The organism is Cupriavidus sp. GW823-FHT06D04 (assembly GCF_058795055.1).
Genome location: NZ_JBXAHL010000029.1, coordinates 55,712 through 106,079, shown reverse-complemented (window position 1 = coordinate 106,079; position 50,368 = coordinate 55,712). Strand labels below are relative to the sequence as shown.

Sequence of the window (50,368 nt, the reverse complement as noted above, 5' to 3'; positions counted from 1 at the left end):
TCGGTGACCGCTTCACCAACGCCCTACGCTGAGATTTATTTAACCGACCTCAGCACACAGAATTCCTGACACCTCCGGGATAGCGGGATACAACGACACTGTCGAGTACCCGTGCTTCCCTACAGCGAACCGTTCATTGTCGAGAGGGCAGACCGCACCAGCTTACTCTGCCCACTGTGCATCCACCTCCCTCATCAAGTGCCCCGCGAGAATATAGTCCCCCAACTTCGCCGCCTTTGCCTCCAGGCTCTCTAGCTCATCTGCTGGCAAGTTGTTGAGCTCAAATTGACAGTACAGATTCCGCTGCCGGAACGTTGTCTTTGGTCGCAATAGGCCGGCAACGAGCGCAGCCGACGAGCGGACGGCGATGTTTTCGTGCCCGCGATACTCGACGCGTATCCCAACCTTCTGGCCGAGCCTGCCGAGTTCAACAGCATCCTGCCAACCTGACTCGTAGTCCAACTCGACCACCGTTACTCCCTCTGTCTCCAGGAGCTTCAGTGCCTCCCCTCTGGTTCCAGCTCGAGCTGTCGCCATTCTGTCCTCCGCGCGCGCGGGGCGTACGCGTATTTGCCAGCCGCAAACAGGGCGTGTGGCTATTCGTACGCTTCTTCGGCCCTGGTCCTATATTGCATGGCAGCATTGTAAGGGGGCAGCTTCGTTTGCTTGCGGATTTCGGTGAACGTGATCAGCGGTTTCGGTGAACGTGATCAGGGAAGGAAGGTGGTACTGCGCGATCAGAAGAATGTAGCGTAGGTAATTTACGGTGCCGAATCAGGGATTCGACGACGGACGATGATGGCTGACATGGGCCGGCTACCGCCGTTGCGCTTCCGCCATCCCCTGTCGGCAACGGTTAGCCGCAGCATACGGACCAAGAAGTGCATGGGGCCGGCGTTGGCGGGACACGGCGATAGGGCACGAAACGAAGTCTTACCGAATGCTTCGCACGGCTTCGAGCATGGAGTGTCCTTGACTCGTCAGGCGGGGATAAACATTGCCGCTATCATGCCCGTGCTCCATCGTGACCAGTTTGTGGGCCAGCAAGCCGTCCAATTGATCTGGTTCGAGATCATCGATATCTTGCGCATCGCCAAGCAGTAGTAGCGCGGCGATTTCGTGCGGGCTTAGCATGGCGGCCTCCTTTGCCGGCGATTGCCGGGGTCGGAAAATGGAACCTACGACAGCTGGTCCGTGGATCGAATTCCACGAGGACGATGAGAACGGCAGTGAATGCATCGGTGCGAGGGACGCGCAGGAAGCGCACACCGGGCATTTACCGTAAACTCTTTTGTCGCCGGAATCAAGCGACGCGTGTGTTGCGTCGCAGCAGGGTCAATCAATGCACCGGGGCATTTAAAGGCTGGTGAAGCCTTGACCAAGGGATTGTCGGCGACGGCCCACCGTGATACAAGATAGCAGCACATTTGGCGCAGGCCGGTGGCGTCGTCTACAACTAGTCTTCCTTGGAACATTCAGAACATGGCAACAGGTACCGTCAAGTGGTTTAACGATGCAAAGGGTTTTGGGTTCATCACGCCGGACGACGGCGGCGATGACCTGTTCGCGCACTTCTCCGAAGTTCAGGGAAACGGCTTCAAATCACTTCAGGAGGGCCAGAAGGTCAGTTTTGAAGTCAAGCAAGGTCCCAAGGGGAAACAGGCAGCGAATATCAAACCGCTATAAGAATTCCGCGCCGCAAACGCGTCCTGTCAGGGCAGCGATCGGGCGATGCGTGATCGCTGCGGGGCTGAAGTAGGGCGTCGAAAGGGGGCGCGTACTCCTCGCCTTTGCTCAGCGCTCAAGAAAGGGCCTCAACTTGCCAGCGCGACCGGGATGCATTAGCTTGCGCATCGCCTCGCTTTCAATCTGACGGATCCGCTCGCGGGTCACGTCGAACTGCTTGCCGACCTCTTCAAGCGTGTGGTCAGAGGTCGTATCGAGCCCGAATCGCATCCGCAGGACCTTGGCCTCGCGCGGCGACAACTCGTCGAGTGCCTCATCGATCGCGGCGCGCATGTTCGCGTGAATCGCGGCCTCAGTTGGTGAACTCGCAGAGACATCCTCAATCATGTCACCGAGCGTCGCGTCGGCATCGTCGCCCACGGGGGTCTCGAGCGAGACAGGTTGCCTCGCGATCCTGAGGATACTGCGCACTTTTTCCTCGGACATCTCCATGCGCTCCGCGAGGATAGCGGGATGCGCTTCCTGTCCCGTCTGTTGCAGGAATTCGCGCGAAATCCGGTTCAGCTTGTTGACCATCTCGATCATATGGACCGGCACACGAATGGTGCGCGCCTGATCAGCAAGCGCGCGCGTGACGGCCTGACGGACCCACCAAGTGGCGTACGTCGAAAACTTCCAGCCGCGCCGGTATTCGAACTTGTCCACCGCCTTCATCAGGCCGATATTGCCTTCCTGGATCAGATCCAGGAACTGCATGCCGCGGTTGACGTATTTCTTGGCAATTGAAATGACAAGACGAAGATTCGCTTCGATCATCTCCCGCTTGGCCTGCCGCATTTTCAACTCCGCGGCAACCATCTGGCGGTTGATCTGCTTGAGCTGCTGGAGTGGCAGCGAGACCCGTGCCTCGATCTCGATGAGTTTCTGCTGCCCGGCCTGAATGGCCGGCAGATGTCGCTCAAGCGCCGTGCCAAATTGCCGCGAAGTCGCCGCCATGCGGCTGGTCCATGTAAGTTCGGTCTCGTGGCCCGGGAACGACTCAACAAACGCATCGCGTGGCATGCCGCAACGGTCGACGGCGATCTCCAGGATGCCGCGTTCGATCGCACGAACCTCAGTAATCTGTGCGCGCACACTGGCGCACAGGCGGTCGATGGTTCTGGCCGTAAAGCGGATCGGCGCCAGTTCGCGCTGGATCGCCGAGCGCAATTGCGCAACGGCCGCGGAACGGGTTTTGCCAGTAACGGGTACATCCGGCAACTGCTTGAACAGTGCACGCACGCGCGCGAAAACCGCAAGACTGTCGCTCGTGAGTTGTTCGAGGCGGGCCGCGTTCGTTGTCTCCGGATCGCCGGCGTCCATTTCAACATCGTCACGGTCTGGGTCATCGTCGGAGGCGTCTGCTTTCACTTCAACCTCTTCGGACTCCAGCGTCATTTCGCTTTCGTTCACGTCGTCGCTGATGCCAGCGACCAGTTCGTCGATACGCAGTTCGCCGGCAACGATGCGGTCCGCATCGACAAGAATCGTGGACACGACCGACGGACACGTGGCGATCGCCTGAATCATGTCCTGCAGGCCGTCTTCGATGCGTTTTGCGATCTCGATTTCGCCAGCGCGGGTCAGCAGTTCGCGGGCACCCATTTCACGCATGTACATCCGAACCGGATCAGTAGTGCGGCCGAATTCGGAATCGACGGTCGACAGTGCAGCTTCCGCTTCCTCGTCCGCCTGATCGTCGGATGCCGCGGCGGCCGCGGCATCGTTTAGCAGGAGCGTCTCTGCGTCCGGCGCCTGCTCGTACACGGCCACCCCCATGTCGCTGAACGTGCCGACGATCATCTCCATCGCAGCAGTTTGCGTAGAGTTGTCGGGCAGGTGATCGTTGATGTCCGCGTGGGTGAGATAGCCGCGCTCACGGCCAAGCGCGATCAGCGCGCGCATCTGGCGTTGACGCTCCTCCTCCTGGCGCGCCATTGACGCGATGTCCAGCGGTATTGTGACGGCCTGGGTCTTTTCCTTTGGCGCGCGGCGGCCGGCTTTTGACGTAACCGCGATCACGCGGGACACTGAATTGTCGCGAACTGGCTTTGCCAATACATTCTCCTCGACAGGTTGGCCGACGATCGTCGCGGACATGACGGCAGGTCAATTAGCCTGTCGGGGTGCGAACGAAATCGTGGAATGACGCGCGGACAGTCGAGGCCGGGATGCCTCTCGCGGAATCCGATGTGCGCAGAATGGGGAACGTTAGATCATACCGGACGACGTTGTGCGACGCAATATTCGGTGGGTAGAGATGTTGCCCGAACCCGTCGAGGAAGGCCGAAAGATTCTCCTGTTCTCGCGGTTCACCAGCATGCTCGAGCTCGTTGCCACCGCGCTCGACGAGGCACATGTCCCGTACCGGTGCTCACTGGCAATACCATCACCTGTTTCTGCGAAGGGCACGTCCGGAGATCGTCCGGACCGGCACCGTGCACCTTCGGATCACAAGCAAGATCCGCGTCTGGAGGCGGGAGCCGCGAAACGTGGGAAGTAGGGAAAGATCATAGGCGCAACACGCAACGCACCAGCCGCTGCCACGCCAATGTGACACCGAACAATGCACCAAGGATCCAGCGAAAGCCAAGGATCCAGCCAAAGGCGCCTTTGGCCAGGAAGCCACAGCCACCACCTAAAGTGAGCAGAATGGTCGAGGTAGTAGCCCGCTAGGACCAGGCCAAGATCGGCTTGCGTTTTGTTGTTTTGGCGAATGTACCAGATACCAATGAGAAAGCGGTGCGGAAGAGGGTGGCATCTCGGCCGTCGGCTGATCGCATCGGTTGGATGCAACTCAAAGAAGAAACTGAGCTCTATTATGTAACGCCACTCGTGCGGTTATACTCCGCGCTTCACTCACAACTATGAATAACCAACATGGCCGCAGCAACTAAAACGACACGGGTAAGTGCAACTGCCAAGGGCAAACCTGCCGCAAAGAAGCTAGTCGTGCCAACGAAAAAGGCCAGCGTGCTTGCCCGTGAGGCACAGGCAGCGAAGAAGCGCTTGCTGAAGCTGCGCGCTGACACGAAGAAGGCAATTGAAGCGGCTAAGCGCGAGATTGCCCAGGCCGTGGAAGCCGCAAAGGCCGCGGCCCGCTTTGAAAAGCAATCCGCAAAGGACAAGCTCGCGGCGAAGAAGGCGAAGGCTGCAGGCGCCAAGAAGGCGACGGGCAACAAAGCTTCCGCAACGAAAGCGGCGGCGAAAAAGGCCGCCCCCGGTACCAAGGGCAAGGTCGCCGCGAAAGCAGTTCCGAAGGCGGCCGCAGTGAAATCTGCGCCGAAGAAGCGGGCTTCGGCGAAGAAGGTGGTTCCGGCTGTAGCATCGCCTGAAGCGTCGGCGTGATCGTTGCTTCGGCTGGTAACGCGATGTCGCCAACCAGCTGATTGATGACAAGATGCTGTGGAAAGCTGAGGCGTAAGAACTTGGCGTCGGCTTTCCCCTTCCAATTGGGCCTTTTTCATGCTTCGTTAAAGCAGCGGACTCATAATCCGTTGGTGCCGTGTTCGACTCACGGGAGGCCCACCACGCAACCATTGGCTTCCATCCGTCAGGTTTGCTTCTTTAGCCTGGACTAGACCGCAGCGACACTGCGCTTCCTCTGACTGGTGCAATTCGCCCGGGCTATGTGTGAAGCCCAACCGCCGTCGCTCAACGTATATGAAGCGTCGCTGGGATGGGAACTGATGCAAACGCGTACCCGTTTCTGCGATCCGCAGCCGACGTCATCGGGTGCGGATGTCGCCCACCCTCACTTCAAGCCGACATCTATATGAAGTCCGCTTTGACGCTAACAGCGAAGCCATACATTAATACAAACAGTCCACGCGATTTCAATCAGCCATCAGCTTCATTCGTAAGTCTTAGAGGACGAATACCTTGCAGATGGTCTTTGGAATGCGTATAAGTCAATTGTGACTGAACAATCGGAGGCAAAAATGGCAACGTATCAGGATTTGTTGGCGCAGAAGCAAGCGTTGGAAGCCAAAATCGAAGAAGCGCGTTCGACTGAGGTCGCGGGCGTCATCGAACAGATTCGCGAGCTGATGGTTCGGTATAGCCTGTCGCCGGAAGACGTAGCGCCGCGTCGTCGTCGGGGCCGGCCCACAAGTACAGTGTCCGCGGCCACCGAGAAAGCACCGCTTCCGCCGAAGTACATGGATCCCAAAACCGGCAAAACCTGGTCGGGACGTGGCCGGACGCCGGCGTGGCTGGGCAAACGGCCTGAGCGTTTCCTTATCCAGCAGGAATGATCGATTGCACGCGCGTCGTCCCTTGAATGACGACGACTCAATCGACTCTCCACGAGACTGTGCGCATCAATGTGTCTCGACCGGTAGTTGAGAGCCGCAGAACGTCCATGAAGAAATCATCGGGCAACTGGTGAGTTGCCCGTGCCCAGTATCGTCCAGTCGTCTATGCCAGGCAATCGGCCTGTCCACAAAGGGGCGCTCACCCAAAAAAAGCCCGCGTCACCGGGGGCGGCGACGCGGACGGTAGCAGGACTGCCCAGGCATGATACGACGCCGCAAAAAATTCTTAAGTCTGAATTAAGCCAAAATTAACATCCATTTTCCCCGAGAGAAGGCTCCCACGGCACACTGGCAAAGTGGAGCCATCACTTTCAAGCGTGAAAATGATCTACGCATCTCTTTCTATAAGTGATCTAAACGTTATTTTGGAAGGCATCCCATTGGACGGGGTGGCCAGCCAGAAATGCCGCCCGAACGGCATCGCCGTCGCTCATGACGGCGTGGCACCAATGCCGCGGCTGGCCGCGCTCGATTGTCCGCTCTAGGAGGGCTGGTGACCGCTTGATCGGCGGCCACCCACTTGTGGCTTTATGGACGGTCGAGCTTCCGGAATGCGTTGAAATGCCGCAGCGCATTCTGGAAGTGGCCCAACTCCTGATGCAAACGCGCTGCGTTGTAGTGGGCATCGGCATCATCAGGCGCAAGTTCGATGCATCGTTCATATGCCGCCAGAGCTGACTGCAGGGCGCCGACATCCTCGCGTGCAACCCCCAGGTTGAAATGCAACTGCGGCGCGTTCGGAAGCACTGACAATGCCCCTTCATAGAGCCTGATGGCTTCGTCGAAGCGTTCTTGGTCTGCCAACATGCACCCAAGGTTCAGGTAGGCGTTCAGCATTCCTGGCGAGATCTCTAAGGCGCGTCGGTACGCCGCTTCAGCCGCATCCGCGTCGACAGGTTCAAGTGCATAGCCTCGCGCAAAGGCTTCCTCGGCGGTCGCTTGGTTGGCACGCGTTCGCGTTAGATCAACGACTCGCACATCGGCTTCATCCGGTCCGAACTCGATCAGACGTTGGCCGCTCTCGACAAGCCACGCGCCGTGCCGGTCCCATGCCGATATTTTTCCGCTGCTTGCGGAGATTCGCAGCGCCGATAGGTGCCGGTTCGGTGTGAGCCGTTCGAGACGACGCAGCGCCCGCAGAATCCGTGCGGGCGCAACGCTCGATCTGTGCAGAGATTCGGCGGTGCGAATCAGAACCACGTCCTGGAAAGAGAAGACGTACTGACCGCGTGGGCCTCGTGCAGGAGTGACCAGGCCGGCCGCTACCAGACTGGAGATCAGCCGGCGCGAAGCGCCCAGGCGCGTCTCCAAATCGCGCGTGGTCAGCCCTTCGCCGTGGTTCATGCCGACTTTTTGGTGTTGCGTCGGATCGGGGTCGGCTCAGAAGGCGCTGTGCCCCGCTTACCGGCTCTGCGGGAAGGTGACGGCTCGGCGGCCTTCGCTCTGCCCGCGGGCGCTCCCTTCTTGGACAGACTCGCGCGAAGTGCATCCATCAGATCGATGACCTGCCCGCCAGCGGTGACTTCAACCGGTTCGGGCGATACGATTTGCTTGCCGGCGATCTTCGCGTCGATGGCGGCGAGAATCCTGACTTTCTCCTCGTCCTTGTACTGGGCCGGATCGTATTGGCCTTCCGAGGCTTGCTCAATAAGCTGCATCGCCAACTTTAGCTCCGCATCTGAGACTGCCACTTCCTCGATATGCAGTTCGGCGATGTTGCGGACTTCATCCGCGAACAACAGTTGCTGGAACACCAGGCCGCCCTCGACCGGTCGGATCTGCACGATATGCGATTTGCCTTTCGAGGCCCACTTCGCAATGGCACAGCGACCGGTCTTCGACATGGCCTCGCGTAGAAGGCTGTACGGCTTACCGCCGCGCTTATCTGGAGCGATGAAGTACGCCTTGTCGTAATACAGAGGATCCACACTGTGCTCGGGAATGAACGCAACGATATCGACCATGTGGCTGGCGCTCTCTTCCAAGGCTTTGAGTTCATCGGGGGAGAACGTCACGAAGCGATCTTTCTCAAACTCGTAGCCCTTCACCATGTCTGCACGCTCGACAACCTTTTGGGTCTGCTCGGAAACGTACTGTTGTTTCAGCCGCGCGCCGTCTTTGCTCAGTAAGTTAAAGCGCACGGCAGAACTTGTCTCGGTGGCGGTGTAGAGCTTGACGGGGATGGACACCAGGCCGAACGACAGGGACAAAGAGGCGAGAGATCGTGCAGGCATTGGATACTCCACAGTACAGATGCGCCAGCATTCAGCTTAATCGTTCGATGGCGGCGGTCAAACTTTGGCGTGCCTCCCAGTAAGACTGCCAGGGATCCGCCACTTGGAAACTGAGGTATTCCCGGGCGTCGCGGATAGTCCACTGAGCGCCACTTTTCAGCTTGGTAAGCTGCTCCCAGGACACCGGCATGGAGACACCGAGCCCTGGCCGCGCTCGAGCCGAGAACGCGGCTGCGGTGGTTTGCGAGAAGCCGTTGCGCAGATAATCCACGAAAATCCGCCCCTTGCGGTTGGCCGCCCCAGAGCGGGCGGTGAAGCGCTGGGGCAGGGTGACCGCCAAGTGCTTGACGGCGGCCCGCGAAAACGCCTTCACTTCATCGTAGGAACGCTGCGGCGCCAGTGGCACGGCGACGTGCAGCCCCTTGCCGCCGCTCGTTTTCAACCAGGACTGCAGCCCCAGTTCATCCAGCAGCGTGCGCACCAGCATGGCGGCTTCGACCATCGTCTCCCATGCAATCCCTTCGCCAGGATCGAGGTCGAAAATGACTCGGTCGGGACACGCTATGTGGCGGGCCGTCGAATTCCACGTATGAAACTCAACCGCATTCATCTGGGCAGCGGCGACGATTGCTTCTGCCGAATCAGCAGTGAGTAATGCGGCATGGCCGGGCCAAAGGGATTGAGGTTGCTCGGTGAGGCCGGGCATCGCCGTTTCCGCGTGCTTCTGAAAGAACGTCGGCGCATCAATGCCATCCGGTGCGCGCACCAAGGATAGCGGCCGATCTTTGAGGTGGGGCAGCATCCGCTCCGCCACGCTCTCGTAGTAGCGAACCAGCTCGACCTTCGTGATACCTGTGGATTTGTCGATGACACGGTCCGGATTGGTGACCTTGATGGCCCTCACGCCGTGCGGCGTCACGGTAGTCTGGATAGCCTCTCGCCGGATCGACTTAGCAGGATGATCGGCGCGCAGGCCTTTGAACGAGGCTTGACGCACCTGGCCTTCAGAGGTCCACTCGGAAAACTCGACTTCTGCAACGAGGGTGGGTTTTACCCAACGCACAGCGGCTTCTCGACCTCCACCCCATCGCCGGCTGGAACGCGCCTCCGTCGAAAAGGGACTTCGCTCACTTTCCAAGGCAGCCAAGCGCCTCCTGAGCTCTGTCGCCGTCGCGCTGTCCCAGCCGGTTCCAACGCCGCCGACGTAACGGAGTTCCCCGTCCGCATACACGCCAAGCAATAGCTTGCCTACCTCGGCTACTGCACCACTGCGGTCCGAGAACCCGCCAATCACAAACTCCTGACGCAGTTTGCATTTGGCCTTCAGCCACGTCTGCGTGCGCGCGGAAACATAGGAGGCGTCCGCCAGCTTGAACATCAAGCCTTCGAGACCGAGCTGGCAGGCTGCCTGGAACATCTGCGCCGGGGGGGCATCGAAGGCCTCGCTAAAGCGCACGCGTTCGGAGCGATCTCCGACAAGCTCCGCCAGCTTAGCCCGGCGTTGCACCAGCGGCAAGCCGCGCAGGTCGCGCCCTTCCCAGTAAGGCAGGTCGAAGGCGAAGTAGACAATGGCGTCGCTGCGATGCCCGTCGATGGCGTTCTGCAAGGCATTGAAATCTGGCATGCCATCGCGCAGCACGACAATCTCGCCATCCAGCCAGCCTTCCGAGAGGTCTAGCTTCTCGATCTCCGCCGCCAGGGATCCCAGCTTGCGCGTCCAGTCATGGCGATTACGAGTAAAAAGCGCCACTCGGGCATTCTCGATTCTGGCCAAGATTCTGTAGCCATCGAACTTGGTTTCGATGACCCACCCGGTACCAGTCGGAAGTGCGGGTGCCGGGTTCGCAAGCTGTGGCCCGAGTTTAGCCGGCAACGGGGCGAGCGGGGCGTCCGTGATGGCGGTATCGGAAGCCATTTCGGTTGAGCCCTGCGACGCCTGAGTCAGCGTACCCAGTGGCTTTGCGATGACGCTATCCGGCAAAGCTGCCAACACGTCGAACTCTGCCAGTGGTCGCGCCAGGATCCACTGTTCTGATTGGTCACCGGGCTTGGCGATGCGTACCAGTTCCCAACGGCCTGCCAGCTTTTCTCCATACAGGTCGAAGAGCAACTTGCCTGCGGCCATACCTTCACGCGGATCGCCGATTGGCTCCCACGCGCCACGATCCCAGACGATCACCGAGCCGGCGCCATACTGTTTGGCCGGGATCTCTCCCTCAAAATTGGCATAGTCGAGCGGGTGGTCCTCCACATGGACCGCGATGCGCTTTTCGCTGGGATCGTAGCTAGGGCCCTTGGGCACTGCCCAACTGAGCAGCGCACCATCGAGTTCAAGCCGGAAGTCGTAGTGCAGCCGCCGTGCCCAATGCTTCTGGACCACGAAACGTAACGGATTGGCCTGTTGGAGCCGCTGTCGTGTTCCCGCCGGCTCTGAAGTGACGCTGAAGTTGCGCTTCTTCCGATAGCGGTCGAGGTTGGGCAGTCGCTCTGCAGTGCGAGCTCTAGCCTTTGACGTCCCTGGGGTCGTTGCCATAGGCGTTTCGCATCCGGATCGCTACTTGGACGATCAGCTCGGGCTGCAGTCTTTTTGCCAGCGTCGTCCCGGAGCTGATCGCTGCGTCCTTGTCGAATGTGGGAGTGTCCTCTGCGCCACCTCCACATGAACAATTGACATGTCGGCTCCTCGGGTTGCCATATTGCTGCAGTCTAGGCCGCTATCTCAATGCGATGTAGAAGGCAGCGTCTGACAGGTATGCTCGGAAGGCCTGCCGTGCAACCGGCGTGCTCACCCATTTTCAAGAAGGGGGTGCCCCTGCAGGGTCAGGCCGGCGCCACTAGAATGGCTTCTTCGGCCATAACGCCACGGTGACAGCGATGTGCTATTCCGCGCAGATTCACGCCAGCTATCGAAAGTACGTTCGGGAATTCGGGGCCTCCGTCAGTTTTGAGCATTTTGTCGAGCTTTTCTGGGAGAAGCGCAGAGACGGCGGCTGGTCCAAACTGCCTAAGGCAATGCGTGCCGCATTCCTTTCCGCCGCCAGCGAAAAGGAGCGCGCTGTCGCCGACCTTGTGGCGGCGGGTGACAAAGATCAGGCGAGAGCGTTGGAAACGGAGCTGTTCCAGCAGAAGACCCGGCTGACGGCCGCGGAGCGCGCATTGGCAGCCAAGCCGACGAAGAAGGCGGAGAACGATCAGCGCATCGCGACTGACAAGATCGCGAGGGCACAGCGCAATCTTGCCGACCTGCAGCGAGCCGATTTGATGGATCGGGACTCGCGTATTTTCCCGGGGCATTACGCGCCTGTGATGGTGGTGCAGGACGGCCAGCGGGTTGTGATTCCGATGCGCTATCAGTGCAGGCTGCCAGGGTGGACGCCGGCGATGGAGCGCCAGAAACTTGGTTCATACAATGCAAGACGCGACAATTTGAAGAAGGCATGGCGACAGCTATATGGCTATAAACACGGCATCATGATCGTCAATGCTTTCTACGAAGATGTCGCACGGCATCGGATGGAGCAGCGAGAGCTGGCGCCTGGCGAGCCGGAAGAGAACGTAGTTTTGGAGTTCAGGCCCGAGCCGCGGCAGGACATGCTGGTGGCGTGTCTATGGTCGTTCAGCAAAAGAGGAGAGGGCGAGGCCGATCTCTATTCCTTCGCTGCCATTACCGACGAGCCGCCCGCTGAGGTGTCGGCCGCAGGGCATGATCGTTGTATCGTGCCAGTCAAGCCCGAGCATGTGGAACCCTGGTTAAATCCCGGCGCGAAGAACTTGGCTGCGCTCGATGCAATCCTGGACGACCGAAACCAGCCCTACTACGAGCACCAGCTGGCAGCGTAGGGAACGAAGGGTCCCGATTCCATGTCGTAGAATCTCGCACTTCCTGCACTGCGCAACTCAGGGTCATTGATGCGTGTTGGCCGACCGATACCTGCTCCTCCTCAGCCCCTCTGCGATTACTGCGGCGGGAAGGCGGTTCTTGCCCGCGTGGGAGAAGAGGCATACCCCTATTTGGAGGACCACGGGCCTGTGTGGATCTGCTCCCCGTGCCAGGCGTGGATCGGCGTGCGTGCGCGAAGCAAGCAACACACCCCGCTTGGAAGGTTGGCCGACGCGGCATTACGCGAAAAGAAGAGCCGACTGCACGATGCCCTCGAGCCTTTGGTCACGGCGAAGATGCGGCGCGACGGTGTCAACGCCTTTGAGGCGCGGGGCAAGGCAATGAAGTGGCTGATTGCATCGCTCCACATTCCAGTCGACAGCCCCAGCCTCCATGCCCTTTCGCTTGATCAGTGCGAACAGGCAATCCAATTCATCGCCGAGTTCCAGGCCTCACGTGGGCGAGAGCCTTCCTGATGAGGGCAACGAGAATACCGTTAGCAGAAATTCCTGCTCGCGGTGTCCAGGGATCCAAGCATGGGCGACAAGTCGACAAAGCGTTGCGCGATCAGGTGTCGCACCTCGCCTTCGCATTGCCACTGGCCATAGACACCGAGCAGGGAGGCAGTCAATACCTCGCGTCGGTACTTCTCCATCACGGACGGCCAGACGATGACGCTGACGGTGCCAGTCTCGTCCTCCAGCGACAAGAACACCACCCCGTTAGCCGTGCTCGGGCGCTGCCGTACGGTCACGATTCCGCAGGCACGGGCAATCTGCCGCGTCGCATAGGTGGCAAGCACATCGGCGGGCACAAAGCGCAACGCGGCAAGCTTGTGGCGGAGCAGGGCAAGCGGGTGGCGGTTCAGCGTGAGGCCGAGCGAGCGATAGTCGCTGACGATCTCCTCGCCTTCCGTTGGCTGTGGGAGTTCGGGTGTTGGCTCGTCCAGATCCGCGGGCCGCAGCAGATCCTTGTCAGGGATTGCTGCGGCCGCCTGCCACATCGCCTGACGCCGACTACCGGTAAGGCCAATCAACGCATTGCCAGCGGCCAGTACATTGACATCGTGCCGGTCTAGCGACGCTCTGCGAGCGAGATCCTTGACGGAGGCGAAGGGCCGGAGTGCGCGTGTCGTTTCGATGCGTTCGGCCGCTTCGCGGCGCATGCCCCTCAGCTGCGAGAGGCCCAGGCGTACGGCCAGCACCGAGCCTTCGTGACTTTCCAGGCTGGCGTCCCAGCCACTCACTGTCACATCAGCAGGAAGAACCGTGACGCCATGGCGCTTTGCGTCCTGCACCAGCTGGGATGGCGTGTAGAAGCCCATCGGCTGGCTATTCAGCATGGCGCAGAGGAAGGCGGCAGGCTCGTGGCACTTGAGCCAGGCACTCGCGTAGACGAGAAGTGCGAAACTTGCTGCATGGCTTTCCGGAAAGCCGTACTCGCCAAAGCCCTGGATCTGCCGGAAGATGCTCTCCGCGAACTCCGGATCGTAGCCGCGCTCGAGCATGCCCGTCACAATGCGTTCGTGGTATCGCTCCAAGCCACCTTTTCGCTTCCAGGCCGCCATGGCGCGACGCAGTTGATCCGCTTCCCCAGCGGTGAAGCCGGCCGCCAGCATCGCCACCTGCATCACCTGTTCCTGGAAGATCGGCACACCAAGTGTCCGGGACAGGGCTTGCTCCATCTCCAGACTCGGATAGCTGACCGGCTCCAACCCCTGCCGCCGGCGCAGGTAGGGATGCACCATGCCCCCTTGCACCGGCCCCGGCCGCACGATCGCCACTTCGATGACGAGGTCATAGAACGTGCGCGGCCGCAGGCGCGGCAGCATCGACATCTGGGCCCGGGACTCGATCTGGAATACCCCAACGGTGTCGGCCTTGCAGATCATGTCGTAGGTGGCGGGATCCTCGGCGGGAATGTCCTGCAGCTCAAAGGCCTCGCCACGCTGCCGCGCCACCAGGTCCAACGCACGGCGAATTGCAGACAGCATGCCCAGCGCCAGCACGTCCACCTTGAGCAGGCCCAGGGCGTCGAGATCATCCTTGTCCCACTGAATCACGCTGCGGTCTGCCATGGCGGCGTTCTCGATCGGTACCAGGCGGGACAGCTTGCCGCGGGACAGCACAAAGCCGCCGGTGTGCTGCGACAGGTGCCGCGGGAAGCCGAGCAGGGCCACGGCCATGCTGGCCCACCGTTGGGACAACTCCGCGTCCGGGTCCACGCCGCTCTCGTTGAAGCGCTTGAGCAAATCACCCTTGCTATCGAACCAGTGGTGGGACTTGGCCACCATGTCGACAATCGCCGGATCGATGCCCAGGGCCTTGCCGGTATCGCGCAGCGCGCTCCTCGGGCGATAGGTGAACACGGCGGCGGTCAAGGCGGCGCGCTCGCGCCCATACTTGCGGTACAGGTACTGGATCACCTCCTCGCGCCGCTGGTGCTCAAAATCGACATCGATGTCGGGCGGCTCGCCGCGCTCCCTGGAGATGAAGCGCTCAAACAGCAGGTTGCCCCGCGCTGGGTCGACCTCGGTGATGCCCAGGCAGTAGCAAACGGCCGAGTTGGCCGCGGAGCCCCGACCCTGGCACAGAATGCCGTTAGAACGCGCGAATCGCACGATGTCAAAAACCGTCAAAAAATAAAACTCGTACGACATCTCGCGGATGAGGGCGAGCTCATGCTCGATCTGCTGCTGAACGGCGAGCGGGATGCCTTGCGGAAAGCGGCGGTGCGCACCGACAAAGGTCTCCGAGCGCAGGTATTCCGCTGGCGTGACGCCGTCCGGCACCAGTTCGTCGGGATATTCGTAGCGCAGCTCGTCCAGCGAGAATTGGCACAAGTTGGCGATGTGTACCGATTCGGTGAGGTAGCGATGGGGGTAGATGTTCGCCAGACGCAGCCGCGAGCGCAGGTGCTGCTCGGCATTCGGTGTCAGGTGGTAGCCGCACGCCGACACCGGGCGCCCGACCCGGACCGCGGTCAGCACGTCGTGCAAGGGCTTGCGCGAGCGCACGTGCAGGTTGACCTGGCCGGTGGCGACGATGCGCAGGTGGTGCCGCGCCGCGGCCGCTTCGACGGTGCCGCGGTGGATGTCATCCATCGGCCGATAGAGCAGACTCAATCCCATCCAGGCCCGCCCGGCGAACGTGGCGCTGACCCAGGCGGCCTGGGCGTCGAGCTTCTCGGCCGGAGTGTCGTAGTCCGGCGTGAAGACCACCAGACAGTCCGGCAGACCTTTCAAATGTTGTTGCGGAGCTTCTGGCATGGCCAGGTCCCGCGGCGTCAGCACGTACGAGCCCTTGCCGGCCCGCATGCGCCCAAGCGTGATCAGCTCGCACAGGTTGCCGTAACCCTCCCGGTTGCGGGCCAGCGCCACGAAGGACAGGGCAGGCGACCCATCGGCATTCTGCAGGCGAAACGACGCGCCCACGACCAGCCGAACGCCAGCCTTCTTGGCCTCGATGTGCGCCCGCACGATGCCGGCCAGCGAGCATTCATCGGTGATGGCCAGTGCGTGATAGCCCAGTTGCGCGGCGCGCTCGGCAAGCTCTTCGGGACGCGAGGCGCCTGATAAGAAGGTGAAATTGGACAGGCAGTGCAGCTCCGCATAAGCGGGCAGGCCTGGGTCGGTGATCTCTGGCATCCCGTCATCCGAAGAGGCCGTGCAGGTACCAGCGCGCCGCATCGCCCTCGCGGCTGCCCATGCGTTCCTGGAAGATCCAGTAGCAGGTGTGGTCATGCGCCTCGGCCACGTAGTAGTCGCGCGTCAACAGCTCGCCGCCCCACCAGCCCGCTTCGATGCGCTCGGGCGGTGACACGAGATGCAGTGGTGAGCCGTAGAACGGCCGGTGGTCGCGCTCGAGCAGCGGGACGGGCTTACCGAGCAGCCAGGTCGGGCGGGGCAGGGCCGCCGGCAGCGGCGACCGCCCGGGCTTCTCGGTCGCCGGTTGCCAGCCGTTGGCAACCTCGGGCCGGTAGTCGGCCTGCAGGCAGGGCTGGCGCACGTGGTCGGCGCCCAGACGCGCGACCAGCAGTTCCAGCAAGCGCGCATGGTCGGCGGGCGTGCCGCCGGGCTCGGGGAAGAGCAATCCGCTGGGCGGCGCCACCGGCTCGGTCTCGAGCGCGGACACCGCCACGGCGATCATCGGGGCTTCAACGGTGAGGCGTGCCAGCCGCTCCTTCACCAGGCGAACCAGATGCTCTTCATGCCAGTTGGGTTCCGCGAGCGCGATCTCGAGCTTGGTGGGTGCGACCGCGGCGCGGCCGCGCTCGTGGCGCAGTTCGACGCCAAAGCGGCGGATCGCCAGGTGCCGGGCGGTCAGCCAGCCCACCATCTGCACCAGCAGGCCGCGGGCATAGGCCAGGGCCGCCTCGGCGTTCTCCAAACGGTCCGGCAGGTCCACCGCGGCATCGAAGGCGGGCGGCGCCTCGGCCCAGGTGAATATTTCCGGGGCTTCGCCGTGGGCCCGGTCCAGCGCCGCGACAATGTCGCCCCCGCATCGTCGCTGCAGGCCGGCGCGTGGCAGCCGGCGCAGATCGCCCAGGGTGCGGCAGCCGAGGCCATCGAGCCATTCGGCGAACGGGCGAGCCTCCGGGAGAACGTGTACCGGCAGGCCAGCGATCCGACGCTGCAGCGAGGGCATCCGAAGCGAGGTGCCGCCCCCGACGCGCGCAAGCAGCCAAGCGCCCTGCGCCGTGGGCGCGCAGCCCACGACTGCACTGAATCCCATCGCTTGTACGGTCGCCCGCATCCGGCCGCGCAGCTTGTGCAGTCCGCCAAAGAGCCGAAGCGTGGTGCTGACGTCGATCAGGACCGCGGCCTCGTCGGCCGCCACCACGTTCGGCGAATACTGCAGCATCGCCATGGTGACCCGCGCCTGCGCCGCTGCCTCGGCGCAGGTGTCCCGCTCGTACAGAATAGTCTGGGGTGCGATGGTCTGCACGCCGCCGCGGCGCATCTGCAGCCTGACGCCGGCGCTGACTGCCAGTGGCGAGGCCAAGTGCACGCGTTCGCGCTCGATGACGGCGACGGCCAGCTCAGTGGACCAGCTCGGCCGGAAGACTTCGAGCGGCAGGCACGGCAGGCGCAGGCAGATCCAGAGGCGCAGCATGGCGGTACAGCAGAATGGGGGAGGGTTCCAGCGTCAGAAGCAATGGCGACTCCTGCTGCGGCCCGCGGCGCTTGACGAACTGGACCCGAACGCCGCCGGCGGCCGGCTCCAACGCCAGTCGCAACGGCGCGGGCGAGGCGTCCCGTGCGCAGGCGCTCGGGCGCACGACGAAGAACAACGTGTCCGACGATTGAGCGGCCAGATGCAGCCGCCGCAGGGCGTCGTTGCGCAGGTGCGACTGCCAGAGGACGAGGACGCCACAGGTTCCGGCGCGCAGCATCTGCTCGGCTGCCCACAGGGCGTCGGCCGTGCGCTCGGCGGCGACCCAGAGCAGTTGCTCCGGCGGGATGCCCCAGTTGGCCAGCGCCAGCGTTTGTGGGGCGTGCGGTGGCGTCAGCAGTGCGATCGGGCGTCCGCAGCGGGCGGCCAGGGCGGGGCGGAGCAGGCGCAGTTCACCGATCCCGGGCTGGCGCTGGAGCAGTTCTGTCAGGCCGCCAATCGGCCAGCCGCCGCCGGGCAATTCGCGGTCCAGCGAGGGATGTCCGGTCGACACGGCGCGCGCTTGTAGCCGCGGGCCAGTTGCGAGGCGAGCCAAAGTGATGGATGGATGGTTTCGGGGGCGACTGTCAGCATGAGGGCTCCTGCTAACAGTCTACTGTATATTTATACAGTGGTCACCTGTACAAAATCGGGTGCCGTTTCCGCGCCAGATGGGAGCGCCGGTGAGTGACAGGGTTTTGAGTCGGGGAGCCATGACTGCAATTATGCCATTGCACAGAATTTGTGCATAATGCTGCATTTACAGAAGCGATATGTGCCACAAACGACACGTTCAAACTCTTGCGCGGCGGCGCTTGTATGTCAGAAAAAAATAGGTTAATTTCTGACTTATGAAAGCGACCACACCATCCGTTCCGGACCAGATCATGAGGCGCGCCCGCGCTGCCGGGCGTGGGGGAGTTTTCACACCCAGTGATTTCCTGGACGTAGGGGGTAGGGCAGCCATTGACCAGGCCCTTTCACGGTTGACGAAAGGCGGAAAGCTCCGTCGTTTGGCACGGGGCCTGTACGACTTTCCCAAAGTTCACCCGAAGCTTGGCCCGCTTTCCCCGGCGCCTGATGACGTGGCGCAGGCGCTTGCGCGGGAGACCGGGTCTCAAGTACAGATCGCCGGCGCACGCGCGGCAAATGTTCTGGGGCTGACCACGCAGGTTCCAGCGAAAACGACTTATCTGACCAACGGCCCCTCTCGCCGTGTCGTGCTCGGCAAGCGCGTCGTCGATCTGCGGCATGCTTCGCCCAAGCATTTGATTGCTCCGGGCAGTGCGGCGGGCACCGTGTTTCAGGCGCTCCGTCATGTGGGGTCCGTGCGTGCAGCGGACGTTGTGCGAGTCGCAGCGAGTCGTCTGTCGGCCAGCGACAAGCGGACGCTCGCATCGACCGCGATCCAGGCGCCCGCCTGGATGCGACCGACCCTCGTATCGATTGCTAACGCGGCAACGGGTGAGATCGATGGATAAAGTCGCCAAGCTGCCGGCGGATGATCGAGCCGCTCTCTTTGGCGAAACTGGCGCCGGTCGAGGGGTCGCCAATACGATCATCGAAAAGGACTTCTGGGTCTGCTGGACGTTAAAGCGACTGTTCGGCCTGCAGCGCCATGACGCTGCGGCCCTCGTCTTCAAAGGCGGAACATCGCTATCCAAGGCGTTCGGCGCCATCCGCCGCTTCTCCGAGGATATCGATCTGTCCTTCGATCGAGCCGACCTCGGCTATACGGGCGACCGCGATCCCGAAATGGAGGGAGTCAGCCGGAAGCAAGCGAACCAGCTCATCAAAGACCTGATAGGCGATGTCGAGGACCATATTGCCCAGAAGCTGCTACCTGCGCTTCGAGCCGCGATCGTCGAGCAACTGGGCGAGCCGACCCAGGGGCGGTGGTCCCTGGAGATCGACCCCGCCGACGCGCAGACGGTGAACTTCCATTACCCGACCGCACTACAGGCCTCCGAATACGAGGGCATGGCTTACATCACCCCGCGGGTAAAGCTCGAGCTTGGCGCACGCGGTGATCCGTGGCCGACCGAGCAGCGAGTGATTCGCCCTTACGCGGCGGAGGACTATCCCAGCTTCTTCGAAGACTCCACCTGTACGGTGACGGTGCTATCCGCACGGCGTACTTTCTGGGAGAAGGCCACTGCATTGCATGCGGAGGCACACCGCCCAATGGAGGCGCCGACACCACAGTATTTTTCGCGACACTATTACGACCTCGCCATGCTGTCCGACACCGAGGAGGGGAAGCAGGCCGCAACCGACTTCGGCCTTCTCACACAAGTCGTGACGCACAAAGCAACGTTCTTTCGGTCGAGCTGGGCCCGTTACGACCTCGCACGGCCCGGCAGCTTACAGCTCATCCCGAACGCGACGCGCATCAAGGACCTGCGCATTGACTACCGGGCGATGGCGCCAATGATGTTCGATGAGAACCCGCCTTCGTTCGAAGATATTCTTGCAAGGGTCGAGAACCTAGAACGAACCATCAACGGCTAGTGACCGCAAAGACCGTCGGCGGGCTTGCTGCCGCGCTAGCTGCTTGTCGTCGATGACCCGCAAAAAAAGAAAGCCCTCGGCGTGGAAATGCCGAGGGCGGAGCGTCTGCTGGCGGGTCGCAACCACCAGCGCAATGATATTGCCATCGGGCGATGCTTCGCTTCCATCCCCCAATGTAGGGGATGCCCACGGCCCGAGCTCTCGCCGTTTACGAGGCGGGTTTTATATCACATCTTGATATGATTCAGCCGTCGCGACGCGTCCGTGCGAGTAGGGGTAATCGTCCTTCTTGTGCAGATTGATACGGTTGGGCTCCAAAAACGCTTGTGATTCAAGAGCTTGCAGAAGAAGCGAGTAAGTGCTCAATAACCCGGGGCAAAGCACGGAATTTATTGGACTGCTCCGCAGGCGCCACTTCGCGCACTTTTCTTAGCACTCCGCGGAACCCGGTGGCAGGAGGGCGTTCTCCAAACTGATCTTCTGAGTGTCATCTCCCACAGTTCAAGCCGATATCCCTCCTGCTGGAGTTGTCTCCTTCCCGACCCCTCTCCGCTGCCATATCTCGAGCGGTTTAGCGAACTGCCGGTGGCACCTAGCGCGATCGCGGCCGGCGGCCACGTCAGCCTGGTATGCCCCAAGCGCGCCTATGCTCAGGACGATGCGTCCACCGGCGGCGTGCACGGCATCGGTGACTCGCTTCCAGCCAGCCACTTGTTCGGCTGACCAGATGCCCGGGATGTCGGCATAGTCAACTCCTTGCGGGGTCACGATATTCTGGCTGTGGGCGGTGTTGGGAACAGAAAAATCCCTCGGCCTGCCAGAATAGACCGAGGGTTTAGAGGTCCCAGGTGGGGACGGGATTCTTTTTTATGATCCCCCTCTAGTCTGCCAGGGGTGATCTGGAGTTTGATTGTGTGAGCTAGCGATCGCAGAATTTGGCGCAAGGAGCCCCCGAAGAACCCTGGGGGCTGGACGTTTTCACATGGCCTTGACCCTCAGTGGGCGGTGAGGTCGCCCTCGCTGGCTGGCCAGCGCAGGTCGCGACCAGGTCACGTAGAGCCCTCCACGCATTCTGGATGGTTAGCCCGACCAGGTAGGCTGCCTCCAGCACCTTGTCCATGTTACGAGATGATGAAATCGCTTTGGATCCGTGGGCTACCTGTGGCCATAAGCGTCTTAGTGTTTCCCCGATTGTCTTATCGAATGTATGCACCAATAATCCTGCCCTCAACCGGCACCCTACGAGCGCAGCGACGCTCCGGGGCCAAGTTCAAAACAACAAGGTAAAAGGGCCCGTGTTTCGATTCGAGTATGGAACGACCAATGTCTACGCGCAGCTTGGCTTTGCGGACGCCGAGGAAATTCCGTTAAAAGCGGAAATCGTGAAGGACATGACGGTATGCATGAGAGCCGCGGGCATTAACTTGTCCGACGCTGCAGCCATGCTCGGGACGCTTCAGTCGGATCTCGCGCTGGTTCTCTGCGGTAAGTTTCAAGACATCGGCGCAGATGAGTTGCGCGGTTGGCTCGCGCGCCTTACCTCCCGGCTGTGGTGATTGCAGCGCCATCACCCAAAAAGAGGGTTGTCCGGTTACGCCGGTATCTAGCCTTCAGTGCCCCAGATAGTCGAATGACACAGAACGGAAAAATCACCGCGCTACTCTGGCGCGGCAGCGTTATTTGTTGGCGCCACGTGCATACGTGGTAGTAGTGATCGAAAGCCGAACACAGAATCGGGACGACTGGAAGAAAGGGGTCAAATTAACTTTGTGAGAGACACGCAGGATGACGAAACGCATTGCATTGGTGACTGGCGGTATGGGCGGTTTGGGGGAGGCCATCAGCCTCAGGCTGCACGACGCCGGCTACGACGTGGTCGTGACTCATACGCCAGGGAACCCGCATGTGCAAAGCTGGCTCGCCACCATGGAAGCTGCCGGCCGCAATTTCTGTGCGTACGCGATGGACGTTGCGGACTATGATGCCTGCCAGGCAACGGTGGCAAAGATTCTTGCCGAGATCGGGCAGGTCGACATCCTGGTGAATAACGCCGGCATTACCCGCGACATGGCCTTCAAGAAGATGGACAAGGTCAACTGGGACGCTGTGATTCGCACCAACCTGGATTCGGTGTTCAACGTGACCAAGCCTCTGTGCGAAGGCATGGTGGAGCGGGGCTGGGGGCGCATCATCAATATCTCGTCCATCAATGGTTCGAAGGGTGCGTTCGGGCAAACGAACTATGCGGCCGCGAAGGCGGGTATGCACGGGTTCACGAAGTCGCTCGCGCTGGAGGTGGCTCGCAAGGGGGTGACGGTCAACACGATCTCTCCGGGTTACCTGGCGACCAAGATGGTCACCGCTGTGCCGCAGGAGGTCATGGATACCAAGATCCTGCCTCAGATTCCGGTGGGGCGCCTTGGCAAGCCCGAGGAAGTGGCAGCCCTGGTTGCCTATCTGTGCTCCGAGGATGCGGCCTACGTGACCGGATCCAACATTGCGATCAACGGCGGGCAGCACATGCAATAACCGAGGGGGGCGGGACATGGTTCATTAGCGACACCGTGCCCCCCTTATTTTGCGACATCATTCACCATCGGAGAGCAGCGTGATCCTTACTCAAGAACAAATTTTGGCGGTACATCAATCCAACCTCGAATCCCTGTGCAGCCTGACATCCAAGGCCATCGAAGGCTATGAGAAGCTCGTTGAGCTGAATATGCAGGTTGCGAAAGCGGCTCTGACGGAAAATCTGGACGGCGTTAGGCGCGCGCTCTCTGCCAAAGAGCCGCGGGAATTTCTCGAGGTTCACGTGTCGCTGGTGCAGCCGGCTGGCGAGAAGGCCATGGCATACGCCCGCCAAGTCTATGAGATCACATTGGAAACACAGAAAGAGCTCGCCAAAGTGGCAAAGGCCATGCTGACTGAGGGCTCACAGAAACTGCGAGAGAGTGTCGACAACCTCGCCAAGAATGCGCCGGCCGGCACGGAATCGGCCGTGGCGATCGTGAAGTCGGCTATTGCTGCCGCCGACAATGCCTATGAGTCGGTGGAGAAGGCCGCGACGCAGGCCGTGGTAATTGCTGAATCCAATATCCAGGCCGTCGCCACTGTGGCAACGAATGCCGCACAGCAGGTCGGCGTGACGGCTCGTGCCGCCTCGAAGAAGACTTCGGCTTCCGTCTGATCCCGCTGCAGCGATCCTCTGAAGCCCGGCCTGCCCTCGGCCGGGCTGCTTCTTCTTGCCGAGGCGCGTGGAGCCGGTGCAGCACCGGGTGGGGCTCCCATCGCCTCTTGCTTATCCACTGTAATTTCGCCATGGCGCCATACCTGCGCAACGCCGTCCGAGCACTCGGCGTCGGCGCCATCATTGTGATCATCGCCGCTGTCTCACGGCAAGTCTATCTGCGAGTCGCCGCGGAACCTGACGGCGCGGATGAGGAACCCGCGGCGATGATGTTGATCCGCTGCGAGACGATGCATCACCGCCTGCAGAATCGGCACAGTCCCGCGGACGCGGCGGATGCTGACGAGCCGCCACGCGCTCGTTGCAGGGAGTCTTGAGTCGGAGAGCGTCCGATCAGTCCAGCAGTTCACGCTGCTTGCGTGAAGCTGCCGGGCTGTCCACAGCAAAGCGCCGAGGCAATTAGGCATGGTTCGTCCCCGCTTTGTCGACCTGGACACGCGACAGAGGCAGATGAGCGGTACCCAATCCGTAATTTCACGTTCATGAAATTATCTCGTCAAGCGGCATCGCCGCCTCCGAAAGGCTTTTCGCGACAATCCGGCCACTGACACCGGCGCATTTAAGCGGCCGAAATCGGCAACGTGGCCGACGTTGGCATGGCTGCCAACTGGGCAAGCGACGACATTGACTCGTAGCCGCATCAAGAGCAATCGAACAGCGCCATGAAGCCGAAGTCCATGTGCAACTGCATATGGCAGTGGAAAAAAGAAAGACCAGATTGGTCGGCGGTGAAATCCACCTCCATGGTCTGGTAGCTGCCAAGCATTGCAACATCCTTGATGATTCCCGCTGTCGGCTGTCCCGCCACGCTGACGATTTCGAAGCTATGGCGATGCAGATGCATCGGGTGTATGTCGTCGCTGGCGTTATGCATCCACAGTCTGTCGCGCCTTCCACGCTGAAGGTAAAACATTGGCTTCATCGCATGCATGTCAAATGCAACGTCATTGATTGTCCAACGATTGAAGCCATGGTCTGCAGCGTTCTGCTTCGCGAACGTCATCTCGATTGTCTCATTGGGCGCGCTGGTTGTCCGTCTGGGCAGCGCAAAGCGGCGGTAGTCCCAATGGAATGGCTTGGGCTTGACCCAACGCCGTTTGCCGCGGTGCCCTGCGTATTCTACGACGATGCCCATACCCCGTGAGCGATCGTCATCGTCGAGATCACCCATTACCCAAACGCCAGGCTGCTTCATGTCGACGATTGCACTGATCCGCTCAGCCGTTCCAAGCCAGAGAACGGGCACCTCGGCTGGGCGAGGAACGGGATTGCCGTCTAGCGCGATCACCTTGAATGTGTGGCCCGGTAATACCAGGCTGCGGTTCTCGGTAGCGCTGCCGTTGAGTATGTGGAACAAAACCCGTTCTCCGGCCCTGACCCGGATCGGGTCGCCATGTCCCAGGGCGCGGCCGTTGATGGCAGAGCTGCGGTAGCTCACCTCGTAGCCTTTCGGCTGCCCCTGCTTCAACGATGCCTGCATTGACGACTCGCCGCGCTCCCCGGCTCGCTCCTGGGATCGATATACACGGGCCCTACGAGACCCGTGTATTGCCCATTTGCGAGATCTGCGCCCGCGACCACATGCGTGTGAAAGCCACTGGGGCCCGGGACGAATGACAGTCGTCGCATGCCGCCGGCAGGGATGTACGGGGTCCCTTCCTCGGCGGCACAGTCGACATCCACAGGCAAAAATTGCCCATGCCAATGCAACTGCTCCGGCGTCTCCGTGTCGTTGTAGACATCGACCGTTACCGACTGACCTTGCTTGAAGCGAAGCAGCGGACCAGGAAATTGACCGTTATAGGTCTTCGTCGAAACAATGTTGTCGGGGGCCAGTTCGACTAGGCTGCGACCGATCCGCAGTTCATAATCGGCCTTGTCCGAGCCCGATGCGGCGGCGGTGGCTGCGGCGGGCGGCGCGGCGCCATGGGCGACGCCGGCGACAGCCTTGCCCAGGGCAGCCGCGCTGCTCAGCCTGAGAAATCCACGACGATCCATCGGCATACGGCCTCCTTCAAGGCGATCGCCTTGCGCCTGGTGGCGCTGCCGTATTGGATGAGAGCACGATCAGCCAATCCCGCCGGCACAATGGCTACGCCGGAGTGGCTAGGATGATGGCGTATCTCTAATGCAGCAGCCCTTGTGCAATACCGGCAAGCGCGCACACGACAACGACCGCGAGCGGTGGGATCTTCCAGCGAACCAGCAGGAAGAAGCAGACCGTGGCAATCGCGAAATCCAGTTGAGAGAGTATCGCGCTGGTCCAGACCGGCGAATACAGTGCGGCCGCAAGCAGTCCGACTACCGCTGCATTGACCCCGCTGAGCAAAGCAACCATGGAGGAACGTGCCCGCAGTGCCTGCCAGTACGGCAACGCTGCAACTACGAGCAAGAAGCCCGGCAAAAAGATCCCCAGCGTCGCCAGGGCAGCACCCGCCCAGTGATTGGGTGCTCCCGCCAGCATCCAGCCGAGGAATCCAGCGAACGTGAACAGCGGGCCAGGCACGGCTTGTGCGGCACCGTAGCCGGCGAGAAAGTCATTCGGTGTTACCCACCCGGTGGCGAGCGTTTGCTGTTGCAGCAGCGGCAGCACCACGTGGCCGCCGCCGAACACCAGTGCGCCGGAACGGTAGAACGCATCGAAGACCTGAATGGCCCGGCCCGTGTCCGCCGCCAGCAAAGGAAGACCAAAGAGCAGCACGCAGAACAGCGCCAGCGCCATGGCTCCCGTGACACGCGACACGCGAAATTCCTCTGCATGCGCCTGTCGGCTGGCCGCCTGTGCGGTGCGGTCCGGCTGACACAGCAACAGTCCGAACAGGGCCCCCAGGGCGATGACCAGAAGTTGAGCATAGACCGTGGTCAAGACACTGAGCATCGCCAGCGAGGCGAGCGCGATGGCGGCACGTCGGTAGTCCGGGCAGAGGCGCCTGGCCATGTCCCACACGGCCTGAGCCGCTACCGCGACCGCAACCAGCTTCAGGCCATGGATCAGACCTGTGCCGACCGGTCCGCCGAGGCTTGGTGCTATGACGGCAAAGGCCAGCAACAAGAAGACGGAGGGAAGGGTAAATCCACACCAAGCGGCAAGTGCGCCGAGCCAGCCAGCCCGGAGTAGCCCGATTGAAAACCCGACCTGGCTGCTGGCAGGCCCCGGCAGAAACTGGCACAGTCCGACGAGATCGGTGAATGCCTCATCATCAAGCCAGCGGCGGCGTTCAACAAACTCCCGTCGAAAGTATCCAATGTGCGCGACCGGGCCACCGAATGACGTTAAGCCCAGCTTAAGAAAGACTGCAAGAACTTCAACGGCAGCGCTGGGGCGTATGACCGTTGTTATGCCTTTGGATTCCATGGACGGGCGACTCTGATGTGAACGGCTACTTCTGCCTTAGTTGTGTTCTTGGTCCTCGAACAGCTCACCAAAAAGTTCTCGGACCTTGACCTTGCCAGCTGACAACGCTCGTCGCCCGACAGCGGTAATGCGATAGACACGACGACCACTTCGGCCATCGCGTTCCATTGTTGACTTCAAGTAACCCTTTTTCTCCAATCCGTGCAGGAGCGGATACAGGGTGCCCGGACTCAGCTTGTAGCCGTGCCTTGTGAGCTCCTCCATCATGGCCAAGCCATAGATGGGCTCACGCGCTGCATGGTGCAGAACATGGAGGCGAATCAAGCCTGCGTAGAGGTCTCGGACGTCCGAGGCGGTCCTAGGCATCCGAGCGATATCGAATTTCGATTATGAACGCAATCATACGCTTCTTTTATGACACTTCACCGGCCAGCCAGGTTACGGACGAGTAGCCGATGTCAGCGTGAACCCGACATCGATTGCCGACCGCCTGGCGTAGAACGAAGTCATGGAGTTGTCTGAAACTGAAGTTACTTTAGGAGCACCGAAATGGCAGACCAAAAGCAGTATCCGGACACAGATCCTCGGCATCACGCACTTAAGATCAAGGCAATGCTGAACGACACCCTGCAACATATGCGCATGGATGTCGCGCGGGTCGACGATCCAAAGGCGAAAGCGTTGTTCGAAACGTCCGCGGAAGTGCTGAACGGCTTGGTGGCCGCGTATGAGCACTTTGAACAGCGGAGCGAGCCTGGTTGGCAGTAGCCACCATAAGTCGAAGAAGAACGGCCGCGGACGAGACTGCGACTGAGTTGGCACTCGCGCGCAGCAACGCAGCGGATTATGCGACGCAGAGAAACTGGTCTTTACATCAAAGCGCTAATTCACAAGCATCTGCGATGCGAATTTGCTCCCTTGTGCGCCTCTGCCAGTGGTCTCAGGGCGGCCCTTAAGAGACGCTAGCGTTACTCTGAAGCGGTCCTTCACACATGGACAGCAGAGCAGTCATTTAGGCAACAATGGTATTGAAGACCACTCATGCAAAAGCTGCCCATGCAGGCGCGTGGCGACTGGTAGCTTCTGGGTGTCCAGGCACACAGATTTCATCAGTGATGAATGCTTGTTGTCGATCTGCGGGTATACAAATAAAAGACGCCGTACAGGAGGATGACACCATGTCAGCACCAAGTATTCATGTAGTCCACGACCGAGTTGGATGGGCTTTATTCGTTGAAGGGAAGCGGGAACCTATTAGCCACTATCCAGGCCAGCGCCAAGCGGTTGCCGCCGCCACGGCCAAGGCGGAGCGGGAACACGCTGAACTCTTGATACACCGACGAGGCGAACGAATTGACTTATGGGGCAGCCTCGCTCACGACTTGCCGGAAACCGACTGACAGTGAACGGAGCCGCTTGCACACGCTAACACATCGACGTGCGGTGATGGACCACCATCACCGCACCCTTCAGAGACGTGGCAAGCCTCCTTCTCCTTTGAGGGCGCGCGGTGACTCGAGTGGCCTCCTGCTGGAACGGAAGAGGCCGTTGATCCACGATCTCATCGGCTTTTCCACCATGGAATGAAGCGCGATGGCGCTACCAATCGTCAGCGCAAGTAGAAGCATGGCTTGCACCGAGCCCGGCAGTGCCGCCAAATCAGGTAGCCGTCCCCTGACGAACGAAAACAGATACTGCGGTATTCGCTGCACTATGTAGATGCAGTAGGACACCTCCCCGAGAAACACCAGTGTGCTCAGCGAAAAAACACGCGTCAAGGCATCCCTTTCATAGGAGAGTGAGAAGACCAAACCAGCCGCACCAGCAACGAACATCGTATCTATCCCCAGCTTCACGCCAACCCCGCAAATGACCAGCGACAGCAGTGCACCAAAGCGAAGGCCCTCATAGCGAGGCATTGCCTGACGTAGACGGCACAGCAGCACGCCCATCAAAAACTCCGGTACGAGGCACGCAACGCCGCCACTGAGCGAGAGATGATCGGCTGAAGTTGCTTCCACCGCGCCCAGCGCCGCCAGCGACACAAGTATCATCGCCAAAATACGCCCCTTTCCCGTGCGCGGCGCCGACAACAGGTACAGTGGGAACCAGACATAGGCAAACCATTCGGCGCTGACCGACCACGCTACGTCGTTCCAGCCACCCGGCCCAGCGTAGCGCCATGCGCTCAGCAGGGATAACTCCAGCAGGAACTTCGGCGCCGTATAGCCGTCCGTGCCGAGCATGTGTGTGTGCAGGGCAACGTCGCGCGCCAGTACGGCGATGGCAAACAGGAGCAGGCAAACGACGTATACCGGGTAAATCCGCGCAATGCGCGCCACAATGAACTTTTTCCAGTCCAGCCGCCCGCCAGGGCCGGGGTCGTAGTTATAAGTGAGAATGAAGCCGCTCAGGATGAAGAAGCCGTCCACGCCGAGATAGCCGTGGTCGAAGAACGTGCTCGTAAAGCCGATATCGAAGTAGGTGCCGTCGACACCGTAACCGTAGAACCAGTGCCGGCATAGCACCCATAGGGCCAGGAAGGCCCGCAGGCTGGTAAGTGGCTTGAATTGCCGCATCCCTTCGTCCCAATTGCGTCCCGTCCGTGCCGTCGTACGCATCTCTAAGATGCCGATCCAACATCACGCCCTTGCTGGAGCAGCGTCGCACGACAATTGAAATCCTGAACATAACTCCTCCGCGCATCGGTGCGGGACCACACATTGCCAATGCACAGTCGTCAGATGGGCATGGCTGATAATCGCCGCCCACGCGCCAAGCCAGATGACCGATTCTGGCCGACTTGGGGCGGCCGAGGGGAGGGCGCAGGTCGGCGCCACCCGACTGAGACATCCAACTGCTGCAAGACGAACGGTGCTCACCTCTTCCAATCGGATGGCGGGTTACAGGGCTGAGCCGACGTCTGAACGTCCGACCGATGACATATGTGGACGGCGGCTCGTGGCCAAGAACGGCCTCAGCCTGTGGCCGCGCGAACAGCGGAGAATCGGCCGGCACTAGCCTTCGCCGGCCGAGGGCGAACTGCGGAACTTAGACCGTCAGCGGACAGCTCCATATCGAATCGCAACCGACAGCCAAGATTAGAGAGGCCGGAGGTACGAACTCGAATGGGCCGAAACCGTTGCCACCGTTGCCCACGTCATCATGCACCGGTTCGTCGTGCAACCACTTCGATTTCGACAGCAGCACCCCGCGGGAGGCTCGCGACGGCCACGCAGGAACGAGCGGGGAGCATGCTGCCAAGGTACTCGGCGTAAGTGGTGTTGAAGCTGTCGTAGTTACTCATGTCGGTGAGGAATACTGTCACCTTTATCACATCACGCCACTCACAGCCTGCGTCGCTTAGCACAGTGGATACGTTAGACCGAACTTTGAGCACGCGGCGCGCATAACGCTTTGATTGCTCGCGGTTATGTGCTCGCGAGCGAGTCGATTACTGGGTACAGGCGACGGGGCTGATGTTGAGGAGGCGGAAGGCCTTTTCTTGAATGGGGGTCGGCCGCGTGATCATGACGATCTTTGCTTGCGGGTTCAGGGGTGTGTGACAGACGTTGTACGCGAGCGTGGCCAGATCATCGAGCAACGTGCGGAAGCTGTGCACCGGCAAGCCGTCCTCGCCAAGCCTGGTGGCGTCCTTGGCTTTCGCCTGGTCCGAGCGTCGTGCCTTGGCCACTGGCGAAGGCCGGGCCGCACGCGCGAGCTCGACGTATTCATCGTCAAACAGCATCGGCTTTAACGTCTCGCGCATGTGCCACTCGACGTAATAAGCGAGCATGCACAGAAAGACGTGAGCGCGCACGCGCGCGGCGTTCCAATGGAACACGGGGCGCACCTGCAGATCGACCGTCTTGAGCGAACGGAAGGCCCGCTCCACCACCGCCAGCCCCTTGTAGGCCGCCGCGGCCGCCTCAGCCGACAGGTCCGTTGCCGGCAGGCTCGTACGCACCACGTACAGGCCATCGAGTGCAGCCTCCTGCTGAATCTGTTCGGCCTTGCGTCCCCACATGAAGCTCGAGTCGGTGAGAGCCGCACGCAAACTGCCTTGACGCTGCCGGCAGGAGGCGTAGAATCTGCATGGTCGGGTGCCGCAAGGTTCCCGGTAATGGTTGTAAACCTTCTTCTTGAAGGCCTTCTGGACGGCGGTTCGATTCCGCCCAGGTCCACCAGAAGCACATTGCACGGGCAGTGCGCTTCTGATGGGCCTGACCTGGTTTCGACAGGGGGAGATAGGGTCGTGAGGCAACTCGTCAGAGAAGACGTTAAAACTAAATCGAAGTAAATGCTAACGACGAAAAGTTCGCATTGGCCGCCTAACAGCCGCCTTGGGTTGTAACTGACCTCGAAACAGAAAAGTTACTGACAAGGGCTCCTTCGGGGGTCCTTGTTCATTTGAGGGCTTGGCATCGATGGCAGCATGCGAATACTCGGAAATGCTCGATCAAGACGGCAAATGGCAGCCTGTGGAGGGGATATCGGGGTGATCGTCCTTTTCCTGCATGTATGGACCCGACGCCTTTTGCAAGCTTCTTGTTCGTGATGTCGAAACGGTCTGCATGCATGTATCCGGCTTGCCTGGTGGGCCTTGCCGAAGCATGCCCGCAGCCTCGATGAGATCCGCGCATCCTGTCCTTAGCGCTAGTGCGTATCTCCTTCCATTGCAGCATGCAATTCCTCATACGCCTCGATTGGCTCCATATCCTGGTCGACAAACGCGGCTGCACGCTCCGCGGCGGCCAACGCGTCGCGCGGGATGTCGCTCTGGCTGTCGTCCTCGGTAGTCGGCGGCAGCAGCATGTCCTCAAGCATCCCGCGCAGCTCGGGGGTATTCCATGGCTTGCCCAGCCTGGCCTTCCTGTTCAGGTAGTGACGAATTTCCGAGTCTTGCTCGGCGGTGAGCGGAAGCCCGCGAAAAGTGGGGTCCGTGTTGTGATGGATCATGATGCGCCTCCCGAAGCGGTCTGCGCTTTCAATGTAGAGATATCAATTCCCTGCGGTGAACGTTACAAGTTGCGTGTGATCACTGTGCCGCGTGTCCGCGGCCAACCAATTTACGTCTTCTTCTTGGCGACACCTTCGTTCCCAACCCTCGAATGAACCGTGCTGAACGGGGTTGCCGGCACTGACGGCTTCTTGGGCTGCTTGGGCTTTTTCGCTTCGCGAGTGCTGCGTAGTTGACTCTTGGCCATGGATTGCTCCTAGTGCGTTGCTTGCCAAGGTGGCAGTTCCAGCATACGCGCTTAGAAGCTCTAACCAAATGACTTTTCATGACGTCCGCACGAAAGAGCCGCTCGGCGCCCGCGTCGTCGGAGTAGTAGTCGCTACCGGACAGTTGCCCGCACAACAAACGCAGCGTCACCGTGCCCGGCAGCGATGTCTTCTCGCTGACCTGAGCCTTTCCCTGATCCACCAGGCGCAGCAGCACCGGCAGATCCGCCAGGGCATCGCGCTCGCACAGCCGCACCGTCAACGGGCTTTCACCCGTTCATTTCGGGAGGCGTATCGGTCGTGCCGGGGCATGGGCCGGTCGCCCGGCAATTGCTGATCCAATGCCGGATCGCTGGGCCTGCATCAGGTGGAGTCAAAATCATTGCTGGGTCAGTTACAGCGCACGATGGTCGCGGCACAGGTTGCCGAGGCGGTTGCCCGGACCAGTGTTTGCCGCACGTGCGGTGCGCGTCTGGCATGCAAGGGGCACCATCGGCTCGTCCTTCGCTCGCCATTTGGATGGATGTTAATTGATGGCCCCAGGCTGTATCCCTGTCGGCAATGTAAGGGCGACGCCCCCACCTTCAGTCCGGTCGCCACCTGCTTGCCTGAGCGATCGGCCGCAAGAACTTCTTCGGCTCTGACAGCGGTGGCGAGCGAGGCGCCGCGATCTACACACTGGTCGCGACCACCAAACTCAACGGCCTCGATCCTGAGGCTTATCTGCGCTACGTCATCTCTCGCATTGCCGACCATCCGGTCAATCGCGTGAGCGATCTCCTGCCGTGGGCCGTCGCTGATCAGTTGCCCACTACAGCGCCTCGTCAAGGACGGCCTCGCTCGGACGCTTACCATGATCGAGCGGTAACACCTGCTATAGAACGTTGACGGTCAGGCCACGTAGGACATCAGCGCTGCAAAAAGATGTTTTTCCGGTATGGTCATACCATAAGTGATCAAAAAAGCGCAAATGTAAGGAGGTCTGTCATCAGCGGAATCGGTGATGGCGGCAGGCAGTCGCGGGGATCGGCCCCGCATCTTGCCAGTGCGGCGGCAGGCCCCCGCTACATCAGAGCGCCCGAGGGGGGCGGCGGGATGTGCTGCGGACGGGGAAGGCGCGGGCGGCAGTGTAGGGGGTACATAGTCGTGAGCCACCTGTCCCCCACTTCGACCCGCTCGCCGCCGGGGCGGGGCCGTGCTGTGGGTGCGCACACAATTGGCGCGGCACGGCTTGACCCTTGCTGACCTGGTGGCGGCCAGTTGCTTCGCGCCGGTAGGACGGACCGAGGCGGCGCCAACGGCCGTGCGCTACCGCAGCGCGGACGACGGGGCAGGGGAGATGCCGGACTGGCTGCGGCGGGCGGTCAACGCTGGGCAGAGCGAGGAGCATTTCCGCCTGGGGTCTTGATCGGACATAGTGCAGGTACCAGCGTCCTGCTGACCAAGGTTGGCCCGCAGCAGCGCCGCTCCACGTGCGATCAATCTCAATTTGAGATATACTGCGGGTATGCGCGTAATCTCTAACAAAGCCCTGGTGGATTTCGCGGCCCGATATCCGGATGCCAATGTTCCCTTACAGGCTTGGCGCAAACTGGTCGAGGCCACCAACTTCGGCAGCTTCGCCCACTTGAAGGCAACTTTCAACGCTACGGATCGTGTGGGAAATTTTTATATCTTTGACATCGGTGGCAATAAATATCGCCTCATCACCGCAATTCACTTCGACTGCCAGATGCTCTATGTGCACGAAGTCTTAACTCACAAGGAGTACGACAAATGGAAGCCCTCTTGAATGTGGCTGCCCTGACCGATCACTTCCGCGCGCTGTCCGAAGTCGTACCCCTGCACCCCATTCGCACGGAAGGCGACTACGATGCGGCCGTTGCCGCCATGAATGCCCTGCTGGACGCGGGCGCGGCAGACGAAGCGCATCCGCTGGCGGATCTGGTCGCGACGCTCGGTGAGCTGATTGGTGACTACGACGAGGATCATTACGCCTTCCCCGAGGTGACCGGCGTGGATGCCTTGCGATTCCTGATGGAGCAGCACCATCTCACGCAGGCACAAGTGCCCGAAATCGGAAGCCAAGGCGTGGTTTCGGAAGTCCTGAACGGACGCCGCGAACTCAACGTGCGCCAGATCCGGGCGCTGGCCGCTCGCTTTGGCGTCGCGACTTCCGTGTTCTTCCCGGTCGACGCGCCAGTTGCCGTCGTGTGAGGCGACACCCACACTCCCAGCGTTGCAGCGACTTTCAGCATGGAGACAGAGTTCGGGACAAGCGTGCGTCAGGCATTATATCTGACGCTGTTGCATTCAAGAACAGCGCGCAAGGACGCGAAATTCGTCCCGATTCAAGCGCGTGACGCACGTCCCGAACCTCAGGTCCTCGCGATTGAGAACCTCAGTGAGCCAGCAGAAGTCGATCTCATGAGCATGCCGTAATTGGAAGTGGCGACGACGCAGCGGAACCAGCCGCAGGTCGGTGAGTCTGCCATGGTCGCTGTCGAGGGTCAGGGAGTACATCAATGCGAGATGGGCGCCAAATTCATCATGGCCACCGATACCCTCGTAATCGTTCACAAAATCGCCGCATCCGTACAGAATGAGCTTGCCAGCATGTAATTCAATGCCTTTGGCATGATGCGAAGAGTGACCATGGATGACGTCGACACCCGCTTCGTCGATTAACCCGTGTGCGAATGCCTGCTGTCCCGGCTCCAGATCGTAACCCCAGTCGACTCCCCAATGAAGCGAAGCGACCACCAGGTCACCCTTTCGCTTGAACTTTGCGATTTGTCTGGCGATACGGTCGACGCTCGCCGGTGAAAAGTCACGCAGCAGATTCACGCCGGCGCGCTTGTTCGTGGCCATCCATTTGTGCGGCGTACCTGCGTTCTCCATCGTGAACGCAAACACCAGGATCCGTCCTTGGTTCGGCAGTGCGAGTATCGCTGGCCGGGCGGCCTCACTTGCGTCGTGCCCGGCGCCGGCAGTCTCGATACCTGCCATGCGGAGAGCAGCGAGCGTGTCAGTCAACCCCGCATAGCCCCAATCGAGCACATGGTTGTTCGCCAGCACGGCGCAGTCGACGCCGGCGGTAACAAGACAAGCAGTATTGGCTGGGTGCATGCGGTGATGCGCGCGCTTGCCTGGCCATGCGTCTTCCGATGTCGTAATCGCCGTCGCGAGATTGATGATGCGTGCATCGGGACGCCGCAGCGCGAATTCCTCCAGCGCATCCCCCCAGATGTATGCATGGCTCACAGCTCTTGATATCGGTCCCGTCTTACGCTCAGCCAGCTTGACGTAGTCCAAGGCGGAACCGATGGATCCCTCATGCAGCGTAGGCACGCTCGGCGTCGCGAAGAGTTGATCGACTCCTCGCCCAGTCATGACATCACCACATAAGAAGAGGCTGATGGTGGTCACCGCGGGTCCCTGCCGTTCGGTCAACGTTTGCGTCGCGAGCGCGATCCGGTTGGCGCGCGCCCGTGTCACACCTATGCGCGGACCGTTGTTCGGGCCGCAAAAATACCCAGTACGCCGGGATTGTTGTGCAAGCTTGGCGAGAGGGTGGTGAAAGGCAAGCTCATGATCTTGGTGATCCGTACTCGAAGAGGAGAGCGCCTTTCCCGGGCAAGCGACTCGCGCGGCGGGGCCTTGGTTTCCTTCGCGAATTTTCAGCTGTTCAACAAGGAATCGGTGGTCGCAGACAATGCGTCGCCGCCGTCCCGCGCCACGCCTTACGTGGTGTTCTGGGCTCGAGAGCACTTTAGTCAGCCCTGCGCTGCGATTACGCGCGACGTTTGCTTTCCCGCACGAGCCGACTGTTACCGAATGCGGCGGACGGCGTCGAGCATGGAATGCCCCTGACTTGTCAGGCGGGCGTAGGCATTGCCGGTAGCATGACCCTGCTCGAACGTGACCAGTTTGTGGGCCAGCAAGCTGTCCAAATGCTCGGGTTCGAGGTCGTGGATCTCCTGCGCATCGCCAAGCAGCAGTAGCGCGGCGATTTCATGCGGACTTAGCATGTCGGCCTCCTTTGTCGTGGGTGGAAAAAGGAACTACGACTGCTGCTCCGTGGCTCGAGTTCCACGGAGGACGATGGCAACGGCAACGGGTGCATCGGTGCGAGGAGCGCTGGGAGCGCGCACCGAAGTTCCACACTAGGCTTTTTTGTCGCCCGAATCAAGAGCCAACGCAGGCATGGGGAATCTAAAATTCCGGCCCTTTCTAGAAATTACACTAATCTGGCTGGTCGACCTGCCTATGCTGCGCCACAGCACAAGTGAAGCGGCGCCAACGAAATGGAATGGTGGTCGACACGCCCCACTCGGTGGCCACCGCTGGGCGCTCAAGTTGCTGCCGGCGCTGAACAAGGGGTTTCGCCTTCGCAAGCGCCCAGTGGGAAAAAGCTGGCGCATGGACGAGCCCTACATCCTGGTACGGGGTCAGTGGAAATACCTGTACCGGGCGGTCGACAAGGCGGGCCATACCATCGACTTTCTGCTGCGCGCCCAGCGCGACAAGGCCGCGGCGCGGCGCTTTTTCGAGAAGGCCATCGCGCACCACGGTCAGCCCGACTCGGCGACCATCGCGGCAATCCGGCCAACTTGGCGACCCTGCACGACATCAACGCCTAACGGGAAGCTCCCATCGCCATCCGGCAGATCAAATATCTGAACAACATCGTCGAGCAGGACCATCGGGCCATCAAGCGCCTGACTCGACCGGTGCTGGGCTTCAAGGACTTTCGCTGCGCGCGCCTCCTGCTGGGCGGCATCGAGCTCATGCACATGATTGCCAAGGGCCAGATGCAGTGCCGCGAAGGGAGCAATCCGTCTGCTGCAGAGCAATTCTATTCCCTGGCAGCATAAGCCAGTTGTACCCCGGGGGGCTGCTTGCCCTCGCTCCCTTACTGCGACAGAACCACACAGGGAGTGGGGCCGAAGCGGCCGGCCTCGTGCCACAGCCACGGGATACCCTCGCTCAACTACACCCAGGAATAGAGGGTGTGATGCGCCGGCTCAATTGCACTATTCCCTGGGAGATCGGGATGGAGAAATTGGTGTCGGCCCCTCCATCGGAATGCTGGCCGACGTGCTCAGCAGGGCCGACCAGCGATCCTGGCCGAATAGGCTGACGCCGCCGCGACGCGGGACAGGTCAGCGAACGCGACTCTGCCTCGTTGACGGTGCCGGCTCAGCCTCCGCAGTCGGATGTGATGCGCCTGCACAGCTTGGCCGCCGCCATCAAGCATGGCCGGCATATGGTTTGCTATAACGAAAGCAAGCCCGCCCTTGCCAATGGTGGAGGGGCAATTTTCTTACTCTGGGTCGCGTAGGTGGGCACATGAAGCCGATAGTTCACCATTTTTATGCGCAGGCGCCCCATCATGGGGCGAGATATTACTTCACACTTGCAGCCTGCTTAGTGGCCTCGGGCGTGGCCTATGCTGTCTGGGCACTTCTGCGGTAGACGGTGAACACGCCAAAGGCATGGGGCCAAAGGCGCGGGCGATGCAGGCGAACAAACACAGGATGCGAACATGCTGAGTCCCCATGAAATCGCCACACTGATCTTGGTCAAGGATTGTCCTGATCCTTTTTGCTTGGACCCCACGGCAATTGATGCGCTGGTAGGGCACCGACTCGTCACGATAGAGAAAGGCTCCTCAGGCCAAACAAGCCCTCGTCTCACCCATCGCGGACAGTCCATCCTCAAAGCAGTCGGGCGACGGGGCTAAGGCGCACCTCCTATGCGACATAGGGCGGACCAGCTCGTGCGCATGACCGACCACCGACTGTATGTCCACGCAGTGCACCGTTTTATGATTTAACATAACGTCTGTAGAGCGAAACTTGTCAGTCGCGGCAAGTTGGAATGTCCGTTCCGAACCTGCCAGACCCGGGCAGGGCGGACTCACCCCGCCTGCGCGTCAATTCGCACATCTGACCATCCTGGAACCTCATCCCGGCAGGGCGGCAGACCGACGACGATGTGGTTGTGGCATCCTTGCATGTGGATAATTAAAAGCAGGGTTGCGGTCAACATGCACAAAAGCTTGCTGCTAGTCGCGGTCGCCGCGGCCGTTTTAATCTACTACAAGACTCACGCGCCGCTGAAAAATATGGTGGTCGACGCCGAGCCACAGCCGATCGCGATTTCGATTATTGCTCCAACGCCGGAACCAGTATTCCGTTGCGAGGGCAAACAGCACTGTAGCCAGATGGCTTCCTGCGCGGAAGCCCGCTTCTACCTAAAGAACTGCCCAGCGGTAAAAATGGATGGGGATGGTGACGGCATTCCATGTGAGACGCCGCCTCTCCAGTGCACGTTTTGACGCGCCGATGAGGTAGTCCATGCGCTGCCGTCGGCGACATTTTTCACGAAGACGCGCGACACCGGGAAGGCATCGGCAAGGGCCGAGGCATCCGGCTGCTTTGCGGCCGTCGCTTCCGACCCGGAACCGCCTGTGATATTCATCCCGGGGACCCGCGGAATTTGCAACGCCGATGGGATCCCAGAGGTAATAGAGAACCTCGTCAACCATTTGATAGAGCGTCAGATCTGGCTCGGTCATTTTTGAACCCATTATTTCCTCCCCATCGTTGTACGGATAGCTTTCCGAGTGGTAGCTGGTTCCGGAGCCGCCTTCATGAACGGCGGCTTCTGTTACGGCCCGCTGCTGCTCTTGTTCGCATCTCCTGCTTGTGCGCATCAGTGGCTTTCAGGTTGATCGTGCAAGGACGCCTCTGCCTCGGCCTCGGTCTCATAGATATAGGGAGCAAGCCCGCGCCGGGCGAGGGTGTCACCGAGCTTGGCACGCATGAAGCCGCTTGTGGTGAAGCGGGTCACGCCGATATAGAAGCGCTGCACCATTTCCTCGATCATTTCGACATAGGCATCCTCCACGCTGCGGTCAAGAACGAAGCCTTCGTAGTTGACCACGGTATAGACCTTATGACCCAGTGGTTCGCAGACGCGGCATACCTGCGCGCGGATCGCCGCGATGTCCTCCGGGCGCTTCACCTCGAGCTGTTCGAAATTCAGGAACAGGATGTTCTTCTCTTCGTCGTAGTTGACGCGTGCTTCCAGTGGCAGGCGCAACACGTCCGCGCGCAGTCCCATCGGCTCAGGGCTGAAGATCCGCGCATCCATCAGGGCTGGCGAGCGCACGATCGGCGCGAAGTCCATCTTGGCGAGAATATCGCGTTCCAGATCGACGCCAGGCGCAATCTCGATGAGTTCCAGGCCTTGCGCGCTCAACTCGAATACGCAACGCTCGGTAATGTAGAGGACCGGTTTGAGGGCCGCAGCCGCGTGAGGGCCGGAAAACGTGCGATGCTCCACTTCCTGGACGAACTTCCTTGCGATGCCATCGCGGTGGAGCTTGAGCTGGCCGTCGATGACCGAGATCTCGCCGCCGCCCGCCATGAATGTGCCGACGAACACGACCTTCTTCGCATTCTGGCTGATGTTGATAAAGCCACCGGCGCCGGCCAACCGCGGCCCGAACCTGGATACGTTCAGGTTGCCCATGCGATCGGCCTGCGCCAGCCCGAGGAAGGCGAGATCGAGCCCGCCGCCATCGTAGAAGTCGAACTGATAGGGCTGGTCGATGATCGCGTCCGGATTGGTCGCCGCGCCGAAGTTCAACCCGCCGGCAGGGATGCCGCCGATCACGCCTGGCTCGGCGGTTAGCGTCAGAAGGTCGAGGATCCGTTCCTCGTTGGCGATGCTGGCGACACCTTCCGGCATGCCGATGCCGAGATTCACCACGCTGTTCGGCTTGAGTTCCATGGCCGCACGCCGGGCGATGATCTTGCGCTCGCTCATCGGCATCGGCGCCACGCTGCTCACAGGCACGCGGACTTCGCCGGAGAAGGCCGGGTTGTATGGGGTGGAAAAGGTCTGCTGGTGGTTTTCGGGGCGGGCCAGCACCACGCAGTCCACCAGCACGCCCGGAATCTTCACCTGGCGCGGATTGAGCGAGCCCCGTTCGGCGATGCGCTCCACCTGGACGATCACGAGGCCGCCGCAGTTGTGCGCGGCCATGGCGATCGCCAGCGCTTCCAGCGTCAGCGCTTCGCGCTCCATGGTGATATTGCCGTCGGGATCGGCGGTGGTGCCGCGCACGATGGCGACGTGGATCGGGAAGGCCTTGTAGAACAGATACTCCTGATCCCCGATGCGCATCAGCTCGACCAGATCCTCGGTGGTGCGCTCATTCAGCTTGCCGCCGCCAAAGCGCGGATCGACGAAGGTGCCTAGTCCGACGCGCGAGAGGTGGCCCGGCTTTCCGGCCGCGATATCGCGGAACAGATGGGTGATCACGCCCTGCGGCAGGTTGTAGGCTTCGATCTGGTTGCCGGCCGCGAGCTGCTGGAGCTTCGGCACCAGGCCCCAGTGTCCACCGATTACCCGCTTCACCAGGCCTGGCAGCGCGAGATGGTTCAGCCCCCGTTCCTTGCCGTCTCCCTGCCCTGCGGCGTAGACCAGCGTCAGGTTGCGGGGCTTTGTCAGGCTGACTGGCGCCTCGTATTCCTGCGCAAGGCAGAGCTCCTCGATGGCGATGGCAATTTCTTCCGCGAAGCCGATGCCGACGAAGCCGCCGGTCGCCACGGTATCGCCGTCGCGGATCAGGCGCACGGCTTCGCGTGCCGAGACCAGTTTGCCATTCTCGCGCGAGTGGACGGCCAGACGAATCGTGCTTGCTTGCGAGCTCATGTTCTCACCTTTCGAGTTCGTCAAAGGAATTCCTTGCGCAAGTCGACGCTGCAGCGTTCGCCGATTGCGCTGTAGTTCTGCGCCAGCCAATGCCCGGCTTCATTACGCCCCTGGTCGCGCAGGTGGCAAAGAAAGTCCCAGTCCGCATTGAGCTTGCTGGACACGCCGAGCGCCGTCATGGTCTGGTCCGAGCGGATGGCGTGGATCAGCATTTCCTTCATCTCGGCCCGCTCTACCTTGCCATCCTGGATCAGGGCGGTGACGAAGCTGATCGCACGAAGCTCGCGGATCAACGAAGAATTGAAGCTGACTTCGTTAATGCGATTGAGAATCTCCGCGGCGGTCTTCGGCACGCCCGTGCGAACGATGGGGTTGATATGGACGATCACCACATCCCGCGTGCTGCAGTTATAGATGAGCGGGAAGATTGCGGGGTTGCCGACATAGCCGCCGTCCCAGTAGTGCTGGCCGTCGATCTCCACGGCTTGGAACAGGGACGGCAGGCAGGCCGAGGCGAGCACCGCCTTCAGGCAGATTTCCTCACGCGAGAACAGGCGCACCTTGCCGGTCTCAACATTGGTTGCGCACAGGTAGAGTTGGATCGGGCAATCCCTGCGCAGGGCATCGAAATCGACGTGGTGGGCAAGAACGTCGCGCAGCGGGTTGAAGTTGAATGGATTGAACTGGTAGGGGGAGAACACGCGCAGCAGCAGGTCCGTCATCAGGTACATCGGCGAGCTGTCGAGCCCATAGCCGCTACGCATCCAGACTTCCCATGGCAATTTTCGGAATGGGCTGTAGAGCCGAGCGGCGCCGGAAACGTCTTGCCAGAAATTGTGCAGCGCGGCGCGAGCGCCAGGCGGCCCACCCTTAAGCAAGCCGTAGGCGAGTACCGCGGCATTCATGGCGCCGGCGCTGGTGGCGCTCACGCCTTCGATGGCAAGCCGTTCGTCTTCGAGCAGACGGTCAAGTACTCCCCATGCAAAGGCGCCATGGGAACCGCCGCCCTGCAATGCAAGCGTGATGAGCTTCACGGCACCCTTGGCCTCGCCGGCATGGCGCGTTACCCCGGTGTCAGACATGTCGCGTCCCTCCAGTGCCGGGTCCAGCCGCGTCCCTGCCCGGCATTCCTCGCGGTTATCGTGGCCGAGTGATCGGAGGCGAGGGCGATGCAAACGAGGGACCCTTGACGAGGATAGGCTCTGCCGTCGCTTGCAAACACTGCGGTGTGTGAGCGAGCTTGCTAGCTGCCGCCGCATTGTTCACGAATCGGCACATTTTCCGGGGTTCGGCGACAGCAATCGGTACGCTGGAACTATGCGGTATATTCAGTTCGTCCCTGTGGGGCGCTGCCATCAGCCTCGCCACCGCAAACCTGATCTCGCCATGGGTCGGCATCTTGCTCGCGGCAACCCTCCCGGGACGAAAACCACCGCCTTGCCGCTTAGTCAGCCCCCGATTTGGCGCGGTCTCCTTGGTGCGGGCGGAGGAGGCGTGCGGCCTGCGTTGCGGCGGCAGGGCCATATGGTCCGATAACGCGCTGCTTATGGCGAGTTGGTAAGCACCGGGGCAACACCTACCGCCTAACGGATAGCTCGACTAGGCGTCGCCATCCGGGAACCACATGACCTTGGTCTCGCAAGGCCTTCGTCCAGCGCTTGATGCGTGCACGCAGTCGTCCCTGTGCAGCTTTTTCTATCGGCATGTCCTCGACGCGGGTAATCGCTGCGCGCGGCGAAACATAGCCGTATTGAATTAGCGCCATACAGAAGACGCGGTCCTTGTCGCGATCTGCTACTGCCTTCGCCATAAAGGGGTAATCGTCCTTTTCCTGCAGATTGATACGGTTAACGGTTATTAATCAGCCTCGAGTCCCTTGTTGGCGTGGCGTTGGAGCCCAGGAGCGGGAACTGCCGCAGGCGTTCCTGGATGTGCTGCGTCAGCACGAGCGCGCGAGCTTTGCCGATCAGAGTGCGTGGCTATCTCACCTGGACAGCCTGGGCATGGACGTTGCCCGTCATCGGACCATCGCCACCGAAGGGGCGTTACTGGGCTGCCTGAAGCGGCGAGGCATCGCCCAGGATCTGGCCATCATCAGCGATGATGCGGGACAGTTCAATGTGCTGGTTCACGGGCTATGTTGGGTACACGCCGAGCGTCTCGTGCACAAGCTGCTGCCGCTCAATGACCTGCACCGCGAGGATATTGCCCGCGTGCGCGCAGACATCTGGTCGTTCTATGCGGATCTGAAGGAATACAAGCTGCATCCGACGAGCCAACGCAAATGCGAACTGCAAGAACGCTTTGACGCGGTCTTCATACAGAAGACCCGCTACGCGACGCTTGACCGCTTGCTCAGGCGCATTCACAAGAACAAGTCCGAGTTGCTGCTGGTGCTGGAACGCCCCGAAGTGCCACTGCATACAAATGGCAGTGAACGGGACATTCGCGATCAAGTGAAAAAGCAGAAGATCAGTGGCGGCACACGCAGCGAACTCGGTCGTCAATGCCGTGACACCTTCTCGAGCCTGAAGAAGACCTGTCGGAAGCTGGGAATCTCCTTCTGGAATTACCTGACCGACCGCATCTCATACACCAATCACATTCCCCTGCTGCCGCACATCCTCGAGCAGCGTCTCGCTATCTCTGCATGAGCAGCAGGCTCATCTTTGCCCCGGGTTATTGAGCACTTACACGAAGAACTACTAAGTCATTGTTCTAGAACGTCTTTTTAAGCCTTACCGTATCAATCTGCTGCAAAAGGACGATTACCCCGCTATGGCGTGACGCCGACCGCCAACAAGCTCTATAGCCTGGTGCGCAAGGGCAGCATGGGCACGCCCGCCGAGGTCTTGCAGGCGTTCTGGCAGGAGCTGCGGGGACGCACGCGCGTCACCATCGAGCATCCGGATCTCCCGGACGCCCTGAAACAGGTTGCCGCCGAGGCGATGCGGACCATCTGGCAGGCGGCCAACGAAGCCGCCACCGGCGAACTGGCCACGCTGCGCGCCGAGGCCCGTCACGCGGCCAGCGCCGCCGAGGCCGAGCGCGACGCCGCGCGGACCGAGACCGCGGCGGCGCGCGAGGAGGTGGCCGCCATCTCGGCGCAACTGGCCGAGGCGCGCGAGGCGCACGACGCCGTGCAGACGGACCTGGCCGCCGAGCGCCAGGCGCACGCGGCGACCCAGGCGCGGCTCGAGGCGGGGCGGGCAGAACTGGACGCCGCCGGGCGACAGCTGGCGGAACTGCGGACCCAATTCTCGACCGAGCTCGAGCGCGCCCGCGAGCAGGTGACCCTCGCGCAGGAACGGGCCGAAGCCAGCGAGCGGCGGAGCCTGCGCGAACTGGACGCCGAGCGTACCGCGCGTCAGAAGAGCGATCGCACGGCCGAAGAGTTGCGAGGCGAACTGATGGCGGCGCGCAGCGAGGCGCGCGACGCGGCCGTAGCGCAGGCCGAGGTACGGGCCCGGCTCGAGGCGCAGGCCGCGGCGCTCGCCGATCGGCTCGCCAGCGCCGAGCAGGCGCAGCGGAAATCGGCGAACGACCTGGGCGCCGTGCAGGCGGAGCTTACCGCGGCACAGCGCCGAGCCGAACGGTCCGAGGCCGAAGCGGCGCTGGTGCGCCAGCTGCTGGCAGAATTGCGAATGGGGCCGCCCGAGCGAGATGGTGGTGGGCGGCGGCGCAAAGCCGGGAGCCCAGCGCCGACGACCGAGCAGCAAGCACAGAGCGAAAAACAGGACGAACAGCAAGAAGACAAGCAGGGCGCGCCAGCCGGCGTCCTGAATCCGGATGACGGCAGCGACAGCAGTGACGACAACGATGACAGCCAACAATGAGCGGGCGGAGGCGATCCGCTGGATCCAAGACCAGATGGCCGACTATGGGCTGACGATGGAAGAGCTGGAAGCGGCGGGGTGCTTTGATCCGCCGCCACCCCCGCCCCCTCCGCCGCCGGTCTGCTACCGCAACGCCCAGGGAATGAGCTGGGACGGGCAGGGCGAGATGCCCGATTGGCTGCGGCGGGCGGTTAATGCCGGGCAGAGCGTGGAGTTTTACCGGGTCGGATAATTGGCTGGCAAGGACCAGCCACAATGGACGTTATTCTTTGGCAAATTTCCATTGCCGATAACTGTTTCTTATCGATATGGCGCTGACCTTGGCCCTTCGACGGCGAGCAGCTTCGCTGTGGCGTGGCAAATGCGGGAACTGGCTCCGGTCAAGAGCGCGAAAAGTAGTAAGCTTCATTAAGGGGTGGCGCCGCTTATGTCACTCGCAGTGCATGCGAGGAGTGGTCGTGACATTCAAGGCTCAGTGGTACCGAGACAAGTTCGCGAAAAAACGCAACAGGGGCTTCCGCGGCTACCCGGTGGCAACGGTTGCCTTCTACGGGCCCGACGACACGAGAGCGACGAAAGTCTCCGTTGGCATCATCGCGCACGAAGGTGATGACGCCGACCCCCTTGAGCGGTGGTTCTGCGAAACCACTGATGTGAGAACGGATCCAGCAGTTACCGAAGCAATCATTCGATTCATTGACCAGCATGGTGCCAAATCGGTGGTGGCCGTCGATCGCATCATCGGGTGCCCGCATGAGGAAGGCGTTGACTATCCGGAAGGCGAAAAATGCCCGCAGTGTTCGTTCTGGGCCAATCGTGATCGATGGAGCGGCGAGATCATCAAGTGAGGCGTCAAAGCCAGCCCTTCCGTCGCGCCGAGGCCTTCCATGTCTGATTCCGACAGTAGAAGTGAAACGCGCGACGAGATACGGACAGGCCTACGTCATTCTTTGAATCCAATTCAGCTCACCAATGCAGGACACCTTCTGGATGGGAGCCGCCGCCCCAATCCACCCAAGATAAGCCGCCAAGAAAAATCGCAATTTTCGCCAAGAACGCTTGACAGGTGACGAGGTTCGAGGGGCCGCCGCCCTGCTTGCGCTGGCTGTTTAGCGCAAGCAGGGCGGCGGCCAATAGAAGATCGTTTCTCGATCCTCGCTTGGCTCTGATGCCCCTGTCTGATCTGTTCGCTACGCTTACCCAATATCTGCACACCCAGGTCTTTCGCGATCTTGCCCGTCATGCCGAATATCCGGCTGCATTCACCCGTCAGCGTAAGCTCACCCTGCCAACACTGATCACCTTTATGCTTGGCAACTTGCGCATGGGGGTACAAGCCGAACTCGATCAATTCTTCGCCGCACTCGCCCGCCAAAATACCTTGTGCCGAGGCGTCAGTGAACAAGCGTTCGCCCAGGCTCGCAGCAAACTCAGCGGCGATGTCTTTGCTCACCTCAACGACTGGCTGCTTCAGCAAGTGTCCAAACATTTGCCGCGCTGGCATGGCTTTCGGCTGGTCGCCGCGGACGCCTCACACTTGCGTTTTGCCATCCGCCACAGCCATCTCCCTCGAGCCGCCACCCGCGATCAACTCGCCTTCGGCCTGTACCTGCCCGAGGCCGAGATCATGCTCACCGCCTCATTGCACAGCGTGCACGAGAACGAACGCCAGATCCTGTTCGAGCATCTGGACCGCCTGCAATCCGACGACTTGCTTCTCCTCGACCGCGGCTACCCCGCTCGCTGGCTGGTGGCCGTGCTCAACCAACAAAGCATTCCTTTCTGCATGCGCGCAGACGGCAGCGGCTTTGCTGCCGTACAGCGCTTTGTGCGCTCTGGCCGTGACGAGACCATCGTCAGGCTCCCGGCTCCAGCCCGCATCGACGCGCGCGACTATGAGTGTGCGGCTACCCCGCAGACCGTTCGGCTGATCCGGCAGATCTCGCCAGCCGGCAAGGTGCGCCTGCTCATCACCAATCTGCTCGACATGCAGCGCTATCCGGCGGCCACCTTCCGCGATCTCTACCATCAACGCTGGCGCCTCGAGGAGGCGTTCAAACGCCTCAAGCACCGCATGGCACTCGAACATCTGTCCGGCCTCTCACAGTTGGCCGCCAGGCAGGACTTCGGCGCCAAAATCCTCAGCGACAACCTGCACGCCCTATGCTGCCTCAGCACCTCGCAGGAACATGAAATTGACTCGGACCATCGCATCAACCGAACCTTTGCCATCACCGCTCTCAAACCTGTCCTGTCAGCGGCGCTGCTCGGCTTGCGCTGGGCCAAGGCTGCTCTGAATGAGACCTTGGCCTTGATCGCAACACGTACCCATCGCGTGCGACCGGATCGCGCTAAGCCACGCCCGCCTCGCCACAAACCTCATCGACATGCTACTTACAAGGCTTTTTGATGCCTATTTGGGCGGTGCTTATCTTGGGTGGATTGAGAAGCTTCCACTGGCAAGGCACATTATGGAAGCTTACCGAGCGTAGTGAGCTTCATAGTTGATGCACGGGCGGCACAGCCATGGGCTTTTCCTGCCGAAGGTTTCTCATTGCTCGGGACGATACCCTCTGGCGGCTGTGCGAAATGGCACTTTTGCATTCGATCCAAGTGAAAGCAACAGTGCCGCCGCAATTGCCTACAGGCCGCAGCTATCAAAGGCGAGCCGGTGGCACAAATGCTTCGCTCTACGCCATCAGCAGCGAGAGGGACCGCATCAGCACAAGGAGGACAGGGCCAGAAAGGTGGTCACCAGCGTCAAGGTGGCAAGTGAGGTCAAGCAGCGTGGCCAGTCATCACCGGCAAGGTGGCCAGCAGGGGGCAGCGCCTGCCACCTGCGCGGGTTCTGGCTGGAGCATCCGAAGTGGCAGGGCCATGCTCTGATCGGGCCCGCTGTCGCGCTGGCCGCGCGCCTGATTTCCGAGGGCAAGCTGCACACGCCTATCGTCGCCGAGTTCAGCCTGGATGAGGCCAAGCTTGCGGTGGCACGGGCGCAGTCGGGCGGCAAGGTGCTGTTCCGGATCCATCCGAGCACTTGAGCAGGCCTTCAGCGCGCTTGGACGCCTTGCAGGAGTCGATGAAAGCTAGCTGCGGCTGCTTCACGAAGGTAACGGAAAACCAGAAGCCGGCATGAAGTGACCGGGCGACAGCAAGGCCGCGCTCACTTGCCAGCGGTGGCGCGAGGCGAAGTGCCGTACTTGGCGCTCAGCAATTTGGGCAGACTAGCGCGTACCGCCGTAAGACTGTCATGGTTGCGGCCTGCCAGGGCGACCACGAGGCTGCCCTGAATCAGCGAGAGCAGCAGAAAAGCCTGCTGTCCGGCGGGCATGTCGGTGCGTATTGAGCCGTCGCGATGGCCTTCCTGCAGGAGCCTCGTGAGGCCCGTGCGCCAATCCTTCAGCGAATCGGCGAGGATGGCACTAAACGCATCCGAACTGGGGGCCAACTCGGTCGAGAATTTTCCGACCAGGCACCCCACCTTGTGTTCGGAGCGCTCGAAGCGCTCGACAAACGCTTCGTAGTAGGCAATGACCTTCTGATAGGCAGTCAGATCTTCTCTCGAAGCGAACTTGTCCAGCAACGCCATTTGCCTGGCCGAATACTCGGCGATCACCGCCTTGGCGAACTCGTCTTTCGAGCCGAAGTGGTGATAGAACGAGCCCTTTGGTGCCTCGGCCGCGGCCAGCAGGTCGTCCACGGTCGTGCCGTGAAATCCCATGGCGTAGAAGCGGCGCAAACCTTCCTTCAGCAGCCGCTCTCGATGCGAAGGCGCGGGTGATTTGACTGTAGCGTTCATTGCATTCTCCAAGGTCGATTCGAGGCGGGTAATCCCCTTCGTTGGACCATTTCGTCCAGATTTTATCACCTTCATCGCGGGGCACATTCATCGGCTACGGGTTTGTCCTCCCTCTCAAGTCGTTGACCAGATAGTCTAGACGATATAGTCTATGCGCATCGAGAATCGATTTATCAATCGGCTTTCACCTTACCGACAGAGGCCATGAAATGCCAGCCTGGTCGTGTCATGGCCAGGAGCCCAGCGCTAAGTGCGTCTGGAGCGCGACATTTATTCGAACGCGAATACGCGACACAAAGGAGCTATCCATGACCGCCCCAATGCCAGAGTACTGGACCCCCAACATCCTATTGAGCGAAGACGACGTCGCCCGCTTCGAGCGCGTCCCCCTTGCGGATCGTAATCTGCCGGCCTCCACCTACGAAATGTTGATGGATGGCTGCGCCATCGATCCGTCGAAGGTTGCCATCCACTACTTCACCGACGGTGCCCGTCCGCTCGATACCGCGCGGCAGGTGACCTATGCTGAGTTGCGCGCCCAGGTCCACCAGACGGCAAATCTGCTCGAGGACCTCGACGTCGGCAAGGACGATGTCGTCTCGGTGCTGATGCCAGCGATTCCCGAATCGCAGTTCGTCCTGTGGGGTGCTCAGGCCACCGGGATCGTCAATCCGGTTAATTGGATGCTGGAGCCGGACATGTACTCAACCAACGTTTTGAGTCGAGGCGTTCCGGCAGGCAGGCGAGCCTCGCTGACCCCATCCGCATCGGCCCACTGAGTAGGTAAAGACATGATGTCCAATAAATCCATTGAATCGCAGCGCGGCCCTTTCGAGGTAACTCGGGAGGACGATCTCGCGATGGCCGCTCGCGATGGGACGGTCCTGCGGGCGGACGTGTACCGTCCCGCCGCTTCCGGGCCTCTTCCGGTACTTTTGCGGCGGACTCCCTACGGAAAGCGGCTCAACGATCTTGCAGCGGACTTCAGCGAGGCGCACTACTTCGCCTCGCACGGCTATCTGGTCGTCGTACAGGACACCCGTGGACGGTTCACGTCCGAGGGGGCTTGGTACCCTTTGATCTACGAGGCGCGCGACGGCTACGACGCCATTGAGTGGGCGGCCGCGCTGCCCGGTTCCAGCGGAGTGGTCGGCACATTCGGCCAGTCCTATGGAGCCATCGCCCAGTACCTCGCTGCCACCCAGCGACCGCCGCACCTGAAAACCTGCATCCCCGTCTCCGCGTACCAGCTGACGTTCGAGAACTACTGGTACAACGGCGGCGCACTCGAACTCGGTTGGCTGCTGAGCTACTTCGTGAACATGGCCGAAGCGGTTCTGAGCAAAGAGGGCGACGAACGCGCGATCGCCGATCTCGCCAAGCTCAAGGTCGACCCGAGGCAACGGTTCTCCCCGCTGACTGAAGAAACTCTGAGGCACCTGCCGATCACGGATTGGGTCGACCGCCTCGGGCGAGGAGCGCCGTTCCTGCGGGACATCCTGTCGCACCCGACCGACGGCCCGTACTGGTGGGCGACGGACCTCAGCCGACAGTTGTTCAACATGGATGTTCCCATGCTGCACATCGGCTCCTGGTATGACATCGCCAACCGGGACACCCCGCTGTACTTCAAAGGGCTGCAGACAAGCGCCCTCGGCGCGTCAGCACGTGCCGGGCAAGCCCTCCTCATGGGCCCGTGGGCGCACCAGCTGCCGTTCAACCAGCCGACATCTGGCGGAACCGGCGACATCGACTTCGGCCCCGAAGCGGCGGTGTCGCTGCTCGACGTACAGCTGAAATGGTTCGAGCACTACCTCAAGTTGGATGGCAGGGACCTGCCCCGCTCACCGGTCCGCATCTTTGTAATGGGTGAGAACCGGTGGCGCGACGAGCACGAATGGCCGCTCGCCCGTACCGTCTTCACCCCGTACTACCTGCACAGCGGCGGTTCAGCCAACTCATTGCACGGTGACGGAAGTCTGTCCACCGTGCCGCCGGACGATCAGCCCTCCGACAATTTTCATTACAACCCGGACAACCCCGTGCCGAGCGCAGGCGGTCGAATCGTGGGCAGTGGGGTCGTTGATCAGCGAGAGAATCAGGCCCGCTCCGACGTGCTGGTGTACACCGGACCAGAACTCACCCAGGACCTGGAGATCACCGGCCCCGTCACGGTCCACCTGCACGCTGCCACCACAGCTCCGGACACCGACTTCGTCGCGGTGCTCTCCGACGTTCGACCCGACGGTTACGCCCAGAACCTCGCCGAAGGCATTGTGCGCGGCCGCTTCCGCGAATCCTACGACAACCCGACCCTCCTCCACCCTGGCACCCCATATCTGTTCCGGATCCAGTT

General features: G+C 61.0%; 45 protein-coding genes, 1 tRNA gene, 1 other RNA gene and 7 pseudogenes (1 of these 54 only partly in view). 29 read left to right on the top strand and 25 right to left on the bottom strand.

What is annotated here, in order from left to right; all coding sequences use genetic code 11:
* Nucleotides 1-162 precede the first annotated feature (162 nt).
* The gene (locus AC1Q7H_RS28440) at nucleotides 163-537 is read right to left on the bottom strand and encodes a PHA-granule associated protein 4 (RefSeq protein ID WP_492382015.1); all 375 of its coding nucleotides are present in this window, start codon (nucleotides 535-537) and stop codon (nucleotides 163-165) included.
* Nucleotides 538-933: 396 nt separating this feature from the next.
* Nucleotides 934-1,134 carry a hypothetical protein gene (locus AC1Q7H_RS28435; protein WP_080569644.1) on the bottom strand — a complete coding sequence of 67 codons (201 nt, stop codon included), beginning with the start codon at nucleotides 1,132-1,134 and terminating at the stop codon, nucleotides 934-936.
* Between the two features lie 348 nt (nucleotides 1,135-1,482).
* Here AC1Q7H_RS28435 and AC1Q7H_RS28430 point away from each other — a divergent pair, with 348 nt between their 5' ends.
* The gene (locus AC1Q7H_RS28430) at nucleotides 1,483-1,686 is read left to right on the top strand and encodes a cold-shock protein (RefSeq protein WP_013954359.1); all 204 of its coding nucleotides are present in this window, start codon (nucleotides 1,483-1,485) and stop codon (nucleotides 1,684-1,686) included.
* Between the two features lie 108 nt (nucleotides 1,687-1,794).
* Here AC1Q7H_RS28430 and rpoD read toward each other — a convergent pair whose 3' ends face one another.
* Nucleotides 1,795-3,825 carry an RNA polymerase sigma factor RpoD gene (rpoD, locus tag AC1Q7H_RS28425; RefSeq protein ID WP_492382014.1) on the bottom strand — a complete coding sequence of 677 codons (2,031 nt, stop codon included), beginning with the start codon at nucleotides 3,823-3,825 and terminating at the stop codon, nucleotides 1,795-1,797.
* A 780-nt stretch (nucleotides 3,826-4,605) separates the two neighbouring features.
* Between rpoD and AC1Q7H_RS28420 the strand changes: the two genes are divergently transcribed.
* The 4 genes from AC1Q7H_RS28420 (at nucleotide 4,606) to AC1Q7H_RS28405 (ending at nucleotide 6,526) form a co-directional block, all read left to right on the top strand.
* Complete coding sequence (locus AC1Q7H_RS28420; RefSeq protein ID WP_492382013.1) at nucleotides 4,606-5,073, top strand: fumarate hydratase; 468 nt, start codon at nucleotides 4,606-4,608, stop codon at nucleotides 5,071-5,073.
* 106 nt (nucleotides 5,074-5,179) lie between these two features.
* Nucleotides 5,180-5,256 (top strand) — tRNA-Ile (locus AC1Q7H_RS28415).
* A gap of 410 nt (nucleotides 5,257-5,666) precedes the next feature.
* Complete coding sequence (locus AC1Q7H_RS28410) at nucleotides 5,667-5,981, top strand: H-NS histone family protein (protein WP_153956432.1); 315 nt, start codon at nucleotides 5,667-5,669, stop codon at nucleotides 5,979-5,981.
* 377 nt (nucleotides 5,982-6,358) lie between these two features.
* Nucleotides 6,359-6,526, top strand: coding sequence for a hypothetical protein (locus tag AC1Q7H_RS28405; RefSeq protein ID WP_153956433.1), 168 nt, complete (start codon nucleotides 6,359-6,361; stop codon nucleotides 6,524-6,526).
* A gap of 43 nt (nucleotides 6,527-6,569) precedes the next feature.
* Here the strand turns inward: AC1Q7H_RS28405 and AC1Q7H_RS28400 are convergent, their stop codons facing one another.
* The 3 genes from AC1Q7H_RS28400 to ligD are packed head-to-tail and all read right to left on the bottom strand — an operon-like array spanning nucleotide 6,570 to nucleotide 10,808.
* Nucleotides 6,570-7,385 carry a tetratricopeptide repeat protein gene (locus tag AC1Q7H_RS28400; RefSeq protein ID WP_013954363.1) on the bottom strand — a complete coding sequence of 272 codons (816 nt, stop codon included), beginning with the start codon at nucleotides 7,383-7,385 and terminating at the stop codon, nucleotides 6,570-6,572.
* A complete protein-coding gene (gene ku, locus AC1Q7H_RS28395; protein ID WP_492382012.1) occupies nucleotides 7,382-8,275 on the bottom strand; it encodes a non-homologous end joining protein Ku in 894 nt (297 codons plus the stop codon). The genes AC1Q7H_RS28400 and ku overlap by 4 nt, the downstream gene beginning before the upstream one ends.
* 31 nt (nucleotides 8,276-8,306) lie before the next feature.
* A complete protein-coding gene (gene ligD, locus AC1Q7H_RS28390; protein ID WP_492382011.1) occupies nucleotides 8,307-10,808 on the bottom strand; it encodes a DNA ligase D in 2,502 nt (833 codons plus the stop codon).
* Between the two features lie 341 nt (nucleotides 10,809-11,149).
* Here ligD and AC1Q7H_RS28385 point away from each other — a divergent pair, with 341 nt between their 5' ends.
* Nucleotides 11,150-12,115, top strand: coding sequence for an SOS response-associated peptidase family protein (locus AC1Q7H_RS28385; RefSeq protein WP_492382010.1), 966 nt, complete (start codon nucleotides 11,150-11,152; stop codon nucleotides 12,113-12,115).
* A 69-nt stretch (nucleotides 12,116-12,184) separates the two neighbouring features.
* The gene (locus AC1Q7H_RS28380) at nucleotides 12,185-12,631 is read left to right on the top strand and encodes a zinc-finger-containing protein (RefSeq protein ID WP_153956437.1); all 447 of its coding nucleotides are present in this window, start codon (nucleotides 12,185-12,187) and stop codon (nucleotides 12,629-12,631) included.
* Nucleotides 12,632-12,651: 20 nt separating this feature from the next.
* Here the strand turns inward: AC1Q7H_RS28380 and AC1Q7H_RS28375 are convergent, their stop codons facing one another.
* From AC1Q7H_RS28375 to imuA, 3 genes and pseudogenes are all read right to left on the bottom strand, one after another.
* Nucleotides 12,652-15,801, bottom strand: coding sequence for an error-prone DNA polymerase (locus AC1Q7H_RS28375; RefSeq protein WP_153956438.1), 3,150 nt, complete (start codon nucleotides 15,799-15,801; stop codon nucleotides 12,652-12,654).
* A gap of 4 nt (nucleotides 15,802-15,805) precedes the next feature.
* Nucleotides 15,806-17,269 carry a Y-family DNA polymerase gene (locus tag AC1Q7H_RS28370; protein WP_492382009.1) on the bottom strand — a complete coding sequence of 488 codons (1,464 nt, stop codon included), beginning with the start codon at nucleotides 17,267-17,269 and terminating at the stop codon, nucleotides 15,806-15,808.
* Nucleotides 17,196-17,902 (bottom strand): annotated as a pseudogene (gene imuA / locus AC1Q7H_RS28365) (translesion DNA synthesis-associated protein ImuA). The gene AC1Q7H_RS28370 and the pseudogene imuA overlap by 74 nt, the downstream one beginning before the upstream one ends.
* Before the next feature lie 257 nt (nucleotides 17,903-18,159).
* Here imuA and AC1Q7H_RS28360 point away from each other — a divergent pair.
* Entirely contained in the window at nucleotides 18,160-18,789 is a 630-nt protein-coding gene (locus AC1Q7H_RS28360) for a DUF6088 family protein (RefSeq protein ID WP_228772720.1), read from the top strand.
* Nucleotides 18,782-19,819, top strand: coding sequence for a nucleotidyl transferase AbiEii/AbiGii toxin family protein (locus AC1Q7H_RS28355; protein WP_492382008.1), 1,038 nt, complete (start codon nucleotides 18,782-18,784; stop codon nucleotides 19,817-19,819). The genes AC1Q7H_RS28360 and AC1Q7H_RS28355 overlap by 8 nt, the downstream gene beginning before the upstream one ends.
* Before the next feature lie 633 nt (nucleotides 19,820-20,452).
* On the opposite strand, the pseudogene AC1Q7H_RS28350 reads toward AC1Q7H_RS28355, so the two are convergent.
* Nucleotides 20,453-20,587: pseudogene (locus AC1Q7H_RS28350) on the bottom strand (oxidoreductase); the annotation flags it as partial.
* A gap of 527 nt (nucleotides 20,588-21,114) precedes the next feature.
* On the opposite strand from AC1Q7H_RS28350, the gene AC1Q7H_RS28345 reads away from it, so the two are divergent.
* The 3 genes from AC1Q7H_RS28345 (at nucleotide 21,115) to AC1Q7H_RS28335 (ending at nucleotide 23,006) form a co-directional block, all read left to right on the top strand.
* Nucleotides 21,115-21,375, top strand: a complete 261-nt coding sequence (locus tag AC1Q7H_RS28345; protein ID WP_249678853.1) for an XRE family transcriptional regulator — start codon at nucleotides 21,115-21,117, stop codon at nucleotides 21,373-21,375.
* 229 nt (nucleotides 21,376-21,604) lie between these two features.
* Nucleotides 21,605-22,348, top strand: coding sequence for an acetoacetyl-CoA reductase (gene phbB, locus AC1Q7H_RS28340; protein WP_492382007.1), 744 nt, complete (start codon nucleotides 21,605-21,607; stop codon nucleotides 22,346-22,348).
* Nucleotides 22,349-22,427: 79 nt separating this feature from the next.
* The gene (locus AC1Q7H_RS28335; protein ID WP_249678854.1) at nucleotides 22,428-23,006 is read left to right on the top strand and encodes a phasin family protein; all 579 of its coding nucleotides are present in this window, start codon (nucleotides 22,428-22,430) and stop codon (nucleotides 23,004-23,006) included.
* Nucleotides 23,007-23,706: 700 nt separating this feature from the next.
* Here the strand turns inward: AC1Q7H_RS28335 and AC1Q7H_RS28330 are convergent.
* The 4 genes from AC1Q7H_RS28330 to AC1Q7H_RS28315 form a co-directional block, all read right to left on the bottom strand.
* On the bottom strand, nucleotides 23,707-24,546 hold the full coding sequence (locus AC1Q7H_RS28330) for a multicopper oxidase domain-containing protein (protein ID WP_492382006.1): 840 nt from the start codon (nucleotides 24,544-24,546) through the stop codon (nucleotides 23,707-23,709).
* Nucleotides 24,531-25,070 carry a multicopper oxidase domain-containing protein gene (locus tag AC1Q7H_RS28325; protein ID WP_228772723.1) on the bottom strand — a complete coding sequence of 180 codons (540 nt, stop codon included), beginning with the start codon at nucleotides 25,068-25,070 and terminating at the stop codon, nucleotides 24,531-24,533. Before AC1Q7H_RS28325 ends, AC1Q7H_RS28330 begins: the two co-directional genes overlap by 16 nt.
* 121 nt (nucleotides 25,071-25,191) lie before the next feature.
* Nucleotides 25,192-26,421, bottom strand: a complete 1,230-nt coding sequence (chrA, locus tag AC1Q7H_RS28320) for a chromate efflux transporter (protein WP_492382005.1) — start codon at nucleotides 26,419-26,421, stop codon at nucleotides 25,192-25,194.
* Nucleotides 26,422-26,457: 36 nt separating this feature from the next.
* Entirely contained in the window at nucleotides 26,458-26,787 is a 330-nt protein-coding gene (locus AC1Q7H_RS28315; RefSeq protein ID WP_153956444.1) for a PadR family transcriptional regulator, read from the bottom strand.
* 183 nt (nucleotides 26,788-26,970) lie between these two features.
* On the opposite strand from AC1Q7H_RS28315, the gene AC1Q7H_RS28310 reads away from it, so the two are divergent.
* Both AC1Q7H_RS28310 and AC1Q7H_RS28305 read left to right on the top strand, forming a co-directional pair.
* Nucleotides 26,971-27,189, top strand: a complete 219-nt coding sequence (locus AC1Q7H_RS28310; protein ID WP_153956445.1) for a hypothetical protein — start codon at nucleotides 26,971-26,973, stop codon at nucleotides 27,187-27,189.
* A gap of 254 nt (nucleotides 27,190-27,443) precedes the next feature.
* Entirely contained in the window at nucleotides 27,444-27,821 is a 378-nt protein-coding gene (locus tag AC1Q7H_RS28305) for a DUF2188 domain-containing protein (RefSeq protein ID WP_492382004.1), read from the top strand.
* Between the two features lie 69 nt (nucleotides 27,822-27,890).
* Here the strand turns inward: AC1Q7H_RS28305 and AC1Q7H_RS28300 are convergent, their stop codons facing one another.
* From AC1Q7H_RS28300 to AC1Q7H_RS28290, 3 genes and pseudogenes are all read right to left on the bottom strand, one after another.
* A complete protein-coding gene (locus AC1Q7H_RS28300) occupies nucleotides 27,891-29,000 on the bottom strand; it encodes an acyltransferase family protein (RefSeq protein ID WP_492382003.1) in 1,110 nt (369 codons plus the stop codon).
* A 584-nt stretch (nucleotides 29,001-29,584) separates the two neighbouring features.
* Nucleotides 29,585-29,827: pseudogene (locus tag AC1Q7H_RS28295) on the bottom strand (RidA family protein); the annotation flags it as partial.
* Between the two features lie 48 nt (nucleotides 29,828-29,875).
* A pseudogene (locus AC1Q7H_RS28290) lies at nucleotides 29,876-30,517 on the bottom strand (IS1634 family transposase); the annotation flags it as partial.
* On the opposite strand from AC1Q7H_RS28290, the gene ssrA reads away from it, so the two are divergent.
* Nucleotides 30,471-30,830, top strand: a transfer-messenger RNA (tmRNA) gene (ssrA, locus tag AC1Q7H_RS28285). The pseudogene AC1Q7H_RS28290 and the gene ssrA sit on opposite strands and share 47 nt — an antisense overlap.
* 247 nt (nucleotides 30,831-31,077) lie before the next feature.
* Here the strand turns inward: ssrA and AC1Q7H_RS28280 are convergent.
* Entirely contained in the window at nucleotides 31,078-31,380 is a 303-nt protein-coding gene (locus AC1Q7H_RS28280; RefSeq protein WP_153956718.1) for a hypothetical protein, read from the bottom strand.
* 879 nt (nucleotides 31,381-32,259) lie between these two features.
* Between AC1Q7H_RS28280 and AC1Q7H_RS28275 the strand changes: the two are divergent.
* The 4 genes and pseudogenes from AC1Q7H_RS28275 to AC1Q7H_RS28260 form a co-directional block, all read left to right on the top strand.
* Nucleotides 32,260-32,535: pseudogene (locus AC1Q7H_RS28275) on the top strand (transposase domain-containing protein); the annotation flags it as partial.
* 343 nt (nucleotides 32,536-32,878) lie between these two features.
* Nucleotides 32,879-33,055: a hypothetical protein gene (locus AC1Q7H_RS28270; protein ID WP_492382002.1), complete on the top strand. Its 177-nt coding sequence runs from the start codon at nucleotides 32,879-32,881 to the stop codon at nucleotides 33,053-33,055.
* Nucleotides 33,056-33,094: 39 nt separating this feature from the next.
* Nucleotides 33,095-33,439 carry a type II toxin-antitoxin system HigB family toxin gene (locus AC1Q7H_RS28265; RefSeq protein ID WP_492382001.1) on the top strand — a complete coding sequence of 115 codons (345 nt, stop codon included), beginning with the start codon at nucleotides 33,095-33,097 and terminating at the stop codon, nucleotides 33,437-33,439.
* On the top strand, nucleotides 33,424-33,864 hold the full coding sequence (locus AC1Q7H_RS28260; RefSeq protein WP_153956716.1) for a helix-turn-helix domain-containing protein: 441 nt from the start codon (nucleotides 33,424-33,426) through the stop codon (nucleotides 33,862-33,864). Before AC1Q7H_RS28265 ends, AC1Q7H_RS28260 begins: the two co-directional genes overlap by 16 nt.
* Before the next feature lie 96 nt (nucleotides 33,865-33,960).
* Here AC1Q7H_RS28260 and AC1Q7H_RS28255 read toward each other — a convergent pair whose 3' ends face one another.
* Complete coding sequence (locus tag AC1Q7H_RS28255; RefSeq protein ID WP_249678586.1) at nucleotides 33,961-35,076, bottom strand: CapA family protein; 1,116 nt, start codon at nucleotides 35,074-35,076, stop codon at nucleotides 33,961-33,963.
* 401 nt (nucleotides 35,077-35,477) lie between these two features.
* Nucleotides 35,478-35,678: a hypothetical protein gene (locus tag AC1Q7H_RS28250; protein WP_153956714.1), complete on the bottom strand. Its 201-nt coding sequence runs from the start codon at nucleotides 35,676-35,678 to the stop codon at nucleotides 35,478-35,480.
* 175 nt (nucleotides 35,679-35,853) lie between these two features.
* Here AC1Q7H_RS28250 and AC1Q7H_RS28245 point away from each other — a divergent pair.
* Together AC1Q7H_RS28245 and AC1Q7H_RS28240 are read left to right on the top strand one after the other, a co-directional pair.
* Nucleotides 35,854-36,524 (top strand): annotated as a pseudogene (locus AC1Q7H_RS28245) (IS6 family transposase).
* 1,121 nt (nucleotides 36,525-37,645) lie between these two features.
* Complete coding sequence (locus tag AC1Q7H_RS28240; RefSeq protein WP_492382000.1) at nucleotides 37,646-37,990, top strand: excalibur calcium-binding domain-containing protein; 345 nt, start codon at nucleotides 37,646-37,648, stop codon at nucleotides 37,988-37,990.
* On the opposite strand, the gene AC1Q7H_RS28235 is transcribed toward AC1Q7H_RS28240, so the two are convergent.
* From AC1Q7H_RS28235 to AC1Q7H_RS28225, 3 genes are read right to left on the bottom strand one after another with little or no spacing between them, the layout of a single operon-like run.
* Nucleotides 37,907-38,368, bottom strand: a complete 462-nt coding sequence (locus tag AC1Q7H_RS28235; RefSeq protein ID WP_492382019.1) for a hypothetical protein — start codon at nucleotides 38,366-38,368, stop codon at nucleotides 37,907-37,909. The genes AC1Q7H_RS28240 and AC1Q7H_RS28235 overlap by 84 nt on opposite strands.
* Nucleotides 38,368-40,377, bottom strand: coding sequence for an acyl CoA:acetate/3-ketoacid CoA transferase (locus AC1Q7H_RS28230; RefSeq protein WP_492381999.1), 2,010 nt, complete (start codon nucleotides 40,375-40,377; stop codon nucleotides 38,368-38,370). The genes AC1Q7H_RS28235 and AC1Q7H_RS28230 overlap by 1 nt, the downstream gene beginning before the upstream one ends.
* A 20-nt stretch (nucleotides 40,378-40,397) precedes the next feature.
* Complete coding sequence (locus tag AC1Q7H_RS28225) at nucleotides 40,398-41,459, bottom strand: patatin-like phospholipase family protein (protein ID WP_492380222.1); 1,062 nt, start codon at nucleotides 41,457-41,459, stop codon at nucleotides 40,398-40,400.
* Between the two features lie 849 nt (nucleotides 41,460-42,308).
* On the opposite strand from AC1Q7H_RS28225, the gene AC1Q7H_RS28220 reads away from it, so the two are divergent.
* The 4 genes and pseudogenes from AC1Q7H_RS28220 to AC1Q7H_RS28205 all read left to right on the top strand — a co-directional run bounded on the left by AC1Q7H_RS28220 (nucleotide 42,309) and on the right by AC1Q7H_RS28205 (nucleotide 45,061).
* Nucleotides 42,309-43,031, top strand: a complete 723-nt coding sequence (locus tag AC1Q7H_RS28220; RefSeq protein WP_153956711.1) for an IS66 family transposase — start codon at nucleotides 42,309-42,311, stop codon at nucleotides 43,029-43,031.
* 120 nt (nucleotides 43,032-43,151) lie between these two features.
* A pseudogene (locus AC1Q7H_RS28215) lies at nucleotides 43,152-44,213 on the top strand (DNA-binding protein); the annotation flags it as partial.
* Nucleotides 44,197-44,445, top strand: a complete 249-nt coding sequence (locus tag AC1Q7H_RS28210) for an H-NS family nucleoid-associated regulatory protein (RefSeq protein WP_492381998.1) — start codon at nucleotides 44,197-44,199, stop codon at nucleotides 44,443-44,445. The pseudogene AC1Q7H_RS28215 and the gene AC1Q7H_RS28210, both read left to right, overlap by 17 nt.
* 226 nt (nucleotides 44,446-44,671) lie before the next feature.
* Complete coding sequence (locus tag AC1Q7H_RS28205; RefSeq protein ID WP_492381997.1) at nucleotides 44,672-45,061, top strand: hypothetical protein; 390 nt, start codon at nucleotides 44,672-44,674, stop codon at nucleotides 45,059-45,061.
* Nucleotides 45,062-45,179: 118 nt separating this feature from the next.
* On the opposite strand, the gene AC1Q7H_RS28200 is transcribed toward AC1Q7H_RS28205, so the two are convergent.
* Entirely contained in the window at nucleotides 45,180-45,347 is a 168-nt protein-coding gene (locus tag AC1Q7H_RS28200) for a hypothetical protein (RefSeq protein ID WP_492381996.1), read from the bottom strand.
* Nucleotides 45,348-45,381: 34 nt separating this feature from the next.
* Between AC1Q7H_RS28200 and AC1Q7H_RS28195 the strand changes: the two genes are divergently transcribed.
* Both AC1Q7H_RS28195 and AC1Q7H_RS28190 read left to right on the top strand, forming a co-directional pair.
* Nucleotides 45,382-46,623, top strand: a complete 1,242-nt coding sequence (locus AC1Q7H_RS28195; RefSeq protein ID WP_492382018.1) for an IS4 family transposase — start codon at nucleotides 45,382-45,384, stop codon at nucleotides 46,621-46,623.
* 337 nt (nucleotides 46,624-46,960) lie between these two features.
* Nucleotides 46,961-47,254 (top strand): hypothetical protein, encoded by a 294-nt coding sequence (locus AC1Q7H_RS28190; RefSeq protein ID WP_492381995.1) that lies wholly within the window; start codon nucleotides 46,961-46,963, stop codon nucleotides 47,252-47,254.
* Nucleotides 47,255-47,376: 122 nt separating this feature from the next.
* Here AC1Q7H_RS28190 and AC1Q7H_RS28185 read toward each other — a convergent pair whose 3' ends face one another.
* On the bottom strand, nucleotides 47,377-48,012 hold the full coding sequence (locus AC1Q7H_RS28185) for a TetR/AcrR family transcriptional regulator (protein ID WP_492381994.1): 636 nt from the start codon (nucleotides 48,010-48,012) through the stop codon (nucleotides 47,377-47,379).
* A gap of 308 nt (nucleotides 48,013-48,320) precedes the next feature.
* Here AC1Q7H_RS28185 and AC1Q7H_RS28180 point away from each other — a divergent pair, with 308 nt between their 5' ends.
* Together AC1Q7H_RS28180 and AC1Q7H_RS28175 are read left to right on the top strand one after the other, a co-directional pair.
* Nucleotides 48,321-48,791: an AMP-binding protein gene (locus AC1Q7H_RS28180; protein ID WP_492381993.1), complete on the top strand. Its 471-nt coding sequence runs from the start codon at nucleotides 48,321-48,323 to the stop codon at nucleotides 48,789-48,791.
* A gap of 12 nt (nucleotides 48,792-48,803) precedes the next feature.
* Nucleotides 48,804-50,368: the 5' portion of a CocE/NonD family hydrolase gene (locus AC1Q7H_RS28175; protein ID WP_492381992.1), read on the top strand. The gene runs 199 nt beyond the window's last position; only the first 1,565 of its 1,764 coding nucleotides appear in the window; it begins with the start codon at nucleotides 48,804-48,806; the stop codon falls past the right edge of the window.

Bases quoted from the DNA above. Each gene is read 5' to 3' on its own strand.
- AC1Q7H_RS28440 (WP_492382015.1), bottom strand. From the start codon at position 537: ATGGCGACAGCTCGAGCTGGAACCAGAGGGGAGGCACTGAAGCTCCTG.
- AC1Q7H_RS28435 (WP_080569644.1), bottom strand. From the start codon at position 1,134: ATGCTAAGCCCGCACGAAATCGCCGCGCTACTACTGCTTGGCGATGCG.
- AC1Q7H_RS28430 (WP_013954359.1), top strand. From the start codon at position 1,483: ATGGCAACAGGTACCGTCAAGTGGTTTAACGATGCAAAGGGTTTTGGG.
- rpoD (WP_492382014.1), bottom strand. From the start codon at position 3,825: ATGTCCGCGACGATCGTCGGCCAACCTGTCGAGGAGAATGTATTGGCA.
- AC1Q7H_RS28420 (WP_492382013.1), top strand. From the start codon at position 4,606: ATGGCCGCAGCAACTAAAACGACACGGGTAAGTGCAACTGCCAAGGGC.
- AC1Q7H_RS28410 (WP_153956432.1), top strand. From the start codon at position 5,667: ATGGCAACGTATCAGGATTTGTTGGCGCAGAAGCAAGCGTTGGAAGCC.
- AC1Q7H_RS28400 (WP_013954363.1), bottom strand. From the start codon at position 7,385: ATGAACCACGGCGAAGGGCTGACCACGCGCGATTTGGAGACGCGCCTG.
- ku (WP_492382012.1), bottom strand. From the start codon at position 8,275: ATGCCTGCACGATCTCTCGCCTCTTTGTCCCTGTCGTTCGGCCTGGTG.
- ligD (WP_492382011.1), bottom strand. From the start codon at position 10,808: ATGGCAACGACCCCAGGGACGTCAAAGGCTAGAGCTCGCACTGCAGAG.
- AC1Q7H_RS28385 (WP_492382010.1), top strand. From the start codon at position 11,150: ATGTGCTATTCCGCGCAGATTCACGCCAGCTATCGAAAGTACGTTCGG.
- AC1Q7H_RS28380 (WP_153956437.1), top strand. From the start codon at position 12,185: ATGCGTGTTGGCCGACCGATACCTGCTCCTCCTCAGCCCCTCTGCGAT.
- AC1Q7H_RS28375 (WP_153956438.1), bottom strand. From the start codon at position 15,801: ATGCCAGAGATCACCGACCCAGGCCTGCCCGCTTATGCGGAGCTGCAC.
- AC1Q7H_RS28370 (WP_492382009.1), bottom strand. From the start codon at position 17,269: ATGCTGCGCCTCTGGATCTGCCTGCGCCTGCCGTGCCTGCCGCTCGAA.
- AC1Q7H_RS28360 (WP_228772720.1), top strand. From the start codon at position 18,160: ATGAAAGCGACCACACCATCCGTTCCGGACCAGATCATGAGGCGCGCC.
- AC1Q7H_RS28355 (WP_492382008.1), top strand. From the start codon at position 18,782: ATGGATAAAGTCGCCAAGCTGCCGGCGGATGATCGAGCCGCTCTCTTT.
- phbB (WP_492382007.1), top strand. From the start codon at position 21,605: ATGACGAAACGCATTGCATTGGTGACTGGCGGTATGGGCGGTTTGGGG.
- AC1Q7H_RS28330 (WP_492382006.1), bottom strand. From the start codon at position 24,546: ATGCAGGCATCGTTGAAGCAGGGGCAGCCGAAAGGCTACGAGGTGAGC.
- AC1Q7H_RS28325 (WP_228772723.1), bottom strand. From the start codon at position 25,070: ATGCCGATGGATCGTCGTGGATTTCTCAGGCTGAGCAGCGCGGCTGCC.
- chrA (WP_492382005.1), bottom strand. From the start codon at position 26,421: ATGGAATCCAAAGGCATAACAACGGTCATACGCCCCAGCGCTGCCGTT.
- AC1Q7H_RS28315 (WP_153956444.1), bottom strand. From the start codon at position 26,787: ATGCCTAGGACCGCCTCGGACGTCCGAGACCTCTACGCAGGCTTGATT.
- AC1Q7H_RS28310 (WP_153956445.1), top strand. From the start codon at position 26,971: ATGGCAGACCAAAAGCAGTATCCGGACACAGATCCTCGGCATCACGCA.
- AC1Q7H_RS28305 (WP_492382004.1), top strand. From the start codon at position 27,444: ATGGTATTGAAGACCACTCATGCAAAAGCTGCCCATGCAGGCGCGTGG.
- AC1Q7H_RS28300 (WP_492382003.1), bottom strand. From the start codon at position 29,000: ATGCGGCAATTCAAGCCACTTACCAGCCTGCGGGCCTTCCTGGCCCTA.
- AC1Q7H_RS28280 (WP_153956718.1), bottom strand. From the start codon at position 31,380: ATGATCCATCACAACACGGACCCCACTTTTCGCGGGCTTCCGCTCACC.
- AC1Q7H_RS28260 (WP_153956716.1), top strand. From the start codon at position 33,424: ATGGAAGCCCTCTTGAATGTGGCTGCCCTGACCGATCACTTCCGCGCG.
- AC1Q7H_RS28250 (WP_153956714.1), bottom strand. From the start codon at position 35,678: ATGCTAAGTCCGCATGAAATCGCCGCGCTACTGCTGCTTGGCGATGCG.
- AC1Q7H_RS28240 (WP_492382000.1), top strand. From the start codon at position 37,646: ATGTGGTTGTGGCATCCTTGCATGTGGATAATTAAAAGCAGGGTTGCG.
- AC1Q7H_RS28235 (WP_492382019.1), bottom strand. From the start codon at position 38,368: ATGCGCACAAGCAGGAGATGCGAACAAGAGCAGCAGCGGGCCGTAACA.
- AC1Q7H_RS28230 (WP_492381999.1), bottom strand. From the start codon at position 40,377: ATGAGCTCGCAAGCAAGCACGATTCGTCTGGCCGTCCACTCGCGCGAG.
- AC1Q7H_RS28225 (WP_492380222.1), bottom strand. From the start codon at position 41,459: ATGTCTGACACCGGGGTAACGCGCCATGCCGGCGAGGCCAAGGGTGCC.
- AC1Q7H_RS28210 (WP_492381998.1), top strand. From the start codon at position 44,197: ATGACAGCCAACAATGAGCGGGCGGAGGCGATCCGCTGGATCCAAGAC.
- AC1Q7H_RS28195 (WP_492382018.1), top strand. From the start codon at position 45,382: ATGCCCCTGTCTGATCTGTTCGCTACGCTTACCCAATATCTGCACACC.
- AC1Q7H_RS28185 (WP_492381994.1), bottom strand. From the start codon at position 48,012: ATGAACGCTACAGTCAAATCACCCGCGCCTTCGCATCGAGAGCGGCTG.
- AC1Q7H_RS28180 (WP_492381993.1), top strand. From the start codon at position 48,321: ATGACCGCCCCAATGCCAGAGTACTGGACCCCCAACATCCTATTGAGC.